Origin of the sequence: Hydrogenophaga sp. SNF1 (genome assembly GCF_034421675.1) — a bacterium.
In the GTDB taxonomy this organism is placed as follows: domain Bacteria; phylum Pseudomonadota; class Gammaproteobacteria; order Burkholderiales; family Burkholderiaceae_C; genus Hydrogenophaga; species Hydrogenophaga borbori.
This window is the reverse complement of record NZ_CP139793.1, coordinates 3,674,511-3,731,058: the sequence shown is the minus strand read 5'-3', so window position 1 is coordinate 3,731,058 and position 56,548 is coordinate 3,674,511. Positions and strand designations below refer to the sequence as shown.

Sequence of the window (56,548 nt, the reverse complement as noted above, 5' to 3'; positions counted from 1 at the left end):
CGCGGCGACGTGGCGGCTGTCGCCGGTGACCATCTTCACGCGCACCTTGTGCGCGCGCAGCGCGCGCACAGCCTTCGCCGCGCCGGGCTTGGGCGGGTCGGTGAAGGCCAGGAAGCCTTCCAGGCACAGGCCGGCTTCGTCGGCCAGCCCCACCCGGTCGGCCCGCACCGCGCGGGTGGCCACCGCCAGCACGCGCAGCCCCTGGCCGCCGAGTTCGCGCATGTGGTCGTCGATGCGGGTGCGCCGGGCCGCGTCCAGCGGGGCCTCGCCGCCGGCCTGGCGCACGCGATCGCACACCGCCAGGGTCTGTGGCACCGCGCCCTTGGTCACCAGCAGGCGTTCGCCTTCGGCGCCGCGCTGCGCCACGATGGTGAGGCGCTTGCGCACGAAGTCGTAGGGAATTTCGTCCACCTTGCGCCAGCCCTCGAGCGTCAGGCCCGCGCGCTCGCCCGCGGCCACCAGGGCCTGGTCCAGGGGGTTCTCGATGCCGCTCTCGAAGGCCGCGTTCAGGTGCGCCCAGCGCAGCACGCCGGCGTCGGGTCGGCCGTCGGCGTCCACCGCGGCGTCCAGCGTCATCACGCCCTGCGTGAGGGTGCCGGTCTTGTCGGTGCACAGCACGTTCATGCCGCCCAGGTCTTCGATGGCCTCGAGCCGGCGCACCAGCACACCCTGGGCGGCCATGGCCCGCGTGGCGCGCGCCAGCATCACGCTGACGATGGCGGGCAGCAGCTCGGGCGACAGGCCCACCGCCAGCGCCACGGAGAACATCAGCGAATCGATCAGGGGGCGGCCCAGCCACTGGTTGACCACCAGCACCGCCAGCACCACCGCCAGCATCAGGCGCAGCAGCATGTCGCCGAAGCGGCGCACGCCCTGCGCGAAACGGGTTTGCGGCGGGCGTTGCTTCAGCTCGGCCGCGAGTTCGCCGAACACCGTGGCCGCGCCGGTGCGGGTGATCAGCACGGTGGCGGTGCCGCTGCGCACCGAGCTGCCCAGGAACACGCTGTTGCTGCGCTCGCGCAGCGGCGCGTCGGCCGCCACGGGGCCGGGGCGTTTTTCCACCGGGAAGGACTCGCCCGTCAGGCTGGCCTCGGTGACGAGGAAGTCGCGCGTCTGCAGCACCACGCCGTCGGCCGGCACCAGCTTGCCCGCGCTCAGCTCGATCAGGTCGCCCGGCACCAGTTCGCGCGCGGGCAGCGGGCGCCAGGCGCCATCGCGCCGCACGCGCGCGTTGAGCGCCAGCCGCTGGCGCAGGCGCGACACCGCGTCCGAGGCCCGCCACTCCTGCCACCAGCCGAGGCCCGCGCTGCACAGCACGATGGCGAGAATGGTGGTGGCTTCGGCCCAGCTCTTGAGCGCGGCTGACACCAGGGCGCCCGCGACGAGGATGAGCACCAGCGGGCTGGCGAACTGGCGCAGCACCAAGCGCCACGCCGTGGCGGCGGCCTGCTCGGCCACGGCGTTGGGGCCGTGCCGCTGCAGGCGGGCCAGGGCCTCGGCCTGGCCCAGGCCCTGGGGGCCGCTGGCGTGGCGGGCCAGCAGTTCGGCCTCGGGCAGGCTCCAGTCGGGGGCGCCGGCGTCCGGCGCGCGCGCGGGGGGGGCGGGGTGTCGGGGGGTGTCCATGCGGCGCGCGCGCCACGGCCAGGGTGGAGCGGGCCCAGCGATGGTGGCGTGGCCGGGCATTGGGCACCTTGCGCTGGCTCAAGCCGGGGCCGCGCGGCCCCGGCCAGACGGCCGATGGTGGAAACCAGGGTGAGCGATCCACCACTCATGGCCGTTCTCCGGTGCCCGCCAGGGCGCCCGCTGCCCCTGCCACCGCATGACCGCTTCAGCCGCCCGCCGCGTTGCTCCCGCCCCGTCCTCGACGACACGCTCCGTGCCGGCGCCGGCGCCGGCGCGCGCCGCCCGGCCTGTCCCGCCCGACGCCTCGACGAAGGAGGACAAGGCCTTGTTCATGAAGCCCGGCGTGAGCCGGCCGCCAAGCCAGGACGATGCCCAGGCCCGCCTGCGGATGGGCATCACCGATTTCTTCAGCCGCCTGCTGACGGCCCGTCTGGCCGAGGACCCCGATGCCCGCGTCGCGGCCGAGCTGCTGCGGCGCGGGGCGCGGTCGGCGCAGGCCGAGGCGCGGCGCCAGGCGCGCCAACAACGGACGCGGCGCCTCAGCCAGTACGGGCGCCAGCCCTGAGCGGGTAGCGCCTCACTCCGGCTTGAAGCCCGAGGCCTTGACCGGCGCTTCCCAGCGCTTGAGGTGCTCCACCACCATGGCGCCCGTCTCGGCCGGCCCGGCGTGGCTGGGCACCAGGCCGTAGCCGCGGATCTTCTCCTGGATGCCCGGGTCCGCCAGCGCCACCGCGACGGCCTTGCTGATGCGGTCCGCCGCCTGCGGGTTCATGCCGGCCGGGCCGAAGTAGGCGAAGAAGGCGTCCGCCGCCAGCGGGATGCCTTGCTCTTTCAGCGTGGGCACCTCGGGCAGCGCGGCCGAGCGCTGTTCGCCCGTCACGGCCAGGATGCGCAGGCGGCCCGCGCGGTGGTGTTCGATGGTCTCGGACGCCGTGTCCACCATCAGCGGAATCTGCCCGCCCAGCAGGTCCTGCGCGGCCGGCGCGCCGCCGCGGTAGGCCACGTGCGTCAGGGGAATGCCCGTGGCCTGGCCGATGAGCAGGCCCGCGAAGTGCGGCACCGTGCCGGCGCCGGAGGTGCCGTAGCTCGCCTTGGCGGGGTTGGCCTTCATCCAGTCGAGCACGTCTTTCAGCTTGCCCTGCGGCGCGCCCGGGCCGGCCGTCACGGCGAAGTCGAACACCGTGGCGCGCGCGATGGGGCTGAAGTCCTTGATGGGGTCGTAGCCCACGTTGGGGTACAGGTAGGGCGAGATCACCAGCGCCCCGCTGGGCGCCAGGATGATGGTGTTGCCGTCCGGCGCGATGCGCCGCAGCTCGCCCAGCGCCAGCCGCCCGCCCGCGCCGGGCTTGTTCTCCACGATCACGTTCTGGTTGAGCGTGCCCCGCATCTTCTCGGCCACGATGCGCGCCACCGTGTCCACCGATCCCCCGGGTGGAAAGCCCACCCACACGCGCAGCGTGCCGCTGTCTTGCGCCTGGGCCAGGCCCGGCAGGCCCAGTTGGGCGGCGGCCAGCAGGCCAGCGCCCGCCAGGGCATGGAAGTGTCGGCGTTGCATGCGTGTCTCCTCGTTGTATGGAGCACCGATTCTGGGAGGGCGCACCCGATGGACGCATGCGTGTTTTCCCGAAAAGGTATGCTTGCTAACGGTCCCGCGCGACGGCGTGGGCGCGCGACAAACAAGGACAACACCGGAGACATCACATGCCCGTCATCGACGTTCACACGCACATGTACACGCCTGCCTGGCTGGAGCTGCTCAAGGCCAAGGGCGGGGCCTACAACATCCAGCGCCGCCCCGACGGGCAGGACGAGATCTTCCGCGGCGACACGCCGGTGGCCATTCCGCAGCCCGGGCACTTCGACTACGCGCTGCGCATCCGGCAGATGGACGCGGCGGGCATCGACATCTCCATCGTCTCGCTGACCTGCCCCAACGTGTACTGGGGCGACGAGGCCACCAGCCGCCAGGCGGCGGTGGAGTCGAACGACGCCATGGCGCGCGCCCAGGCGCAGTACCCGGACCGCATCCGCTGGTTCACCTCGCTGCCCTGGGAATACCCCGAGCGCGCCGTGCAGGAGCTGGAGCGCTCCTGCGCCAACGGCGCGGTGGGCGTGATGGTGCTGGCCAACATCTCGGGCCGCAGCCTCACCGACCCATTCTTCGAGCCCGTGTGGGCCGCCATCGACCGGCGCGGCCTGCCGGTGCTGGTGCACCCCACCGACCCGCCGGGCGTGGACCTGATGGACATGACGAAGTACGACCTGAGCTGGTCCGTGGGCTTCATGTTCGACACCACGCTGGCCTTCACGCGCATGATCTTCGACGGCTTCTTCGACCGTTTCCCGAACATGAAGCTCATCGCCTCGCACGGCGGCGGCACGCTGCCCTACCTGGTGGGCCGCTTCGAGAAGGGCGACGAGGTGGAGATCCCCCAGCGCCGGCGCATGCAGCGCAAGCCGACCGACTACCTGCGCCACATTTACTACGACAGCATCACCTACGACCCGCGCTCGCTGCAGTACCTGGTGTCCATCGTGGGCGCCTCGCAGGTCATGCTGGGCACCGACTGGCCGCACCAGGTGCACGACGTGAAGGGCGCGCTGGGCAAGATCGACACCCTGGCGGCCGACCAGCGCGAGGCGGTGCGCGGGGGCAACGCGCTCAGGGTGTTCGGCCTCTGAGCGGCCGCACCCACCACCACGCCAGCCCCACCAAGGCCGCGAAGGCCGTGTAGGCGGCCACGAACACCCACCACGGCGCGTCCCAGTAGAGCAGCCGCGAGAGCCAGTACCCGATGAAGCTCTCGCGGTGACCGGTCTCGCCGGCCGATCGCCGCAGGTCCTGTTCCCAGACGGTGAGGGGGCACAGCCGGCCCAGCCAGGCCTGGGCCGCGATGAAGAGCATCAGCCCCAGGTGCGCCGCGCGCAGGCCGGCGTGGCGCACCCAGCGCCAGCCCAGGGCGCCGCCCAGCAGCACCAGGGGCAGCAGGCCCACCACGAACAGCACCACCCCCAGGTGCAGCGCGAGCAGGGCGTCGGCGAGCCGGAGGGCGGTGTCGGGGGACATGCCGGGCATTGTGCGATGCACCGGCGGCCGCTCGCGCCGCCCGTTCGGTGACAACCCGCTGGCGGATATGTATCCGTCTGTCACACTCGCGGCGTTGCGGTTTCGGAGCGAGCATGGGCTGGCTTTCACTCTTTGGCGACCTGCGGTTCATGACCGGGGCGATGGTCGCCTTGCTGGGTGTGATCTTCATCGCCTACGCCAACCGGGCCTCTTGGCCCTACGTGCGCTGGCTGGCGGGCTCGGCCGTGCTGTTCGGTCTCGCGCAGCTCGGCTTTCGGGTGGCCCAGCTGCATTTCGGCGTGCGGGCCGAGGGCATCGGCGGCCCGGCCGCCGCGGTGGTGGTGTTCGCGCTGACCGCCCTGCTGGTGGGGCTGCACACCTACCTCACGCCCGGCGCCCGCCACCAGGGGTGGCGTTTTGCCTGGCTGAGTGCGCTCGGCCTGGTCTGGGTGGTGGCGCTGGTGAGGGCGCTGGGCGACAACCCCTTCCGCGGTCCGCTGGCCTCGTCGGGGGTGCTCGTCGCGGCCTCGCTGTGGCTGCTGTGGCGCTGGTGGCACGACCGCTGGAGCGGGCAGTTCGCGCTGGCGGCGGCGCTGCTGGTGCAGCCGCTGCTGCTGTTGCTGGCCATCCGCGTGGGCCTGGACGTGCGCACGTTTCGGGAGATCACGCCGCTGCCCATCGTGCTGGTGTACTTCTTCGTGCTGACGCTGATCCTGCAACGCGACGCGCGCCGGCTGGCGAGCGAGCTGCGCCGCAGCGAACAGGCCGAGGCCGCGATGCAGCGCCTGGCCGACGGCCTGGACCGCACGGTGCACGAGCGCACGGCCCAGCTGGAGGCGATCAACCAGGGCCTGCGCGCCTTCTCGGGCATGGTCTCGCACGACCTTCGCGGCCCGCTGCGCAACATCCACGGCCTGAGCGAGATGGCGCGCGAGGCCATCGAAGAAGGCCAGCCGGCCCAGGCCCTGCCCCTGGTGCGCAAGCTGGGCCATGAGTCCCTGCGCGCCAGCCGCATGGTGAGCGACCTGCTGGACCTGGCGCGCGTGGAGCAGCAGGCGCTGCAGAAGGCGCAGGTGGACTTCGGCGAGCTGGTGCGCGAATGCGTGGAGCAGCTGGCCATGGAATACCCGAGCGCGCGCCACGCGGTGCGCGTGGGGCCGCTGCCCGTGGTGGTGGTGGACCGCGGGCTGATGGCGCATGTGGTGACCAACCTGGTGGGCAACGCGCTCAAGTACGGGCAGGGCCGGCCCGGGCTGGCGGTGGACGTGGGCGCGCAGCGCGAGGACCAGGCCTGGCGTTTCGCCGTCAGCGACAACGGCCCGGGGTTCGACGAGGCGCGCGCCAGCGAGCTGTTCAAGCCTTTCAGCCGCCTGGCCGGCGAGGCGGTGCCCGGCACCGGCCTGGGCCTGACGGTGGTGCGCCGCGTGGTGCAGCAGCACGGTGGCGAAGTGGGCGCCTGCGGCCGGGTGGGCGAGGGCGCGCGCTTCTGGTGGACGCTGCCCGCCGCCTGAGCGCAGCCCCGGCAAAAAAAAGCCACCGGGGCTTGCGACACCGGCGGCTGCCGCGCATGGCCCGTCGAGCGGGCGGCGCGAATGCTCAGGAAACCGTCAGGCGGACCTCACTTGCCGGTGGTGGTGTTGATGTACTCCGTGACCACCTTCCAGCGGTTGTTGTCCAGCATCGAGATGCGGGTGGCGTTGCTGCCCAGGCGCTTGGTGGGGCTGAAGGTCTGCTCGGCGCTGCCGAAGATGTCGGGCGGAATGGTCATGGTGTCCATGGCCTTGATGAAGCTGTCGGTGCTGAGGTTGGGGCCGGCCTTGGTGGCGGCGCGGATGAAGGCGTCGATGGCCAGGTACCCGTAGACGGAGAACACCGTGGGCTCCTCATTGAACTTGGTCTGGTACTTGTTGGCCCAGAAGCGGATGGGCTGCGAGGCGGCATCCAGATAGGGGTGCTGCACCGTCATGGTGGCGTACAGGCCGTTCATGGCCGGGCCGCCGAGCTTGTGGATGAGGTCGGTGTAGGCCGCGCTGGAGCCGATGAAGGTGGGGTTGAAGCCCAGGCGCTTGGCGGTGGCGATGGCGCCGATGGTCTCGCGGATGATGGTGCCCAGCACCACCATGTCGCACTGCTCCGAGGCCAGCTTCTGCATCTGCGAGGCGAAGTCGGTGGCGCCGCGCTTGTAGGTGGTTTCCGCCGCGAGCGACATGCCGTTGGCCTTGAGGCCGTCTTCCGCGCCGCGCTTGACCTCCAGGCCGAACTCGTCGTCCTGGTACATGGTGCAGACCTTCTTGGCGTTCTTCTCCTTGGCCAGCTTGGGCACCGCGACGCGCATCTGGTCGTAGTAGGTGGCGGCAAAGCTGTACTTGAGCTTGTGGAAGGGCTCGTACATCTCGCGCGCGGCCGTCACGGGGAAGAAGTTGATGACGTTCTTCTGGAACTGCACCGGCATGGCGGCCATGTTCTGCGCCGTGCCGATGTGGCCCACCATGGCGAAGATCTTGTCCTGGTTGACCAGCTTCTGCGCCGCGAGCACGGCGTTGCGCGGGTCGTACTTGGAGTCCTCGACGATGAGCTTGATCTTGCGGCCGTTGACGCCGCCCTGCTCGTTGGCCTCGTCCACCCGCAGCATCATGCCCAGGCGCACCTGCTTGCCGAAGCCGGCGATGGGACCGGAGAGGTCCTGGATGGAGCCGAGAACGATCTCGTTCTTGCTCACGCCCTGTGATTGCGCCATGGCGGCGCCGGTGCTCAGCGCGATGGCCGCGCCGATCAGACTCAGTGTCGTTTTCATCGCTGTCGTCTCCGGTGGGTTGTCGTTTCTGCGGGGATGATGGGGTCTTTGACCGGGGCGGTGATGCGGAAAAACCCTTCCCGCCGCACCGGCCCGAGGCGAGCGCACTCAGTTGTTCACATAGTCCGAGACCACCTTCCAGCGGCCGTCCTGGATCTGCGACAGGCGCATCGCCATGCTGCCGTAGCGCCGCTGCGGGCTGAAGCTGAGCGGCGGCGAGCCGAAGATGTCGGTCGGCACGCTCAGGCTGTCCATGGTCTTGACGAAGCTGTCGGTGTTGAGGTTGGCGCCGGCCTTGCCCGCGGCGCGGGCGAAGATATCGATGGCGTTGTAGCCATAGACCGAGAAGACGTTGGGGTCCTCGTTGAACTTGGTCTTGTACTTGTTGGCCCAGAAGCGGATGGGCTGGGAGGCCTCGTCCAGGTAGGGGTGCTGGGTCGTCATGGTGGCGTACAGGCCGTTCATGGCCGGGCCGCCGAGCTTGTGGATGAGGTCGGTGTAGGCCGCCTGCGAGCCGAAGAAGGTGGGGTTGTAGTCCAGCTTGCGCGCCGTGGCGATGGTGCCGATGGTCTCGCGGATGATGGTGCCGAGCACGATGAAGTCGCAATTGGCGGACTTCATCTTCGCCACCTGCGAGGAAAAGTCGGTGGCACCGCGCTTGAACGAGGTCTTCTCGACCATCTGCAGATTGACCGCCTTGAGACCTTCTTCCGCGCCGCGCAGCACCTCCAGGCCGAACTCGTCGTCCTGGTAGATGGCGCAGACCGCCTTGGGCTTCTTCTCCTGCACCATGCGGGGCAGGAAGGTGCGCATCTGCTCGTAGTACGGGCCGATGTTGGCGAACTTAAGCCGGTGGAAGGGCTCATACATCTCGCGCGCGGCCGTCACGGGCAGGAAGTTGATGACGTTCTTCTGGAACTGCACCGGCATGGCGGCCATGTTCTGCGCCGTGCCGATGTGGGCCACCATGGCGAAGATCTTGTCCTGGTTGACCAGCTTCTGCGCCGCGAGCACGGCGTTGCGCGGGTCGTACTTGGAGTCCTCGACGAGCAGCCGGATCTTGCGGCCGTTGATGCCGCCCTGCTCGTTGATCTCGTCCACCCGCAGCACCATGCCCAGCCGCACGGACTTGCCGAAGCCGGCCAGCGGGCCGGAGAGGTCCTGGATGGAGCCGAGGACGATCTCGTCCTTGCTCACGCCCTGCGACTGGGCCAGGGCGGCGCTGGCCGACAGCGCCAGCGCGAAAGCGGTCAGGGTGTAGCGGGTCTTCACGGCGCGGGTCTCCTCGGGTGGTGCCGCGCGGGGCGGCGTCAGTGGTACATGGCCTCGATCTGCTCGGCGTACTTCTTCTGCACGAGCTTGCGTTTGAGCTTCATGGTCGGCGTGAGCTCTTCGTCCTCGGCGGTGAGCTGGGTGTCGAGCAGCCAGAACTTCTTGATCTGCTCGACGCGCGCGAACTTGCGGTTGGTGGCGTCGATGAGACCCTGGATGAGCTGCTGCACCTCGGCCGTGCGCGTGAGGCTGGCGTAGTTGGAGAAGGGCACGTCGTTGTCCTGCGCGAACTTCTCGACGTTCTCCTGGTCGATCATGATGATCACCGTGAGGTAGGGGCGCTGGTCGCCGATGACGACCGCGTCGGTGACGTAGGGCGAGAACTTCAGTTCGTTCTCGATCTCGCTGGGCGTGATGTTCTTGCCGCCGGCCGTGATGATGATGTCCTTCATGCGGTCGGTGATGCGGAAGAAGCCTTCCTCGTCCACCACGCCCACGTCGCCGGTGTGCAGCCAGCCCTCGGCGTCGATGGCCTCGGCGGTTTTCTCGGGCAGGTTGAGGTAGCCCATGAAGACGTTGGGCCCGCGCACCAGGATCTCGCCGGTGGTGGCGTCGAGCCGGACCTCGTTGTACTGCGCCGCCGGGCCGATGCTGCCGGGCTTGATGCGTTGCGCCGGCACGCCGGTGGAGGCGCCGCAGGTCTCCGTCATGCCCCAGACCTCGAGCATGGGCACGCCCAGCGCGAGGTACCAGCGCACCAGGTCGGGCGAGATGGGCGCCGCGCCCGTGACGAGGAAGCGCGAGCGGTGGATGCCGATGAGCTTGCGCACGTTGTCGAGCACCAGCAGGCGCGCGAGCCGGAAGCGCAGCTTGAGGCCGCCTGGCACGGCCTCGCCCTTGAGCACGTGATCGGCCACGCGCTGGCCGACGCCGATGGCCCAGGCGTAGGCGGCCTGCTGCAGTCGGCTCGCTTCCTTCAGGGCGATCATCACGCCGGAGTAGAACTTCTCCCACACGCGCGGCACCGCGGTGAAGACCGTGGGCGCGATCTCGCGCACGTTCTCGGGCACGGTCTCGGGGTTCTCGACGAAGTTCAGACGCGCGCCCGTGTAGAGCGAGAAGTACTCGCCGCCCATGCGCTCGGCGATGTGGCACAGCGGCAGGAAGCACATGCACTCGTCGCTGTCGTAGCGCGGCAGGATGGCGTTGTAGCCGCGCACGGTGTAGACGAGGCCCTTGTGCGAGTGCATGGCGCCCTTGGGCTTGCCCGTGGTGCCCGAGGTGTAGACCAGGATGGCGAGGTCGTCCGGACCCACGCTGGCCACGCGCTGTTCCAGCATCTGCGGGTGCTGCGCCAGGTCTTCGCGGCCCAGGGCGCGCAGGGCGTCCAGGCTGATCACCTGCTCGTCGTGGAAGTCGCGCAGGCCTTCCATGTCGACCACCACGATCTTGCGCAGCAGCGGCAGCTGGGCGCGCACGGCCAGGGCCTTGTCGAGCTGCTCCTCGTCCTCCACGAACAGCACGGTGGTGCGCGAGTCCTCGCACAGGTAGTGCACCTGCTCGGGCGCGTCCGTGGGGTAGATGCCGTTGGCCACGCCGCCCGCGCTCAGCACGGCCAGGTCGGCCAGCACCCACTCGATGGTGGTGTTGGACAGGATGGACGCGGTTTCCCTGGGCGCGAAGCCCAGGGCCATGAGGCCGTGGGCGATCTCGCGCACGGCCTGGCCGGTCTGCGTCCAGGTCCAGCTGCGCCACAGGCCCAGGTCCTTCTGGCGCATCCACACGTTCGGGCCGCGCGCGCGCACGGCGTTCCAGAACATGGCGGGAATGGTGTCGCCGTCCAGCACGCTTGCCGTCTGGGGCTGGATGTGGGAGAGGTCCCAGAGGTAGCTCATGTCGTGTCCCCTTCGTCGCCGCTCAGCGCCAGTTCTTCTTCTTCTTCCAGCGGCGGTCGGCGCGCACGCCGGCTTCTTTCATGCCGAGGTAGAACTCCTTGATGTCGTCCTTCTCGCGCAGATGGGCGCAGGTGTCTTCCATCACGATGCGCCCGTTCTCCAGCACGTAGCCGTAGTCGGAGGCGTTGAGCGCCATGTTGGCGTTCTGCTCCACCAGCAGGATGGTGGTGCCGCGCTCGCGGTTGATGCGCACCACGATCTCGAAGATCTCCTTGGTGAGCTTGGGCGACAGGCCCAGGCTGGGCTCGTCGAGCAGCACCAGGTCGGGGTTGGCCATCAGCGCGCGGCTGATGGCCAACATCTGCTGCTGGCCGCCCGAGAGCAGGCCGGCGTCCTGCGTGGCGCGCTCCTTCAGGATGGGGAAGTAGCCGAAGACCATTTCCATGTCGCGCGCCACGCCGTCGCGGTCCTTGCGGGTGTAGGCGCCCATCAGCAGGTTGTCGCGCACGCTCAGCAGCGGGAAGACCTCGCGCCCCTCCGGCACGTGCAGCAGGCCCTGCTGCACGATCAGCGCCGGGTCTCGCGCGGTGATGTCCTGGCCCTTGAACTCCACCGTGCCCTTGCGCGGGTCGATGATGCCGCTGATGGTCTTGAGGATGGTGGTCTTGCCCGCGCCGTTGCTGCCCAGCACGGTGGCGATCTCGCCGCGGCGCACCTGCAGGCTCACACCGCGGATGGCCTTGATGGGCCCGTAGGCGCTCTCCACGTTGGACAGTTTGAGGACCGGCGCGTCGCTGGTGGGCACGCTCATGGCATCACCTTGTGGTTCTCGCGGCGCAGGCTGGACACGTCGTCCACGCTGCCCAGGTAGGCCTCGATCACGCCCGGGTGGCTCTGCACCTCGGCCGGCGTGCCGGTGGTGAGTTCCGTGCCCATGCTCATGGCCAGCACGCGGTCGGACACCTTGGACACCAGGCTCATGTCGTGCTCGACCATCAGCACCGTGATGCCGAGCTCGTTCTTGATGTCGGTGATCCAGAAGGCCATGTCCTCGGTCTCTTCCACGTTCAGGCCGGAGGAGGGCTCGTCCAGCAGCAGCAGACGCGGCTCGGTGCACAGGGCGCGCGCCAGCTCCACCACCTTGCGCACGCCGTAGGGCAGGCCGGCCACCAGGCTCTCGCGGTGGTGCTGCAGGTCCAGCAGGTCGATCACCTGTTCGGCTTTCTCGCGCGCCTCGACCTCGGCCGCGCGGGTCTTGCCGGTGAAGAAGATCTCGCTCCACAGGCCGGTGCGGCGGTGCGTGTGGCGCCCGATCAGCAGGTTCTGCAGCACGGTGGCGTGCTCGAACAGCTCGATGTTCTGGAAGGTGCGCGCGATGCCCAGGCGGGCGATGCTGTGCGGCGCCTGGTCCGTCAGGCGCACCGGGCCGGCGGGGCCGGCGTAGTCGATGCTGCCGGTGGTGGGCGTGTAGATGCGGCTGATGAGGTTGAACACCGTGGTCTTGCCCGCGCCGTTGGGGCCGATCAGGGTGAAGACCTCGCCCTTCTTCACGTCGAAGCTGACGTTGTTGACCGCCAGCACGCCGCCGAAGCGCACGCTGAGGTTCTTCGCGGACAGCAGGGTGTCGGTGTCGTTCATACGCTGGCCATTCCGGCTCGAAGGGAACCCTGTCCAGACATGCCGCGGAACGGGCTTTGCCAGGCCGCAGGCATGGCCCCCCTTGGGGGGTGGCGCGAAGCGACGCGGGGGGTCATCTCAATCTCTCCGATTTCTGGAACGACTTCTGCCGCTTGAACATGCCCTGGCGGTAGAACGGGAAGAGCTGGAAGTAGGCGCGCACCTTGAGCCAGCGCCCGTACAGTCCCATCGGCTCGAACAACACGAAGGCGATCAGCACCGCGCCGTACACCGCGCCCTGCAGGCCCGCGGACTGGCCGATGGCCTCGGGCAGGATGTCCTTGCCCAGAGCGATGAGCTGCGGCATGACGATGAGGAAGATGGCGCCGAGAAAGGCGCCGTGGATGGAGCCCAGCCCGCCGATCACCACCATGAGCAGCAGGTCGATCGACTGGATGATGGAGAACTGCTCGGGCGACAGGAACTGGATCTTGTGCGCATAGAGCGCGCCGCCCAGGCCCGCCAGCGCGGCCGACAGCGCGAAGGACAGGGTCTTGTAGCGCGCCAGGTGGATGCCCATGCTCTGGGCCGAGATTTCCGAGTCGCGGATCGCGACGAAGGCGCGGCCGGTGGACGAGCGCATCAGGTTCACGATGGCCAGGGTGCTGAGCACGCACACCACCAGACAGAGGAAGTAGAACTCGTTGGTGGAGTCGAGCGCCCAGTCGAAGAGCTGGGGCGGGTTGACCATGAGGCCCTTGTTGCCGCCGGTGACCGACTCCCAGCGCGCGATGCCTTCTTCCACGATGAAGCCGAAGGCCAGCGTGGCCATGCCCAGGTAGATGCCCTTGACGCGCAGCGCCGGCAGGCCCACCACCACGCCCACCGCCGCCGCCAGCAGGCCGGCGCAGGCCAGGGCGATGGGGAAGGGCACGCCCGCGTTGACCAGTGCGGCCTGCGTGTACGCGCCCACGCCCAGGAAGGCCGCGTGACCGAGCGAGAACAGACCGGTGAAGCCGGCCAGCAGCATCAGCCCCAGGCCCACGATGCCGTAGATCAGCACGAAGGTGAGCTGCGCCAGCCAGTACTCGTCGATCACCCAGGGCGCGGCCAGCAGGAACAGGCACAGCAGGCCGTACCAGAACACGTGGCCGCCGTGCTTGGCGAGCCGGATGTCCTGGTCGTAGTTCGTCTTGAAGAGGAATCGCATCGTTCGGCCTCAGACTTTCTTGCGCAGCTTCTCGCCGAACAGCCCGTTGGGCTTGAGCACCAGCATGATCAGCACCACGATGTAAGGCGCGATGTCCTTGAAACCCTCGGGCAGGTAGAAGCCCGCGATGGCCTCGACGATGCCGATGATGAGCCCGCCCACGATGGCGCCGGGCAGGCTGCCGAAGCCGCCCACCACCGCCGCCGGGAAGGCCTTGAGGCCGATGAAGCCCATGTTGGCGTGCACGAAGGTGATGGGCGCCAGCAGCAGGCCCGCGATGGCCGCCACGCCCGCCGCCAGGCCCCACACCAGGCCATTGAGGCGCTTGACCGGAATGCCCATGTAGTAGGCCGCCAGCTGGTTCTGCGACGAGGCCTGCATGGCGACCCCCAGCTTGCTGTAGCGGAACATGGCGAACAGCAGCGCGCACAGCAGGGCGGTGGCGCCGATCACCACGATCTGCTCGGCCGAGATGACCAGCGCTCCCAGCTTGAGCACCTGGCCCGCGTAGGGCACCGGCAGGGTGTGTGTCTCGGTGCCGATGTTCGGGATCATGGTGATGAGCCCGCGCAGCAGGTAGCCCACGCCGATGGTGAGCATGACGATGGAGAAGGCGGGCTGTCCCAGGATGGGGCGGATGACCAGGCGCTCGAGCACGATGCCGAACAGGCCCATGCCCACGACGGCGGCGACGACGGACAGCCAGAACGGGAAACCCAGCAGCGTCATGGTGAGCAGGCCGCCGAAGGCGCCCACCATCATGAGGTCGCCCTGCGCGAAGCTCACGGTCTCGGTCGCCTTGTAGATGAGCACGAAGCCCAGCGCGATGAGGCCGTAGATGCATCCCTGGGCCGCCCCGCTGATCAGCAGTTGCAGCAGTTGCACGGAACCGTCTCCTGTCTTGTATTGCCCCGGGGCTGGTGCGCAGCTTGCTGCAAGCTTGGGAGCGGGCCGCACCGCAGGGGTCGAAGATTTATAGCTGTCCTCCCCGGGACTGCCGCTAGGGGTTCTCCCCCATCGGCAGTCGCGCAGGCGCCAGCACCATCGGTGCCCATGAATTCCATCCGCATCGGCGCCGGCCTGGGCTTCTACGGCGACGCCTGGGAGCCCATTGCCGCGAGCATCGAACGCGGCGGCGTGCAGTTCATCGCCAGCGACCACCTGGCCGAACTCACGCTCGCCATCCTGCAGAAGGACCGCCAGCGCGACCCCGGACTGGGCTACGCGCGAGACGTGGTGCCGCTGCTGCTGCGCCTGTGGCCGCTGATGCAGCGCCAGGGCGTGCGCTTCGTCTGCAACGCCGGCGGCCTGAACCCGCGGGGCGCGGCGCAGGCGGTGCTGGCCGCCTTCGCCGCCAAGGGCCTGAAGGCGCGCGTGGCGGTGGTCAGTGGCGACGACGTGCTGCCTCGCCTGGCCGACCCGGCCGGCGGCGCCTTCGAGCACCTGTTCACCGGCGCGCCGGTGGCGGCGGTGCGCGAGCGGCTGGTGTTCGCCAACGCCTACCTGGGCGCCGCGCCCATCGTGCGCGCGCTGGACGGGGGCGCGCAGATCGTCATCACCGGCCGGGTGGCGGACGCGGCGCTGTTCCTGGGCCCGATCGCGCACGCGCACGGCTGGCGCCTGGACGGCGCGCGCGAGGGCGAAGCGCTCGACCGCCTGGCGCAAGGTCTCACCGTGGGCCACCTGCTGGAGTGCTCGGGGCAGGGCAGCGGCGGCAACTTCGGCGCGCAGGGGCATTGGCAGTCCATCCCCGATCTGGCGCACATCGGCTACCCCATCGCCGAGGTCTGGGCCGATGGCAGCGCGCTCATCACCAAGGCGCCGGGCACCGGCGGGCGGGTGAATTTCGACACCGTGCGCCAGCAGCTGCTGTACGAGGTGCACGACCCGCACGCTTACCACAGCCCCGACGTGGTGCTGGACATGGGCGGCATCCACCTGGAAGACCTCGGGCAGGACCGCGTGCGGCTGACCGGCGCGCGCGGCCGCGCGTCCAGCGAGCGGCTGAAGGTGGTGGCGGGTTTCCGCGACGGCTACAAGGCCGAGGTGACCTGGGGCTTTTCCTGGCCCGATGCCTGGGACAAGTCGCAGCAGGCGCAGGCGACCATCCGCGCCCAGCTGAAGGAGCGGCGCGTGCCGCACGACGAGCTGTACGTGGAGTACCCCGGCCTGAACTCCGCCCATGGGCCGCTGGCGCCGCTGCCGGCGGTGGACGCGCTCAACCAGCTCAACGAAATCTGGACGCGGCTGGTGCTGCGCACGCCCGAGAAGGCCGCGGCCGAGGGCTTCGGGCGCCTGTTCCCGTGGATGGGCCTCAGCGGCCCCGCCTACACCTGCGGCTTCACGGGACTGCACAACGTGAGCGAGCTGCTGGGCATCTGGCCCACGCTGGTGGACCGGGGCGAGGTGGAGGCGGGTGTGCAGGTGGAGTTCATGGGAGAGGCCGCATGAACCGGGTCCGCATTCCGCTCGCGCGCATCGCCCACGCGCGCAGCGGCGACAAGGCCGATTGGGTGGACTTTGGGCTGTTCGCCTGGAACCCGGCGGGCTACGCCCTGCTGGCGCGGGAGGTCACCGCCGAGCGCGTGCGCGTGCACTTCGCGCCTTGGCTGCCGGGCGAGGTGGACGCCTGGGCGCTGCCCAATATCCTGGCGCTCAAGTTCGTGCTGAAGGGGGCGCTGCAGGGCGGCGGCGCCCGCAACCTGCGCCTGGACAACCTGGGCAAGGCCATGGCGGCGGCGCTGCTGCGGCTGGAGATCGAGGTGGGGGCGGCCGAACTGGAGGCCGCCCTGCAGCAGCCGCGCGTGGGCTGGTGGGAGGCCTCATGACGGTGCGCATCGAAACCCTCGACGGCATCCGCGTCGTCACCCTGGACCGCCCCGAGGTGCGCAACGCGGTGGACAGCGCCACCGCGCGCGAACTGCACGCGGCCTTCCTGGCCTTCGAGGACGATGCCGCGGCACGGGTCGCGGTCTTTCACGGCGCGCACGGCCACTTCTGCGCCGGCTGGGACCTGCAGTTCGGCGCCCGCGCCGCGCAGGCCGGCGGAGGCGGGGCGCTGGCCGATCTGGACTTCGACAGCGCCGATGCGCGCGCCCTCGGCCCCATGGGGCCTTCGCGCCTGCGCCTGTCCAAGCCCGTGATCGCCGCCGTGGCCGGCGCGGCCGTGGCCGGTGGCCTGGAGCTGGCGCTGTGGTGCGACCTGCGCGTGATGGAGGCCGACGCCTACTTCGGCGTCTACTGCCGCCGCTTTGGCGTGCCGCTCATCGATGGCGGCACCGTGCGCCTGCCGCGCCTGATCGGCATGGGCCACGCCATGGACCTGATCCTGACCGGCCGCAAGGTCGAGGCCGACGAGGCCTTGCGCATCGGCCTGGCCAACCGGGTGGTGCCGAGCGGGCAGGCGCGCGAGGCGGCCATCGCGCTGGCGCGCCAGCTCGCGGGCTTCCCACAGGCCACGATGCTCGCGGACCGCGAGAGCGCCTACGCGCAGTGGGACCTGTCCCTGGGCGAGGCCCTGCAGCAGGAATGGCGGCGCGGCCAGGCGCGCATCCCCGACGCGCTGGAAGGCGCGCAGCGCTTCGCGGCGGGCGAGGGGCGCCACGGCCGGTTCTGACCCGTGGCCCGGGGGCGGCCGCCCGGTCGGGGACAATGCCGCCATGCACCTGGCTCCGTTTTCCTGGCGCCGCCGCCACTGGCTGCTCGCCCTGGGCGCCTTGCCCTGGTGGCCGGGCCCCGCCGCGGCCGCCACCTGGGTCGAGGCCGGCAGCGGCCAGGCCTGGAACGAGCCGCTGGCCCGCCAGGCGCTGACCCTGTTGGCCGGCGCAGGGGCGAACGGCCTCGATCCGGGCGATTACCAGGTCCAGGCGCTCCAGCGGCAGCTGGGCGAGGCGCTGGCCCGCCCGGACGGGGCGGCCGGCGCCCGCTTCGCCACCGAGCTGGGCGCCGCCATGCGACGCTTCCTGCACGACCTGGCCTTTGGCCGCGTCGATCCCCACGCCGTGCACCAGCGCTTCAGCGTGGCGCCGAGGGCCTTCGACCCGGCGAAGGCGCTGGCCGACGCCCTGGCCCAGGGACGGCTCGACGCGGCGGTGCGGGCGGCGGTTCCCCCGCTGCCGATCTATGGCCAGCTGCAGAAGGTCCTGCGCGACATGGACGCGCTGGCCGGCCACTCCGCCTGGTCGCGGCGCCTGCCGCCCTTGCCGCGGCCGGCGGGCGCGCGCTCGCCGAAGCTCGAACCGGGCGGCCACTGGGCGGGTTTGCCCGCGATGGCCGAGCGCCTGGCGCTGCTGGGTGACCTGGCCGGCGGCGCGCCGCCCCCCGACCGCCTCGATGGCGCCGCGCTCGAGGCCCTGCGGGCCTTCCAGCGGCGCCACGGCCTGACGGACGATGGCGTGGTCGGCGCCGCCACGCTGGCGGCGCTGGAGGTGCCGCCAGCGGCGCGCGCGCGCCAGACGGCGCTGACCCTGGAGCGCCTGCGCTGGACGCCCCTGCTGCAGGGGCCGCGCATGATCGTGGTCAACATCCCCGAGTACATGCTGCGCGCCTACGAAGTGGTGGACGGCCGCATCGAGGTGCGCCTGAGCATGCGCGTGATCGTGGGCAAGGCCGTGGGCCATGAAACCCCGCTGTTCGACGAACGCCTGCGCAGCATCGAGTTCAGCCCCTACTGGAACGTGCCGCCATCGATTGCGCGCCAGGAGACGGTGCCGCGCCTGCGCCGCGACCCGGGCCATTGGGCGAGCCAGGGCTTTGAGTTCGTCGGCGGCGACGGCGCGGTGGACACGGTGCTGAGCCCGGCCAAGCTCGACGCCGTGCTGGCCGGCCGGCTGCGCATCCGCCAGCGCCCCGGACCGGCCAATGCGCTGGGCGACATCAAGTTCGTCTTCCCCAACCGCGACAACATCTACCTTCACCACACGCCCTCGGTCGGCCTGTTCGCGCGCGAACGGCGCGATTTCAGCCATGGCTGCATCCGCGTGGAGGACCCGGTGGCGCTGGCGCGCTTCGTGATGGCGGGCATGCCCGGCTGGGACGAAGCGCGCATCCGCGAGCAGATGGCCGCCGGCACGTCCACCCACGTCGCCCTGCGCGACCCGCTGCCGGTGCTCATCGCCTACGGCACGGTGCTCGTCAAGCAGGGCCGTCCCCACTTCTTCGCCGACGTGTATGGTCACGACGCGCGGCTGCAGGCCGCCCTCGACGCCCGGCCCCGGCCCCAACCGCAACCCTCCCGATGAACGACCGTCCTTTGTTCCCCGCCTCTCGCCGCCGTTTCCTGCGCCAGGGCCTGGGCGCCGCGGTGGCCGCACCGCTGCTCGCCTTGCCCCGGCACGTGTGGGCCGCGCCCCAGCGCGCGCTGGCCTTCGACCACCTGCACACGCACGAGCGGATCGACCTGGTCTACGCCAGCGGCGACGGCTACCTCCCCGAGGCCCTGGGCCGACTCGACCATTTCCTGCGCGACCACTACTCGGGCGACGTCGGCCACATCGACCCTGGCCTGCACGACGTGCTGCACGCCCTGCGCCGGGTGCTGGGCACCGAGCGGCCGTACCAGGTGGTATCGGGCTACCGCTCGCCGCTCACCAACGCACACCTCAAGGCCACGCGGGGCGGCGGTGTGGCCACCCGCAGCCTGCACATGGACGGGCGCGCCATCGACGTGCGTCTGCCCGGCGTGCCGCTGGCCGACCTGCGCGATGCCGCGCTGTCGCTGCAGGCCGGCGGCGTGGGTTTTTACCCGCGCGAACAGTTCGTGCACATCGACACCGGGCGCGTGCGCCGCTGGGGCGGCTGAGCGCCCCCGCCCGCGCTCAGGCCGGCGCCGTCCAGGCCGACTTGGCGTCGGCGGGAATCGGCCGGGGCCGGCCCTCCAGGTCGATGGCGACGTAGGTCAGGCTGGCCTCGGTCACCTTCAGGTACTGGCCCTGCGAGGAAATGCGCTCGGCGAACACCTCCACCATCACGGTGATGGACGTGCGCCCGATACGCGTGACCTGCGAGTAGAAGCTGAGGATGTCGCCCACGCGCACCGGCTGCTTGAAGATGAACTGGTTCACCGCCACCGTGGCCATGCGCCCGCGCACGAAGCGCGCCGGCAGCACGGCGCCGGCCAGGTCGACCTGGGCCATGACCCAGCCGCCGAAGATGTCGCCGTTGGCGTTGCAGTCCGCCGGCATGGGGATCACCTTGAGCACCAGTTCGCGGTGGTCCGAGGGCAAAGAGGGCAAAGGCGCGTGGGCGGGGCTTGAATCGGTGGGCATGGGCACAATCTCCGGCTGACTCCCACGATTGTCTTGCATGCGTCCCGATACCCCCACCCGAGGCCGTGTGGCCTTGCCGTCCGCGCCCGGCGAGTCCGCCGCGGCGCCCGCCCGCCGCTCCGACTGGGCCACCCTGCGGCGCCTGCTGCCCTACCTGTGGCAATACAAATGGCGCGTGATCGCCGCGCTGGCCTTCATGGTGGCGGCCAAGCTCGCCAACGTGGGCGTGCCGGTGCTGCTCAAGCAGCTGGTGGACGCCATGAACATCCCGCCGGGCAGCGCCCAGGCGCTGCTGGTGGTGCCGCTCGGCCTGCTGCTGGCCTACGGCGGCCTGCGCCTGTGCACCAGCCTGTTCACCGAGTTGCGCGAACTCGTCTTCGCCAAGGCCACCGAGGGCGCCACGCGCCACATCGCGCTGCAGGTGTTCGGCCACCTGCACAGCCTGAGCCTGCGCTTCCACCTGGAGCGCCAGACCGGCGGCATGACGCGCGACATCGAGCGCGGCACGCGCGGCGTGCAATCGCTGATCTCGTACTCGCTCTACAGCATCGTGCCCACGCTGATCGAGGTGACGCTGGTGCTCACGCTGCTGGGTACGCAGTTCGACATGGGCTACGTGTGGATCACGCTGGCGGCCCTGGTGCTGTACGTCGGCTTCACCGTGGTGGTGACCGAGTGGCGCACCCAGTTCCGCCGCCGCATGAACGAACTGGAATCGGCCGGCCAGACGCGCGCCATCGATTCGCTGCTGAACTACGAAACGGTCAAGTACTTCAACAACGAACATTACGAGGCCACGCGCTACGACGAGGCCCTGCAGAAGCTGCGCCGCGCGCGCCTGGTGAGCCAGCGCACGCTGTCGCTGCTGAACGCGGGACAGCAGCTGGTCATTGCGGTGGCGCTGGTGTTCATGCTGTGGCGCGCCACGAACGGCGTGGTGGCCGGCAAGCTCACGCTGGGCGACCTCGTCATGATCAACGCCTTCATGATCCAGCTCTACATCCCGCTGGGTTTCCTGGGTGTGCTCTACCGCGAGATCAAGCAGAGCCTGACCGACCTGGAAAAGATGTTCTCGCTGCTCGAGAAGGAGCGCGAGGTGGCGGACGCGCCCGGCGCGAAGCCGCTCGTGCTCGACGGGCCGCCCACCGTGCGTTTCGAGAACGTGCATTTCTCCTACGAGCCCGCGCGCGAGATCCTGCACGGCCTGAGCTTCGACATCCCGGCCGGCAAGACAGTGGCGGTGGTGGGGCCCTCGGGTTCGGGCAAGAGCACGCTGGCGCGCCTGCTCTACCGCTTCTACGACACCAGCAACCGGGCCAATGGGGAAGGTCGCATCACGATCAACGGCCAGGACATCGCCGAGGTCACGCAGTCCAGCGTGCGCGAGGCCATCGGCATCGTCCCGCAGGACACGGTGCTCTTCAACGACACCATCGAATACAACATCCTCTACGGCCGGCCCGAGGCGGGGCACGAGGCGGCGGTGGCGGCGGCCGAGGCGGCGCACATCCGCGGCTTCATCGAGCGCTTGCCCCAGGGCTGGCGCACCATGGTGGGTGAGCGCGGGCTCAAGCTGTCGGGCGGCGAGAAGCAGCGCGTGGCGATCGCCCGCACCCTGCTGAAGAACCCGCCGATCATGATCTTCGACGAGGCGACCAGCGCGCTGGACTCGGCCAACGAGCGGGCGATCCAGGCGGAACTGCGCCAGGCCGCGCGCCACAAAACCGCGCTCGTCATCGCGCACCGGCTGTCCACGGTGGTCGACGCCCACGAAATCCTGGTGCTGGAGAACGGCCGGATCGTCGAACGCGGGCGCCACGCCGACCTGGTGGCGCGGGGCGGCGCCTACGCCCGCATGTGGGCGCTGCAGCAAGCCGGCAACGACTGAGCCCCGGATCGAGAAAACCCCAGCGGGTGTCGGCCCGCCACACGACCATAATCGCGCGCCATGGAAACCAAGTGGCTGGAAGACTTCGTCAGTCTTGCCGAGACCCGCAGCTTCAGCCGTTCGGCCCAGCTGCGGCACGTCACCCAGCCGGCGTTTTCCCGCCGCATCCAGTCGCTGGAGGCCTGGGCCGGCACCGACCTCGTCGATCGCTCCTCCTACCCCACGCGGCTCACGCCAGCCGGGCAGACCCTGTACGAGCAGGCGCTGGACCTGCTGCAGACGCTCAACACCACCCGCGCCATGCTGCGTGCGCACACGGCGGCGGCGCAGGACGTCATCGAGTTCGCCGTGCCGCACACCCTGGCCTTCACGTTCTTCCCGCAATGGCTGTCCGGCCTGCGCGAGACGGTCGGCCCGGTCAAAAGCCGGCTGATCGCGCTCAATGTGCACGACGCCGTCATGCGCCTGGTGGAGGGCAGCTGCGACCTGTTGATCGCGTACCACCACGCGGCGCACCCCATCCAGCTGGACACCTCGCGCTACGAGATGCTGCCCCTGGGCACCGAGGTGCTGGCGCCCTACAGCCGGCCCAACGCCCAGGGGGGGCCGCTGTACGCGCTGCCCTCGCCCGGCGGCCAGGCCCAGCCCTTCCTGGGCTATGCGCCCGGGGCGTACCTGGGCCGCGCGGTCGAGCACCTGCTCAAGGACACCTCGCTGGCCAGCCAGCTCGAGCGCGTCTACGAAACCGACATGGCCGAGGGCCTGAAGGCCATGGCCGTCGAAGGGCATGGCATCGCCTTCCTGCCCGCCAGCGCGGTGCGCAACGAGGTGGCGGGCCGGCGCCTGGTGCCGGCGGCCGACGGCCTCACGCTGACGCTGGACATCCGCCTGTACCGCACGCGCCCCATGGACACCAGCAAGGGCAAGCGGGCCGCCATCGGTTTCTGGAACCGGCTGAGCGACCTGCTCGGCTGAGGCCTTCGACGGGCGCCGCCGATCGGGGCGGCGCTTCCGTTGGCGCGTTCCTTTGAAGAAATACCGCATTTGCGGTAGCGGTCGGCCCGCCAGCGCGACGTATCGTCCCGCCCTTCGTGGACGCAGGACACACCGTGAGGACGCCCGCCATGCCCCAGTTCCCCCTGTTGTTTGCCCGGCGCGCGGCGCTGGCCGCGCTGGTCTTCCTGGTGTGGGCCGGGCCCGCGTCGGCCAGCGATTCGGGCCCCGTGATCGAGCAGATCCGCGCGCAGGGGCACATCGTGATCGGCCACCGCGAGTCCTCGGTGCCGTTCTCGTACCTGGGGCCAGACAAGCGGCCCATTGGCTACGCGGTGGACGTCTGCCGCCGCCTGGCCGCCGCGGTGCAGGCCCGGCTGGCGCTGCCGGCCTTGCCGATCGAGTACCTGCAGCTCACCCCGGCCAACCGCATCGAGATGATCGAGACCGGCAGGGCCCAGCTGGAATGCGGTTCCACCACCAACAACGCCGAACGGCGCGAGAAGGTGGCCTTCACCATTCCCCACTTCATCACCGGCGCGCGCATGCTGGTCAAAGCGAACAGCGGCATCGACCGCATCGACCAGCCCGAGGTCAAGCGCGTGGCCGTCACCCGCAACACCACGCCGCTGGCCGCGGTGCGGCGCATCCAGGCCGAACGGGGCCTGCGCTTCGAGATCGTCGAGACCGAGGACCACGAGAAAGCCGTGCAGATGGTGGAGCGCGGCGAGGCGCAGGCCTTCGTGATGGACGACGTGCTGCTCTATGGACTGGCGTCCACCCGGTCCGACCCGAAGGCGCTCAAGGTGGTGGGCCGCTTCATCACCACCGAGCCGCTGGCCATCATGCTGCCCAAGGGCGATCCGGCGTTCAAGAAAATCATCGACGACGAAATGCGCCGCCTGATCTTCAGCCGCGAGATCCACGCCATCTACCAGCGGTGGTTCGAGCAGCCGATCCCGCCGAACGGCCAGCCGTTGAACCTGCCCATCAGCTACCTGCTGCGCGACTTCTGGAAGTACCCCACCGACCAGGTGCCCTGAGGCCGGCCGAAACCATCCCGTGGTGGCTGCGACAATCGCGGGACCATGAGCGCCGCCACCCCCGACTCCCTGACCCTCACCCGCCCCGACGACTGGCACCTGCACGTGCGCGATGGCGCCGCCCTGCAGGCCGTGGTGCCCCACACCGCCGCCCAGTTCGGCCGCGCGATCATCATGCCCAACCTCAAGCCGCCGGTGACCACGGCGGCGCAGGCGCAGGCCTACCGCGAGCGCATCCTGGCGGCCGTGCCCGCCGGCGTGGCCTTCGAGCCGCTGATGACGCTCTACCTCACCGACAACCTGCCGCCCGAGGAAATCGCGCGCGCCCGGGCGGCCGGCGTCGTGGCGCTCAAGCTGTACCCGGCCGGCGCCACCACCAACAGCGACGCGGGCGTGACCGACATCCGCAAGACCCACAAGACCCTGGAGGCCATGCAGCGCGAAGGCCTCAAGCTGCTGGTGCATGGCGAGGTCACGTCCGCCGACATCGACCTGTTCGACCGCGAGGCGGTGTTCATCGACCAGGTGCTGATTCCCCTGCGCCGCGACTTCCCCGAGCTGAAGATCGTGATGGAGCACATCACCACCAAGGAAGCCGCGCAGTACGTGGCGGGTGCGGGCCCGCACACGGCGGCCACCATCACCGCGCACCACCTGCTCTACAACCGCAACGCCATCTTCCTGGGCGGTATCCGCCCGCACTACTACTGCCTGCCCGTGCTCAAGCGCGAGACGCACCGCGTGACCCTGGTGCAGGCCGCCACCAGCGGCAGCGACCGCTTCTTCCTGGGCACCGACAGCGCGCCGCACCCCGCGCACCTGAAGGAGCACGCGGTGGGCTGCGCGGGCTGCTACACGGCGCACGCGGCCATGGAGCTGTACGCCGAAGCCTTCGAAGCCGCGGGCGCCCTGGACAAGCTCGAGGGCTTCGCCAGCTTCCACGGTCCCGATTTCTATGGCCTGCCGCGCAACACCGGCACGGTCACGCTGCGGCGCGAGACCTGGACGCCGCCCGAGTCCTATGCCTTCGGCGAGGCCGAACTCAAGCCCCTGCGTGCGGGCGAGGCGCTGCGCTGGCGGCTGCTGGCCTGAGCGCTGGCGACGGCATGGCCATTCACTGGTCGGCCCCGTGGTTCGCCGGCGTGGCCGAGGCGGGGCGCGCGGTGCAGGCCGCACAGGCGCAGGGCCTGCCCTTGCCCGAGGCCCTGAACCGGCACGCGCCGGGGCCGCTGCGCGCCGTGGCCCAATCGGCCTTGCCCGACGGCCAGGCCTACGAGGCCTTCATCGCCGCCACGGCCAGCGTGCCCACGCGCGAGAACCTTCACGACCTGTTCAATGGGCTGATCTGGCACCGCTTCCCCGCCAGCAAGCGCCAGCTCAACCGCCTGCAGGCGCAGGCCATCGCGGCCGACGGCGTGGGCGCGGTGCGCGGGCCGCTGCGCGACGCCATCACCTTGTTTGACGAGAACGCGGCCCTGCTGCGGGCCCCCGAGCCGCTGTGGCGGGCGCTGCGGGCGCGCGACTGGGCCGGGCTGTTCGTCGCGCAGCGGGGGGCTTGGGCGTGCGCGCGGCTGCTGCCCTTCGGCCACGCGCTGCTGGAAAAATTGGCCCAACCCTACAAATCCATCACCGCGCACGTGTTCGCGCTGCCCGTGCCCGAGTCGCTGGGCGATGACCTGGCGGCCTGGGACGCCTGGCTGGCCACGCAACTGGATGCCGCGCGGCTGCGCGCCAAACCCTTCACGCCGCTGCCCGTGCTGGGCGTGCCGGGCTGGTGGGACGGCAACGCCGACCCCGCGTTCTACGCCGATGCGGCGGTGTTCCGGCCGCCGCGCGCGGCTTGAAACCGGCGCCATCAACCCCACTTGCTGGGCCGGTATCATCCGCTGCCCTTGACCCGGCACCGGGAACCTGAAGGCCCGAAACCGGGTCAGTGGCGCAGCCGGCCCCCACGCGCCGGCGCCTAACGGAGCACACATGAAACGCATCCTGCTGTTCGTCCTGACCAACGTCGCCGTGATGGCGGTGTTGCTCATCACCACGCGCATCCTCGGCGTGGACCGTTTTCTCACCGCCAACGGCCTGAACATGACGGCGCTGGCCGGCTTCTCCCTCGTCATCGGCTTCGGCGGCGCGATCATCTCGCTGCTCATCAGCAAGCCCATGGCCAAGTTCAGCACCGGCGCGCGCGTGATCAATCAGCCGCAGACGGCCGACGAGGCCTGGATCGTGCAGACGGTGCAGAAATTCGCCGACAAGGCCGGCATCGGCATGCCGGAGGTCGCCATCTTCGAAGGCGCGCCCAACGCCTTCGCCACCGGCGCCTTCAAGAACAGCGCGCTGGTCGCCGTGTCCACCGGCCTGCTGCAGAACATGACGCGCGAAGAGGTGGAGGCCGTGATCGGCCACGAGGTCGCGCACGTGGCCAACGGCGATATGGTCACCATGACGCTCATCCAGGGCGTGATGAACACCTTCGTGGTGTTCCTGTCGCGTGTCATCGGCTACGCGGTGGACAGCTTCCTGCGCCGTGGCAGCGACAGCAACTCGGGCCCTGGCATCGGCTACATGGTCACCACCATCGTGATGGACATCGTGCTGGGCTTCCTGGCCGCCATCATCGTGGCGTGGTTCAGCCGCCAGCGCGAGTTCCGGGCCGACGCTGGCGCCGCGCAGCTGATGGGCCGCAAGCAGCCCATGATCAACGCCCTGGCCCGCCTGGGTGGCCTCACGCCCGGCGAACTGCCCAAGACCATGCAGGCCCTGGGCATCACCGGTGGTCTGGGCAAGCTGTTCAGCACCCACCCGCCGATCGAAGAGCGCATCGCCGCCCTGCAGCAAGGCTGATCGCGCTGCGGGCAGCCGGCAAAAGGCCACCCTGGGGTGGCCTTTTGTTTGAGCCGCCGGGTGGCGGAAGCACTCAGCGGTTGCGCTCGAAGCGGGGGTAACCGTGGTCGTGGTAGCCCGGGCCGGGGTGGCCGCGCCAGCCCGGGGGCCGGAAGTAGCGCTGACCGCCAATGATCACGACCTCGGTGGAGATGTTGGAGTAGCCCGGTGCGTAGCCGTCGCTGTACACCACGGGCGGCTCCGGCGTTTCATAACGCACCTGCGGGCGCGAAGGGTAGGCGGGCGGCGGCGGGGGCATGGCGTCCACCGGCGTGACGTTCAGGCGCACGTAGCGGCCCGGGTCTTGCGCCATCTGAGTGCGGTATTGCTGGCCGGCGTACTCGTAGACCACGTCGTAGGCCACGGTGCGGGGTTCGTAGAAGGTCTGCGTGCCGCAGTTGCGCACGATCTCGGTCTGCGGCGGGCTGGAGCCTTCGATGCGGTTGCCCAGCATGGCGCCGCCGATGAGGCCGATGACGGTGGCCGCTGCGCGACCGCTGCCATCACCGATGGCGTTGCCCGCCGCGCCGCCTGCGATGGCGCCCAGCACCGCGCCGGCGCCCGACTTGCGGCCCGGGTAGGTCACCTGCTGATCGGAGCAGACATCGCGCGGTACGGCCACCTGCTGGATGATGGGCGTGCTGCTGATGACGCGGCCTTGCGCTTCCTGGGCGTGGGCCGCGCCGGTGGCGGCGGCCAGCGCGGCCGCCAGGGGAAGCCAGACGAGCGATCGGGGGGTGTTCACGGAAGGCTCCTGAAAGAGGAATGGGGAAGCTGCATGCTGCGCCCGGGACGTCAAGCCGGCGCGCCAAGCTTGTCATTTTTTGTAAAGCCCCCGACGGGCGGCAGGCCGAGCAGGTCCCGGGCCAGGGCTTCGGCCACTTTCAGGCCGTCCACGCCGGCCGACAGGATGCCGCCGGCGTAGCCCGCGCCCTCGCCCGCCGGGTACAGGCCGCGCGTATTCGGGCTTTGCAGGCCTTCGTCGCGGTGAAGGCGCAGCGGCGCAGAAGTGCGTGTTTCCACGCCGGTGAGCAGGGCGTCGGGCAGGTCGTAGCCGCGGATCTGGCGGCCGAAGGCGGGCAGGGCTTCGCGGATGGCCTCGATGGCGTAGGCTGGCAGCGAGGGCGCGAGATCGGTGAGGTGCAGGCCGGGCTTGTAGGAGGGTTCGACCTCGCCCAGCGCGGTGCTGGGTCGTGCGGCGAGGAAGTCGCCCACGCGCTGGCCGGGCGCGCTGTAGTCGCCGCCGCCGAGTTCGTAGGCGCGGCTCTCCAGCTGGCGCTGCAGCACCACGCCGGCCAGTGGGTGGTGCCGGCCCTGGGCGTGCAGGGCCTCGGCCTGGGCGGCGTAGCGCGCGCCGTCGGTCTCGCCGAAGGCGGCGGTCCACAGCGGCGTGTCCTGCGGAAAGTGCTGCGGGTAGTCGCTGGGTTCGATGCCAACCACCAGGCCCGAATTGGCGTTGCGCTCGGCGCGCGAGTATTGGCTCATGCCGTTGGTGACCACGCGCCCGGGCTCGGACGTGGCCGCCACCACCGTGCCGCCCGGGCACATGCAGAAGCTGTAGACCGTGCGGCCGTTTTTCGCGTGGTGCACGAGCTTGTAGTCGGCCGCGCCAAGCAGCGGGTGGCCGGCGTGGCGGCCCCAGCGGGCGCGGTCGATCAGGCTTTGGGGGTGTTCGATGCGGAAACCCACCGAGAAAGGCTTGGCTTCCATGGCCACGCCCAGGTCCCAGAGCCAGGCGAAGGTGTCGCGCGAGCTGTGGCCCAGCGCCAGCACCAGGCGCCGCGCGGGCAGCTCCAGGTGTTCGTCCGTGTCGAGCCGGTGCACGCGCAGGGCGCGCACGCGCCGCGCGGCGCCGTCGCCCTCGGTGATCAGTCCCGTCAGCTGGTGCTGGAAACGGATCTCGCCGCCCAGGGCGATGATTTTTTCGCGCATGGCCTCCACCACCTTCACGAGCTTGAAGGTGCCGATGTGGGGGTGCGCGGTGTAGAGGATTTCGCCCGGCGCGCCCGCGTCGACGAACTCGTTCATCACCTTGCGGCCGAGGAAACGCGGGTCCTTGATCTGGCTGTAGAGCTTGCCGTCGGAGAACAGGCCCGCGCCGCCTTCGCCGAACTGCACGTTGCTCTGCGGGTTCAGCGCGCGGCGGCGCCACAGGCCCCAGGTGTCCCGGGTGCGCTCGCGCACGGGCTTGCCGCGCTCCAGCACGATGGGCCGAAAGCCCATCTGCGCCAGGGCGAGCGCCGCGAACAGGCCGCAGGGGCCGAGGCCCACCACCACGGGGCGTTCGTCCGCGGTGCGCGGAAAGCCCCCGGGCGCGTGGCCGGGCGCGGTCCACGACATGTCGGGCGTGGGACGCACATGCGGGTTCTGGGTGTGGCGCGACAGCAAACCGGGTTCGGCCGAAGCATCGGCGAGCGCCACATCGACGATGTAGACCGCCAGCAGCTCGGCCTTGCGGGCGTCGAAGCTGCGTTTGAAGACCGTCAGCGTGGCGATGTCGGCGGGTTCGATGCCCAGGGCCTGCGCGGCCAGGCGGGTGAGGGCCGGCACCGGGTGCGGCGGCGGCGCGCGGTCGGCCTCGGTTTCGCTGGGCGCGTCGGCGGCGCGGCGCGCTTCGGCCGGCACCTCGGCCAGGGGGAGTTTGAGTTCGGCGATGCGGATCATGGGTCGTGGGGCTTGTGGCGATCAAGCAGACGAAGCCGCGCATTGTCCCCAATCCCGCGCAGACCCGGTTTTAAATTGATCCGGGCAAAATAAAAACACCCGGGTATAATCTCCACATGTCTGCCCCATCTCCTTCCCGATGCACCGCCTTCCTGGGCGCGCGGCGCGTGGCTTTCGGCGCTTGCGACGAGGTCGCCCGCGCCTTGGGCGCGCTGGACCTGTCGGCCGGCGGCCTGCTGGTGTTCGACGACGCCAGCGGTGCGCTCGTCGACTACCCTTTCCCGGCCCCAGCGCCCGATGCCCGGGCCGCCGCCGCGCCGCAGGTGGGCCGCCCGCGCCTGGGCGTGGTGGCGCGCGAGGTGACGCTGCTGCCCCGCCACTGGGACTGGCTGGCCCGCCAGCCCGGTGGCGCCTCCGCTGCGCTGCGCCGGCTGGTCGATGAAGCGCGCCGCGTGCACGCCGGCCGCGACGCGCGGCGCGAGGCCACCGAACGCGCCTACCGCTTCATGAGCGCCATCGCGGGCGGCTTTCCCGGCTTCGAGGAGGCCGCGCGAGCGCTGTTCGCGCACGACGCCGAGGCCTTCGCCCGCCAGATGGCGCCCTGGCCGCCGGACGTGCAGGCGCACGCCAGCTGGCTGGCGCGCGAGGCCTTCATGGCCACCGGCCCCGCCGATCCCGACGCCGACCCCAACGACTGACCCACCCTTTCCGGACCCTTCCCATGCCCCCCTCCACACAAGGCCCGCTCTGGCGGGTCTATCTCGTGTTCCTCGTGCCCATGGTGCTGTCCAACATCCTGCAAGGGCTGTCGGGCACGCTCAACGGCATCTTCATCGGGCAGATGCTCGGCACGCACGCGCTGGCGGCCGTCTCGGGCATGTTCCCCATCGTGTTCTTCTTCATCTCGCTGGTGATCGGCCTGGGCGCGGGCGCCTCGGTGCTGATCGGCCAGGCCTGGGGCGCGCGCGAGCCGCACAAGGTGAAGGCCATTGCGGGCACGGCGCTGATGCTGGGGGCGCTGATCGGCCTGGTGGCCGCCGCGCTGGGCGTGGTGTTCGCGCGGCCCGCCATGCTGGCCCTGGGCACGCCGCTGGACGTGCTGGACGATGCGGTGGCCTACGCGCGCGTGATGCTGCTCATCATGCCGCTGCTGCTGGTGTTCATCCTGTTCACGCAGCTGCTGCGCGGCATCAGCGACACGGTCTCGCCGCTGCTGGCGCTGCTGATGTCCACGGTGCTGGGGCTGTTGCTCACGCCGGCGCTCATCAAGGGCTGGCTGGGCCTGCCGCCGCAGGGCATTCAAAGCGCGGCCTACGCGGGCCTGGTGTCCTATGCGCTGGCGCTGCTGTTCCTGGGCTGGCGCCTGGCGCGCCAGGGCAGCGTGATGGCCTTCGACGCCGAAATGCGGGCCGCGCTGCGACTGGACCGCGCCATCCTCGGCAAGGTGATGCGCATCGGCCTGCCCACGGGCGTGCAGATGGTGGTGATCTCGGCCTCGGAGCTGGTCATCCTGGCGCTGGTCAACGGCCACGGCTCGCAGGCCACGGCGGCCTACGGCGCGGTCACGCAGGTGGTGAACTACGTGCAGTTCCCGGCGCTGTCCATCGCCATCACCACCTCCATCCTGGCGGCGCAGTCCATCGGTGCGGGGCGGGTCGACCGGCTCGGCGCCATCCTGCGCACCGGCCTGTGGCTCAACCTGGTGCTCACCGGCGCCTTGGTGCTGCTCGGCTATGGACTGTCGCACCACCTGCTGGGCCTGTTTCTCACGCAGGCCGAGGTGCGGCTGCAGGCCGAGCACCTGTTGCACATCATGCTGTGGAGCATCCTGGTCTTTGGCTTTCAGGCCATCGTCGGCGGGCTGATGCGCGCCAGTGGCGTGGTGCTGGTGCCCATGGCGATCTCCATCTTCTGCATCCTGGGGGTGCAGCTGCCCGCCGCCTGGCTGCTGGACGCGCGGCTCGGCTTGCCGGGCATCTGGCTCGCCTTCCCCGTGGCCTACGTGACGATGCTGCTGCTGCAGACGGCGTTCTACCGCTTTGTCTGGCGGCACCGCCGCATCGAGCGACTGATCTGAGGACGCGGGATAATCGCGTCCGTGAAGCGCGCCAGACCGCCGCTGGCACAAGACCCGAAAGGGTGTGCTGGAGGAACGTCCGGACTGCGCAGGGCAGCGTAGGAGGTAACACCTCTCCACCGACAAGCCCCGAGGGTTCGCCCGCGGGGCCCTAAGGTGAGGATCAGAGCAACAGAGACGAGTCGGTCCGGGGCAACCCGGACCGGGTGAAACGGGCAATCTCTACGCGCAGCAACACCAAATAGGCCAGCGTTGATGTGGCTCCGCGGAGCTGGCGGGTAGGTGGCATCGAGCCGTTCGGGTGACCGGCGGCCCAGAGGAATGGCGGTCACGTCCCGGGCAACCGGGACGCACAGAATCCGGCGTACCGGCGCGCTTCACACTTTTCCGGTTGTCATGTGCGAGTTCCGCAACGGGACGGGAACGGTATTTGCCGAGGGTGTTCCCCGGAGAGTTTCTTCCCAATGAAAGGACCGCACACATGACGACACTCAGCACATCCATGCTGGCCTCCCTGCTCGCCCTGGGGTTGGTCAGCGCCGCCACGGCGCAACAGCGGGTTCAGTCCAGCACCGACCCAAAGCTCTACGGCGAAATTGGCCTGTCCCAGTTGAAGATCGAGGCCGAGGACGGGCCCTTGAGCGCCGAGGCCAAGCCCGGCCTGCTGACCGGCACGCTGGGCTACCAGTTGTGGCCGTTCCTGGCCATCGAAGGGCAGGTGGCTGGCAACGTGATGAAGGACGAGATCAAGCTCAATGGCGTGAACACCGGCGTCGACGCCAAGATCCCGCACATGTATGGGCTCTTCCTGAAGCCGACCTTGCCGCTGGGCGATCGAGTGGAGGTGTTCGCGCGCGCGGGCGTGGTGCGCACCAAGCTGGAGTTGTCCGCAGGCGGCCTGGACGTGGACGACACGGGAACCAGCGGCGCCTATGGACTGGGTATCAACGTCAACCTGAGCCGGATGTCGTACCTGCAGGCCAACTGGATGAACTACTACGACAAGGACGACATCAAGGTCCAGGGTGTGGGCCTGATGTACGGGCGGCGCTTCTGAGCGAGCCGCTTTTCGCCTGAAGGCGGGGCCCTTCGCGCGGCCCGCCTTTATGCGTTGAAGCCGCCGAGCGCGCGGATGCGGTCCACGTGGGCGAGCAGCGAGCGCCGCGCCACCGGCCACAGGCGCTCGGGCACGTCGTCGTAGGCCAGCGGCACCCAGTCGTCCAGGCCGCCATCGGGGCGGGCCTGCATGGCGCGCGCGATCTTGGCCTCGCGCGCCAGCCGGTGCGCCTTGAGCTGGTCGATGGCGCGCCGCGCGCCGCCTTCCACCGGCGCCGAGGGGTTGTCGGCGCTGCGCCGCAGGTCGCCCAGCACGTGGCCGTGCGCGGGCAGGATGAATTCGATGCCCTGTTCGTCGCACAGCGCGGCCAGGCGGTCCAGCGAAGCCAGGTAGGCGCTCATGTCGCCGTCGGGCGGGTCGATCACCGTGGTGCTGCCGTTGAGGATGTGGTCGCCCGAGAACAGCAGGCCGTCTTCCAGCAGCACCAGGCACAGGTGGTTGGCCGCGTGGCCGGGCGTGTGCACGGCCATCAGCGTGTGCGTGGTGCCGTCGGGCGCCTGCAGCGCCAGGCGCTCGCCGTCGGCCAGCGCGCGGTCGGGCGTGAAGCGGCTGTTCTCGCGCGCGGTGGCCGCGCTGGCCAGGCCCAGGATGGGCGGGCGCGTGGCGCCGGCCTGCACGCACAGGGTTTGCAGGCGGGCGGCACCGGGCGAGTGGTCGGGGTGCGAGTGCGTGCAGACGATGGCGCGCAGGTCGGCGCCGCAGGCGCGCCACAGGCGCTCGATGTGCGCGCCGTCGTCCGGGCCCGGATCGATGGCGATGTAGCCGCTGGCCGGGTCGCCCACGATGTAGCTGTTGGTGCCGGGGCCGGTCATGACGCCGCTGTTGGGCGCGGTCAGGCGCATCACCTGCTTGAGCAGCGGCACCGGCTGTTCGTGCTGCCAGTCCAGCGGGTGCACGATCTGACCGTCGGGACAGACCAGGGCCAGCTCGCCGAAGGGCGGCTCGTGTTCCATGTGGCGCGACTCGCGGCCGCGGACCAGGCCGGCGCGCGGGCAACTGGTCCACAGCGGTTCGTCGTGCGCGGCGCAGGCGTCCAGCACCGCTTGCACCGTGGCGTGGGCCTGCAGGCGCTCCAGCGTGCGGATGGTGGGGAAGATGATGAAGAACTGGCCGGCGGCGTGGCGCGCCAGCGCGTCGGCCGGGCGCACCCACAGGGGCTCGAACTGCTCGCTCTCGTCGGCCACGGGCTCCTGGCCCTCGGGCATGCGCGCGATGAGGAACGGCACGTCGAAGCGGCGCGAGAGGTCGCGGTCGGTGATCCAGTGGGCGAGCACGAAGACCTCGTCGGCCGCCAGCTTGAGCCCGCGCGCGGTGCATTGCGGCGCGAACGGGGCCTTTCGGTCGAGCGCGGCGATGTCCTCGGCCGTGGCCCAGCCGCCGTCGGCGCGGCGCGCGAGCAGCACGCCCAGCTCTTCGAAGCTCTCGCGGATGGCGGCGATGGCCTGGGTCAGGCGCAGGTCGGTCTGCGTGGGACGGCGCGCGGCGGCGCCGAAGGCCTGGGCGTCGGCGTCGTCGATGCCACCGCCCGGGAATACGTAGGCGCCGGGCGCGAAGCTGGCCGTCATGGAGCGGCGGGTCATCAGAACCTCGACGCCATCGGGCCCGTCGCGCAGCAGCAGCACGGTGGCGGCGGGGCGCAGCGGCGCGGCAGGGCGGGGCGGGTGCAGGAGTTGGGTGGGGCGGACCATGGCGGGATTGTGGGGGAGGGCGGCACGGTCTTGCGTCGTGCGCGCGTCAGGGGCCGCGGGCAGCGCGGATAATCCGCCTCCATGCGGATCCGCTTCACCAAGATGCAAGGCGCGGGCAACGACTTCGTCGTGCTCGACGAGACGCGCGGACGGCTCGGGCTCAGCACGGCGCAGTACCGCTTTCTCGCCGACCGCCATTTCGGCGTCGGCGCCGACCAGATCCTCTCCGTGCGCGAAGCCCCCGAGCCGGGTCTGGACTTCGAATACGTCATCCACAACGCCGACGGCGGCGAGGTGGAGCACTGTGGCAACGGCGCGCGCTGCTTCGTGCGCTACGTGCACGACAAGGGCCTGAGCGAGCGCAACCCGCTGCGCGTGAAGGTGAAGAACGGCGTGCTGGAGCTCAAGCGTCTGCCGGACGGCCGCGTCACCGTGGACATGGGCCCGCCGGTCTTCGCGCTGCCCCAGGTGCCTTTCGAGGCCAAGGGCCTGAAGGCAGAGAAGCTCGGCAACTTCGAACGCTGGCCGCTGGCCGTGCCCTACGCGGGCGACCAGTACGTGGCCGTGCTGTCCATGGGCAACCCGCACGCGGTGCTGCTGGTCGACGACGTCGACACCGCGCCGGTGGCGGCCTGGGGCCCGCTGATCGAGAACCACGAGCGCTTTCCCCGGCGCGTCAACGCCGGCTTCCTTCAGGTGATCGACACCCGCACCGTGAAGCTGCGCGTGTACGAGCGCGGTGCGGGCGAAACCCTGGCCTGCGGCACCGGCGCTTGCGCTGCCGTGGTGGCGGGCATCCGCCTGGGCTGGCTGGGCTCGCGCGTGGACGTGCACACCCGCGGCGGCGTGCTCACCATCGAATGGGTCGACACGCCCGAACACGACGCCCCCGTGTTCATGACCGGCCCTGCCACCCCCGTGTTCGAGGGCGAGATCACCGTGCCCGACGAGCTGAACCAACCGTAATCCTTTGCGCCCATCACCATGACCCAGCCGATCCCGCCCATCACCGAGGACGACATCGCCCAGTACCTGGCCAACAGCCCCGACTTCTTCGAGCGCCACGCCAGCCTGCTGGCGGCGGTGCAGCTCACCAGCCCGCACGGCGGGCGCGCCGTGAGCCTGCAGGAGCGCCAGGCCGAGATGCTGCGCGAGAAGATCCGCGGCCTGGAGCTCAAGGCCGCCGAGATGATGCGCCACGGCAAGGAGAACACCGCCATCGCCGACAAGCTGCAGCGCTGGATGCGCGAGCTGCTGCTGGTGCGCGAGGCGCGCGACCTGCCGCGCGTGGCCGCGACCGAGCTGTCGGCGCAGTTCCTGGTGCCCCAGGTGGGCATCAAGGTCTGGGGCGTGTCGACCGAGTTTGCCGACGAGGACTACGCCCAGGGCGCGAGCCAGGACGCTCAGGCCTTTGCGGGCTCGCTGGCGGTGCCGTACTGCGGCCACAACCCGGGGCTGGAGGCCGCGCAGTGGTTGGTCGATCCCTCGTCGGCCCAGTCGCTGGCGCTGATCCCGCTGCGCGCGGGCGCCGCGCCCGAGGCCTTCGGCCTGCTGGTGCTGGCCTCGCCGGACCCGCAGCGCTTCGCCTCCGACATGGGCACCGACTTTCTCGAACGCATCGGCGAACTCACCAGCGCCGCGCTCTCGCGCTTGCGCCCGGTGGTGGCAGCGGCCACGGAATGAGCCACGCCGGGCCGGCCCGCAGCGACGACGCCGGCCTGGTGCGGGCCTACCTGGACCACGTGCGCGTGGACAAGCGCCTGGCCGATCGCACGCTCGCGCTCTACGCGGCCGACCTCGACAAGCTGCAGGCGTACGCGCGCGAGGCGGGCGTGGCCCTGGCAGACGTGATGCCCGCGCACGTGCGGCGCTGGGTGGCGCAGATGCACTCGGGTGGGCGCAGCGCGCGCGGCATCGCGCTCATCCTCTCGGGCTGGCGTGGCTTCTACGGCTGGCTGGGCCGCCAGGGCCTGATCCAGCAGCACCCGGTGAACGACGTGCGCGCCCCCAAGGCCGGCAAGCCCCTGCCCAAGGCCCTGCCGGTGGACGAGGCCGTGCGCCTGATGGGCCACGAAGACGCCGAGGACGACCCGGCGCTGGAGGCGCGCGACGCCTGCATCGCCGAATTGCTGTACGGCTGCGGCCTGCGCATCGGCGAACTGGTGGGGTTGGACGCGGCGGCCAGCGCCACGGCGCGCGGCTGGATCGACCTGGGCGGCGCCGAGGCCCACGTGCTGGGCAAAGGCAGCAAGCGGCGCAGCGTGCCGGTGGGCCGCGCGGCGCTTGACGCGCTGCGGCGCTGGCTGGACCTGCGCCCCACCTTTGCGCGGGACGACGCGGCGCTGTTCATCGGCCAACGCGGCGGGCGGCTCACGCCGCAGTACATCCGCGTGCGGCTCAAGCGCCGTTCCCTCCAGGCCGGCCTGGCCACGCCGGTGCACCCGCACATGCTGCGCCATTCCTACGCCAGCCACGTGCTGCAGTCCAGCGGCGACCTGCGGGCCGTGCAGGAGCTGCTGGGCCACGCCAGCATCGGCACCACGCAGGTGTACACCCGGCTGGATTTTCAGCACCTGGCGCGCGTCTACGACGCCGCGCACCCGCGCGCCCAGGCCCGCAAGCCACGCGCCAAGTAAGGCCACCCCACCCCACGGACACGACCGGGCATGAAATCCATCCGACTCAGGCCCGGCAAGGAACGCTCCCTGCAGCGCCACCACCCCTGGGTGTTCGACGGCGCCATCGCCAAGGGCGGCGGCGACCCCGGCGAGACGGTGCGCGTGGAGGGCGCTGACGGCCAGTTCCTCGCCTGGGGCGCCGTCTCACCTGCCTCGAAGATCCGCGTGCGCGCCTGGAGCTTCGATCAAGGGCAGCGCATCGACGCCGCCTTCTTCAAAGAGCGGCTGCGCGCCGCCCTGGCCCTGCGTGAGCGGCTGGCGATCGACAGCGATGGCGTGCGCCTGGTGCACGCCGAATCCGACGGCCTGCCCGGCCTGGTGGTGGACCGCTACGGCGACACCCTGGTTGCCCAGTTCGGTGCCGCCGGCGTCGAACGCTGGAAGGAGGTGATCGCGGACGCCCTGCTCGAGCTCAGCGGATGCGAGCGCCTGTACGAGCGCAGCGACACCAGCAGCCGGCGCCTGGAAGGCCTGGCCGACGCCACCGGCTGGTTGCGCGGGCAGGGCGATACCGCGCTGGTGCTGCAGGAACATGGCTGGCGTCTGGGCCTGGACATCGCCAGCGGCCACAAGACCGGCTACTACCTCGACCAGCGCGACAGCCGCGCCGCCTGCCGCGAACTGGTGGCGCGGCACCGCCTGGGCGAGGTCTTCAATGGCTTCTGCTACACCGGCGGTTTCACCGTGGCCGCGCTCGCGGGCGGTGCCGAGCGCGTGCTCTCCGTCGACTCTTCGGGGCCCGCGCTGGAGCAGGCCCGGGCCAATGTGGCCCTCAATGGCTTCGACGCCGGCCGCTGCGAGTGGCGCGACGCCGACGTCAACGCCACCCTGCGCCGCCTCATCGACGAGGGACGGCAATTCGACGGCATCGTGCTCGACCCGCCCAAGCTGGCCCCCACGGCGGCGCACGCCGAGCGCGCCGCGCGCGCCTACAAGGACCTTAACCGCCTGGGCTTCAAGCTGCTGCGCCCCGGCGGCGTGCTGTTCACCTTCTCCTGCTCCGGCGGGGTGGGGGTGGAGCTGTTTCACAAGATCGTGGCCTCGGCCGGCCTGGAAGCCGGCGTGGACGGCGTTTTCCTGCAGCGCCTGGGCGGTGCCCGCGACCACCCGATGACGGTGAGCTTCCCCGAAGGCGAATACCTCAAGGGCCTGGTGGTGATGCGCCGGCCCTGAACCCGGCCCGCGCCGGGCTGGCCTACACTCTTTCGCCTTCGTTTTCCCCCCACCCCTACGCACCATGGCCCTGATCCCCGCCACCATCCTCACCGGCTTCCTCGGCTCGGGCAAAACGACCCTGCTCAAGCGCGTGCTCACCGAGGCGCATGGCCAGAAGATCGCCGTCGTCGAAAACGAGTTCGGCGAAGAGAACATCGACAACGAAATCCTGGTGGCCGACACCACCGAGAACATCATCCAGATGAGCAATGGCTGCATCTGCTGCACCATCCGCGACGACCTGCGCGCCACGCTGGCCGACCTGGCGCAGAAAAAGCGCAAGGGCGAACTCGACTTCGAGCGCGTGGTGATCGAAACCACCGGCCTGGCCGACCCCGGCCCCGTGGCCCAGACCTTCTTCATGGACGACGAGGTGGCCGAGCAGTACCTGCTGGACGCCATCGTCACCCTGGTGGACGCCAAGCACGCCGCGCAGCAGCTCAACGACCGCCAGGAAGCCCGTCGCCAGGTCGGCTTCGCCGACCAGATCTTCATCAGCAAGGCCGACCTGGTCTCGGCGGACGAGGTCGATGCCCTGGTCCACCGCCTCAAGCACATGAACCCGCGCGCGGCCATGCGGCCCGCGCACTTCGGCGAAGTGGCCATCAGCGAGGTCTTCGACCTGCGCGGCTTCAACCTCAACGCCAAGCTCGAGATCGACCCGGACTTCCTCAAGGCCGACGACCACGACCATCACGATCACGATCACCATGGCCACGATCACGCCCATGGCGAGCACTGCGACCACCCCTCGCACCAGCACGGCCACGGCCACCACCACCATCACGACGACGACGTCAAGAGCTTCGTCTACCGCGCCGAGCGCCCCTTCAGCCCCGAAAAGCTGGAGGACTTCCTGGGCGCCATCGTGCAGGTCTACGGCCCGCGCATGCTGCGCTACAAGGGCGTGCTGCACATGCAGGGCACCGAGCGCAAGGTCATCTTCCAGGGGGTGCACCAGCTCATGGGCAGCGACCTGGGCCCCGAGTGGGGGCCGGACGAAAAGCGCGTGAGCAAGATGGTGTTCATCGGCATCGAACTGCCGCGCGACATCCTCGAGCAGGGGCTCGAGCAGAGCCTGGCCTGAACCGGGCGCGGGTCGGGCCGTTCAGCGCGGGGGAGCCGGGCCGTGTCGTTTGTCTCACCACGGCCGGCCCCGGTCTGCCAGCCGGCGCGGGCCGCGCTTCGCGCATGGCTACAATCGCGCCCCGAATCAACCGGGGCCTTTGTCACACGGCAAGGGGGTATAACAGCGCCTTTGCCGATGGCGGGCCCGGGTTGGAGCCCGTCGCCATCGGTCCACGAGCCGGGCGCGATCCCTGTGAAGGGGCGTGCCGGCCATCCCAAGGAGACCCGTTGTGAAAGCCCCGGCTTCCAAGGCAGCGAAAGCAGGCAAGTCCGTCGCCTCGGGCGCCACGGCGCGTGCCGGCAAGCCGGTGGCACACAAGAAGGCCTCCCCGGTCAAGGCCGTGGCCAAAGCCCCGGCGAAGGCGCCCGTGAAGGCGGTCAAGGCCGTGGCCAAGAAGGCGGCGCCGAAACCGCTGCCCAAGGCCGTGGCCAAGCCGCCGGTGAAAGCCGCCGCCAAGGCCGTGGCGAAGCCCGTGGCCAAAGCGCCGGCCGTCAAGAAGCCGGTGGTGAAAGCCGCCGCCAAGGCACCGGTCAAGGCCAAGGTCGCGGCATCGCCCGCCGCCAAGGCCGCGGCCGTGGCCAGCGACCTCATTTCCAAGGTGGCCAGCGCTGCGGCGCCCACCGCGACCGAATCCTCGCCGGCGCCCATGGGCAAACGCGAGGCGCGCAAGGCCATGCTGGCGCAGATGTCCCAGCCAGCCTCCGCGCCCAGCCATGCCCCAGACGCCCCCAAGGCGACTTTCTCTCCCGTGAATGAACGAACCGTCATGACGTCCCCCGCCCCCCCATCCCTGCAGAAGGACCCCAAGCGGGCCAACAACTGGAAGACCCTCAAGGTCGAACAGCTCACCGACGCGGACGTGCTGGCCATGCCCGACAGCGAGTACATGAACGACGTGCAACTGGCGTTCTTCAAGACCAAGCTCAAGGGCCTGAAGACCGACATGCTCAACAACGCGGGTGAAACCACCGAACACCTGCGCGAGGACACCGTCGTCGTGCCCGATCCGGCCGACCGCGCCACCATCGAAGAAGAGCACGCCCTGGAGCTGCGCACGCGCGACCGCGAGCGCAAGCTGCTCAAGAAGATCGAGCAGGCCATCGCGCGCATCGAGGCCGGCGACTATGGCTATTGCGAGGAAACCGGCGAGCCCATCGGCGTGGGCCGGCTCATCGCGCGGCCCACGGCCAGCCTCTCGCTCGAGGCGCAACAGCGCCGCGAGCTCAAGCAGAAGATGTTCGGCGACTGAGTTCGACCGGCACCGACCCGACCCACAGCCCGGTTCCAATGTCCAAGGACGAATCCAGCGGCGGCTTCCTCTCCAAGGTGGTGAAGTTCGTTCGCCACCCCACCACGAGCTGGGCCGACCTGGACACCCGTCAGTCGGACCGCGAGAGCGAGTACAGCAAGGCCGCGCTCAAGGAGATGATCGAGCGCAAGCGGCGCAACGACTTCGTGCGCAAGCGCGAGTTCGACATGCTGCGCAAGATCCGCTCGCGCGAGGGCTCGCCCGCCGAGGCCCAGGGCATGCGCCCGTCCTTCTTCCAGAGCAGCATCCCCTCCAAGCCCGATGACCGGGCGATGACGCTCAAGAAGATCGACGAGATCGAAGCGCAGATGTCCATGCAGTGGTGGAAAACCAAGGGCGCGGACTCGATCACCAGCACCGGTTCTCCGGGGCCCAACAGCGCGGCGCAGCCGCCCGGAACCTTGCCGCAGAAGGCCCGTGAGGCCTCGCCGATCCGGCCCCTGCCGCAGGTGGACCCGGCGCGCCTGCGCGCCCAGTACGACGTGACGGAGCCCGCGCCACTGCTGCATCCCTCGGCGCAGCGCGAGCACCAGGCCACCGAGCCGATGGCGCTGCGGCCGTCGCAGGCGACGGCGCCCGCGCCGATCAAGCCGTCCAGCAGTCCCCGCACGGGCCTGATGGCGCCGCGCGCGGGCACGCCCAGCAGCCAGCAGTTGGGCTCGGAGTTCTCGGCCTCGCATTTCTACGCGCTGGACGTTCAGGAGGTGGCCCAGGACCCCGAGGTGGAGGAGGCCGCCATCCGCTTCGCCAATGGCGACGACGCCGGCGCCGAACAGGGGCTGCTGGAGGCCGTCTCCGACGGCGGCGCCCGCGTCGACCAGGAGGCCGATTGGCTCGCCCTGTTCGATCTGTACCGCGCCACCGGCCAGCTCGCACCCTTCGAGAACCGGGCGGTGGAGTTCGTGAACCGGTTCGACCGCTCGGCCCCGCAGTGGTACGACATGCCGGCCGCGGTGCAGCGCATGGTGGTCGCGGCCGACGCGCCGATGGCCGCGGGGCACGCACGCGCCGTGTGGGCCTGTGAGGCCGAACTCGACGCGCACGCCGTGGGCTCGCTGCAGAACGTGCTGACGCGCGCGCGCCAGCCCTGGGTGATCGACTGGAGCCTGCTCAACAGCATGGACCCCAAGGCCGCGCGTGCGTTGTTGGGCCTGGTCACGCTCTGGACCGACCAGGACGTGGAGCTGCGCTTCGTGGGCGGCGCCAGGCTGCGCGACGTGCTCAAAAGCATGACCCATTCGGGCCGCCGCGACGTCGAGCAGCTGTGGTGGGAGCTGCGCATGGCCATGCTGCGGCTGATGAACCGGGCGGATGAGTTCGAGCTCACCGCGCTGGACTTCTGCGTCACCTACGAGCTGTCCCCGCCTGGCTGGGAGCGGCCCCGCTGCCGCTACCAGTCGATGCGCGGCGATGGCGACGAAGGCCATTCCGTGCTGGGCGAATCGGTGATCGAAACCCTATCGCCGCCGTCCACGCTCTCGGGTGAGTCGGTCATGGACTCGCAACCCGGGTCCATCAACCACCTTGGCCTGGTTGAGCTGTCGGGTGAAATCCGCGGCGACGCGCAGAGCACCATCGACATGCTGGAGCAGCGACTGGAAGGGGCCGACGTGCTGATCCTCTCCTGCCGCAACCTGATCCGCGTCGATTTTTCGGCCGCGGGCACGCTGCTCAACTGGGTGTCGAACCACCACGCGCAGAACCGGCTCGTGCAGTTCGTCGACGTGCACCGGCTGGTCTCGGCCTTCTTCCACGTCATCGGCATCACCGAGTACGCGAAGGTGGTCCTTCGCAACGATTGACCCGCCGGGCGGTCGGCCGCCCGGCCGGCGCTTGCATCCGGTTTCACCGCCCCCCCTTGCGGGGTGGCGCAACGCCCCCACTTCAGTTCCCATGGAATCTTTTCACGGTACCACCATCGTCTGCGTCCGCCGCGAAACGCCGCAGGGCGTGCAGGTCGCCATCGGTGGCGACGGCCAGGTCACCCTGGGCCACATCGTCATCAAGGGCACGGCGCGCAAGGTGCGCAAGCTCTACCACGACCGCGTGCTGGCGGGCTTCGCTGGCGCCACGGCCGACGCCTTCACCCTGTTCGAGCGTTTCGAGGCCAAGCTGGAGAAGCACCAGGGCCACCTGGCGCGCGCGGCCATCGAGCTCACGCGCGACTGGCGCACCGACCGCGTGCTGCGCCGCCTGGAGGCCATGCTCGCGGTGGCCGACCGCAGCGCCGCGCTGGTCATCACCGGCAATGGCGACGTGCTCGAGCCCGAGCACGGCATCGTTGCCATCGGCTCGGGCGGCGCTTACGCCCAGGCCGCGGCCAAGGCGCTCATCGACCACACCGCGCTCAGCGCCGAAGACGTGGTGCGCCAATCGCTCGCCATCGCGGGCGAGCTGTGCATCTACACCAACATGAACCACACCATTGAAACGCTCGACTGAGGTTGTTTGACATGTCTTCGATGACGCCCCAGGAGATCGTCTCCGAGCTCGACCGCTTCATCATCGGCCAGAAGGGCGCCAAGCGCGCCGTGGCCATCGCCTTGCGCAACCGCTGGCGGCGCCAACTGGTGGACGAAAAGCTGCGCCCGGAGATCACGCCCAAGAACATCCTCATGATCGGCCCGACCGGCGTGGGCAAGACCGAGATCGCGCGCCGCCTGGCCAAACTGGCCGACGCGCCCTTCATCAAGGTCGAGGCCACCAAGTTCACCGAGGTGGGCTACGTCGGCAAGGACGTTGACAGCATCGTGCGCGACCTGGCCGATATCGCCATCAAGCAGACGCGCGATGCGGCGATGCGCCAGCAGCGCGCGCGCGCCGAGGACGCGGCCGAGGAGCGCATCCTCGACGCGCTGATCCCCCCGCCGCGCGCCGTGGGTTTCGAGCCCCAGCCCACGCCCGACAGCGCCGCGCGCCAGGCCTTCCGCAAGAAGCTGCGCGAGGGCGAGCTCGACGACCGCGAGATCGAGATCGAGGTGGCCGAGCCGCGTCCCACGATGGAGATCATGGGGCCCGCCGGCATGGAGGAAATGGCCGAGCAGCTCAAGGGCCTGTTCGGCCAGTTCGGCGCCGGTCGCAAGCAGCAGCGCAGGCTGCGCATCGCCGAGGCACTGAAACTGCTGATCGACGAAGAGGCGGCCAAGCTCGTCAACGAAGACGAGATCAAGGCCCGCGCCTTGCACAACGCCGAGCAGAACGGCATCGTCTTCATCGACGAGATCGACAAGGTGACCTCGCGCAGCGAGAGTGGCGGCACGGCCGAGGTGTCGCGCCAGGGCGTGCAGCGCGACCTGCTGCCGTTGGTGGAGGGCACGACGGTGTCCACCAAGTACGGACCGATCAAGACCGACCACATCCTGTTCATCGCCAGCGGCGCCTTCCACCTGTCCAAGCCCAGCGACCTCATCCCCGAGCTGCAGGGGCGCTTTCCGATCCGCGTGGAGCTGCAGTCGCTGTCGGTGGACGATTTCGAAGCCATCCTCACTCAGACCCATGCGTCGCTGGTGCGGCAGTACCAGGCGCTGCTGGAGACGGAAGGCGTGACGCTGGTGTTCCAGCCCGACGGCATCCGCCAGCTGGCGCAGATCGCCTGCGAAGTGAACGAGCGCACCGAGAACATCGGGGCGCGGCGGCTTTCCACGGTGATGGAACACCTGCTCGACGAGGTGAGCTTCGACGCGGCCAAGCTGCAGGGCCAGACCGTGAACATCGACGCCGCCTTCGTGCAAGGGCGGCTGGGCGCGCTCAGCCAGGACGAGGACCTGTCGCGCTACATCCTCTGAGCGGCCTGGCCGGTCGGGGCTCCATTCCCGCCGCCGACCCACCCACACCGCCCGTCGCCTCGTGAAACGCCCGTGGAACCACCCCACGGGCGTTCCTGTTTTGAAGCTTCACTTGCACTGACCTTTGTAAGTGCTTGCTTTTTATGTGCTTTTTGGTCCTAGATTCTCCGCGAAATCACTTCTAAGTGGTTGATTTCATTGAAAAAAAGTGTGCATGACCCCTGGTGCGCGAGTGTTTTCCTGCTACAGTGGGAATAAGTGCAATTAAGTGGTGGTATGTCCCACCTAAAGGTCGAAAGCGGTGTTCCAGGGCGCGTCTTCGCTGAGTCTCGATGCCAAGGGGCGGCTGTCCGTGCCGACCCGGCACCGCGACGCCCTGGGCGGCTCGCTCACGATCACCAAACACCCCCACGGCTGCCTCATGGTCTTCCCGCGCGAGGCCTGGGAAGACTTCCGCGGCCGCATCGCCAACCTGCCCATGCAGGCCCAGTGGTGGAAACGCATCTTCCTCGGCAATGCCATGGACGTGGAGGTGGACGGCACCGGTCGCGTGCTGGTCTCGCCCGAATTGCGCGCCGCGGCCGGCATCAGCAAGGATGTCGTGCTGCTCGGCATGGGCGCCTACCTTGAACTGTGGGACGCCCAGGTGTATGCCGCACAGGAGGCTGAGGCCATGAAGGCCGAGATGCCCGATGTGTTCAAGGACTTTTCCTTCTAAGGGCGGTGGTGGAGACGACATGGACCCATCAGACCGTCCTGTTGAACGAGGCCGTGCAGGCGCTTTCGATCAACCCGGATGGCCACTACGTCGACGCCACCTTCGGCCGCGGCGGGCACAGCCGCGCCATCCTGCAAAGGCTGTCGCCCCAAGGGCGGCTGACCGTCTTCGACAAGGATCCCCAGGCCATCGAGGTGGCGCGCCAGCTGGCCGCGCAGGATGCGCGCGTCTCGGTGCGGCACAGCGGCTTTGCGGCCATGGCCGAACTGCCGCCGGCCTGTGCCGACGGCATCCTCATGGACCTTGGCGTGAGTTCGCCGCAGATCGACGACCCCGCGCGGGGTTTCTCGTTCCGCCACGACGGCCCGCTGGACATGCGCATGGACACCACGCGTGGCCAGAGCGTGGCCCAGTGGCTCGAGACGGTGCCCATTTCCACCCTGGCGGAGGTCATTCGTGACTATGGCGAAGAACGGTTTGCTGCACCGATTGCAAAGGCGATTGATCGTCGCCGACAGGAACGGGGCCCTGTTCGAACCACCGGCGAGCTGGCCGAAATCGTGGCTGGCGCGGTCAAAACCCGCGAGCCGGGCAAGGACCCTGCAACGCGCACATTTCAGGCTCTTCGGATTTTCATCAACGCCGAGCTTGAAGAGCTGCAACAGGCGCTAGAAGCCAGTCTGGCACTGCTCAAGCCCCAAGGTCGCCTCGTGGTCATCAGCTTCCACTCCCTGGAAGACCGCCCGGTCAAGCAGTTCATGGCGCGCCATTCGCGCGCCGTGGTGGACCGCCGCGCCCCCTTCGCCGAGCCCGCGCCCACGCGCCTGGCCGAGGTGCACCGCGTGATGCCGTCCGAAGCGGAGGTGCAGGGCAACCCGCGCGCGCGCAGCGCTGTCATGCGCGTGGCCACGCGAACGGGGGTGGCATGAGCGCCGCGGCGGACCGCCTCCAGCCGGCTCGCATCCCGTCGGCGGGCCGCGCAGCACACGCGGTGGCCTGCGTGAGGGCCTTGCCATGATCCGGCTCAACCTCGTGCTGTTGCTGGCCGTACTGGCCAGCGCCTTCTATCTGGTGCACACCCAGTACGAGTCGCGCCGCCTCTACTCGGCGCTGGACCGCGCGCAGACCCAGTCCAAGCGGCTCGACGCCGACCACGAGCAACTGGCCGTGCAGCGCCGCGCGCAGGCCGCGCCCGCGCGCGTGCAGCAACTCGCTCAGCGCCAGTTGCAGATGCGCCAGGTCACGCCGGGCATCACGCAGTACGTGAGCGAGCGCGCGGCCACGCCGGCCCCGGCCCCCGCAGCCGAAGGCGGGGAGGGCGCGCGATGAGCCGCAGCATCAACTACGCCTCCAGCCCCCTGCTGGCGAGCAAGACGCCCGTGTGGCGCAGCAAGTTCATCGTCTTCGGCCTGGCGCTGGCCTTCGCTGGCCTGGCCGGGCGCGCCGCCTACGTCCAGGTCATCGGCAACGACTTCTTCCAGCGCCAGGGCGAGGTGCGCTTCGCGCGCACGCTGGAGCTGCCGGCCAACCGCGGCCGCGTGCTCGACCGCAATGGCCTGATCCTGGCCTCCAGCGTGGTGGCGCAGAGCATCTGGGCCATTCCCGAAGACGTGGACAAGAACCACCCCAAGCTGCGCGAGCTCGCCCGCCTGCTCGACATGCCGCTCGCCGAGCTGCGCAAGCGCCTGGCCGACAACGACAAGACCTTCGTCTGGGTCAAGCGCCAGGTGGACGAGCCCGTGGCGCAGAAGATCGCCGCGCTGGGCATCAAGGGCATCTACCAGCGCCGCGAGTACAAGCGCCAGTATCCCGAGGGCGAGGCCACGGCCCACGTGGTGGGGTTCACCAACGTGGAAGACCGCGGCCAGGAGGGCGTGGAGCTGGCGTTCCAGTCGCAGCTCGCGGGCAAGGCCGGTTCGCGCCGCGTCATCAAGGACCGCCTGGGCCGCGTGGTCGAGGACGTGCAGGACGTCGTGCCGCCCGTGGACGGCCCCGACCTCAGTCTGTCCATTGACAGCAAGGTGCAGTACTTCGCCTGGCAGAAGCTGCGCCAGGCCGTGCTGCAGCACAAGGCCAAGGCCGGCAGCGTCATCGTGCTCGATACCCGCACGGGCGAGGTGCTGGCCCTGGCCAATTACCCCAGCTACGACCCGAACCAGCGGCGCAACCTCAGCGGCGAGCAGCTGCGCAACCGCGTGCTCACCGACACCTTCGAGCCCGGCTCGACGATGAAGCCCTTCATCGCCGCGCTCGCGCTCGACAAGGGCCTGGTGCGGCCCAACACGCCCATCCAGACGGCGCCTGGCCGCATCGTCATCGGCGGCTCCACCATCCGGGACACCCACCCCAAGGACGTGCTGACGGTGTCGGAGGTGATCCAGAAGTCGAGCAACGTGGGCACGGTCAAGATGGCCATGCAGATGAGCCCGCGCGAGATGTGGGAGATGTACGCCCAGGTGGGCTTCGGCCAGAAGCCGCAGGTGCCGTTCCCGGGCGCGGTGGCCGGCCGGCTGCGTCCCTACAAGAGCTGGCGCCCGATCGAGCAGGCCACCATGAGCTACGGCTATGGCCTGTCCGTCTCGCTCTACCAGCTCGCGCAGGCCTACACCATCTTCGCGCGCGAAGGTGAGCTCATCCCCCTGACCCTGCTCAAGAGCGACACGCCCGCGCAGGGCGTGCGCGTCTTCAGCGCCCAGAACGCGCGCGCCGTGCGCGACATGCTGGGCCTGGTGACCAAGCCCGGCGGCAGCGCCACGCGCGCTCAGACCATGGGCTACTCCGTGGGCGGAAAAACCGGTACCGCGCGCAAGCAGGAAGGCAACGGTTACGCCGAGGGTAAGTACCGCGGCTTCTTCGTGGGCATGGCGCCCATCGAGCAGCCGCGCATCATCGTCGCGGTGTCGATCGACGAGCCGAGCGAGGGTGGGTTCTACGGCGGCCTGGTGGCCGCGCCCGTGTTCAGCGAGACGGTTCAGGAAACCTTGCGCATCCTCGGCGTGCAGCCCGACATGAACGTCAAGCCGCAGATCTTCGGCGAGCCGGTGGAGGAGACGTTCTGATGGTGCAGACGCTCGTCCATCCCGAGGCCGTGGCCCAGTGGCTGCGCGCCAGCGTCACCGGCGGGCTGGTGTGTGACAGCCGCCGCGTGCGCGTGGGCGACGGCTTCGTGGCATGGCCTGGTGCGGCCACCGACGGCCGCCGCTTCGTGGCCGACGCGCTGCGCGGCGGCGCCAGCGCAGCCGTGGTCGAGCGCGAAGGCCTGGACGCCTTCGATTGCCGCAACGATCCACGCGTGTTGGCCGTGCCCGGCCTCAAGGCCCAGGCCGGCCCCATCGCCAGCGCCTGGTGCCACGAGCCCAGCGGCGCGCTCGACGTGATCGCCATCACCGGCACCAACGGCAAGACCTCCAGCGCCTGGTGGGCGGCGCAGCTGCTGTCGGCCTGCAACCGGCCGGCGGCGGTGGTGGGTACGCTGGGCATCGGCCGCCCCGGCGCGGCCTTGCTGGCCACCGGCCTGACCACGCCCGACCCGGTGATGCTGCAGCAGGAGCTGCGCGGCTTCGTCGACCAGGGCCTGCGCGCCTGCGCCATCGAGGCTTCGTCGATCGGACTGGAGGAGGGGCGCCTGAACGGCACGCGCGTGGCGGTGGCCGTGTTCACCAACTTCACCCAAGACCACCTCGACTACCACGGCAGCATGGACGCCTACTGGGCCGCCAAGCAGCGCCTGTTCGACTGGCCCAGCCTCAAGGCCGCGGTGGTCAACGTCGACGACCCGCACGGCGCCGGCCTGCTGGCGCGCCTGCAGGGGCGGGGGCTGGACCTCTGGCCCGTGGCCATCGACAGCGAGGCGAGACTCGAGGCGCGCGGCGTCGTCACCACGTCCGCCGGCCTGGCGTTCGAACTGATCGAGCGCGACCCGCGCGGCCAGGAGCGGCAACGCCAGGCCTTGAGCCTGCCGCTGGTGGGCCGATACAACGTGCACAACCTGCTGGGCGTGCTGGCCACGGCGCGCGCGCTGGGCGTGCCCTTCGCCGCCGCCGTGCAGGCCTGCGCCGCGCTCACGCCGGTGCCCGGCCGCATGCAGCAGGCCCAGGCCGACGCACCCGGCGCGCCGCTGGTGCTGGTGGACTACGCGCACACGCCCGACGCGCTGGAGAAGGCCCTTCAAGCGCTGCAACCGCTGGCCGCGCGGCGCGGCGGTGCGCTGTGGGTGCTGGTTGGCTGCGGTGGTGACCGTGACCCGGGCAAGCGCCCGCTGATGGGCGCCGTGGCCGAGCGCGAGGCGCGCCACGCCGTGCTGACCAGTGACAACCCGCGCGGTGAAGACCCGGCCGCCATCCTGGCGCAGATGGCGCGCGGCCTGAGCGACCCGGCCGCCGCGCGCACCGTGGTCGACCGCGCCGAGGCCATCGCGCTGGCGGTGCGCGAGGCCGCGCCCGCCGACGTGGTGCTCATCGCCGGCAAGGGCCACGAGGACTACCAGGAGGTGCGGGGCGTGAAGTCGCCGTTCTCCGACATCGAACACGCGCGCCGCGCGCTTGCGCTGCGCCGGGAGGCCGCATGAAAACCCTGGCCGAACTGCTCACCACGCTGCCCGGCGCGCGCGCCGTCGGCCGCATCGCCGCGCCCATTCAGCGCGTGCATTCCGACACCCGCAGCCTGCGCGCCGGCGACCTGTTCGTGGCGCTGCAGGGCGAGCGCTTCGACGCCCATCACTTCCTGCCGCAGGCGGCGGCCGCCGGCGCGGTGGCCGCGCTCGCGCAGCGCGGCCTGGCCGAGGCTGGCCTGCCCGGTGTTGAGGTGCCCGACTCGCGTGCCGCCCTGCTGCAGCTGGCGCAGGCCTGGCGCGCCCAGTTCACGCTGCCGCTGATCGCCGTGACCGGCAGCAATGGCAAGACCACGGTCACGCAGATGGTCGCCAGCATTCTGCGCGCCCACGCTGGCGAAGCCGCGCACGCCACACAGGGCAATTTCAACAACGACATCGGCGTGCCGCTCACGCTGCTGCGCCTGAACGCGCGGCACCGCTGCTCCGTGATCGAGCTTGGCATGAACCACCCGGGCGAGATCGCCCAGCTCGCCGCCGTGGCGGCGCCGACGGTGGCCCTGGTGAACAACGCGCAGCGCGAGCACCTGGAGTTCATGAGCTCGGTGGAGGCCGTGGCGCGCGAGAACGGCACCGCCATCGCGGCGCTCGGCGCCGATGGCGTGGCCGTGTTTCCCAGCGACGACGTGCACACCCGCGTCTGGCAGGCGCTGGCCGGCGCGCGGCGCAGCCTCACGTTCAGCGACACCGACCCCGAGGCCACCGTGCGCGCGCACAGCGCGGAGTGGCGCGACGGTGCCTGGGCGTTGCACATCGCCTCGCCGCTGGGCGATGCCGAGGTGGGGCTTCGCATCGCGGGCCGGCACAACGTGCGCAACGCGCTCGCGGCCGCGGCCTGCGCGGTGGCCGCCGGTGTGCCGCTGGACGCCATCGTGCGCGGGCTGGAGGCGTTCGAGCCGGTGGGCGGCCGCTCGCGCGCCATCACCGTCACCGTTGGTGGCCGCGTGCTCACGCTGATCGACGACAGCTACAACGCCAACCCCGATTCCGTGCGCGCCGCGATCGATGTGCTGGCCTCGTTGCCCGCGCCGCACCTGCTGGTGCTGGGCGACATGGGCGAGGTCGGTGACCAGGGCCAGGCCTTCCACCTGGAGGTGCTGCGCCACGCCTTCGCGCGCGGCATCGACGAGGTGCGCGTGAGCGGCACGGCCATGTGCGAGGCCGCCGAGGCCCTGCGCGCGGCCGGTGAACCCGCGCCGCGCTGCGTCGCCGAGGTGGACGCGCTCGCCACCGACGTGGCCGCCGAGGTGGCCACCGGGGTGGTGGCCAGCGTGCTCGTCAAGGGCTCGCGCTTCATGCGCATGGAGCGCGTGGTGCGGGCCGTGCGCGCGCTCGACCCGACGCAGGCCGACAACCACAAGGATTCCTCCCATGCTGCCTAGCATTGCCCTCTGGCTGCAAGGCCTGTCCCCCGAGCTGGGCTTCCTGCGGGTGTTCCAGTACCTCACCTTCCGCGCCGTCATGGCCGCCATGACGGCCTTGGTGGTCGGCCTGGTGGCCGGCCCCTGGTTCATCCGCCGCCTCGCCGCGCTCAAGATCGGCCAGCCGATCCGCGAGTACGCGATGCAGACCCACCTGAGCAAGGGCGGCACGCCCACCATGGGCGGCGTGCTGATCCTGTTCGCCATCGCGGCGTCCACGCTGCTGTGGTTCAACTGGAGCAACCGCTTCGTCTGGATCGTGCTCATCGTGACCCTGGGCTTCGGCGCCATCGGCTGGGCCGACGACTGGCGCAAGGTGGTGCACAAGAACCCCGAGGGCATGCGCTCGCGCGAGAAGTACTTCTGGCAGTCGCTGATCGGCCTGGTGGCGGCCTTCTACCTCGTGTTCGCGGTGTCCGAGACCAGCAACGCGCGCGTGCTGGAACTCTTCATCGACTGGGTGGGTTCGGGCTTCACGCTGGACCTGCCGCCGCAGTCGGGCTTCATCGTGCCGTTCTTCAAGGAAGTGAGCTACCCGCTGGGCGTGGCCGGTTTCGTCATCCTCACCTATCTGGTCATCGTGGGCGCGAGCAACGCGGTCAACCTCACCGACGGCCTGGACGGTCTGGCCATCATGCCGGTGGTGATGGTGGGCTCGGCCCTGGGCATCTTCGCCTACGTCACCGGCAACGCGGTGTTCGCGCGCTACCTGCTGCTGCCACACATCCCGGGCTCGGGCGAGCTGCTCATCTTCTGCGCCGCCATGGCCGGCGCCGGCCTGGCCTTCCTCTGGTTCAACACCCACCCGGCGCAGGTCTTCATGGGCGACGTCGGCGCGCTGGCGCTCGGCGGCGCGCTGGGCACCATCGCGGTCATCGTGCGCCAGGAGATCCTGCTTGCCATCATGGGCGGCATCTTCGTGGTCGAGGCGCTGTCGGTGATGCTGCAGGTCACGTACTTCAAGTACACCAAGAAGCGCTACGGCGAAGGCCGGCGCCTGTTCCAGATGGCGCCGCTGCACCACCACTTCGAGAAGAAGGGGTGGAAGGAAACCCAGGTGGTGGTGCGCTTCTGGATCATCACGATGCTGCTGTGCCTGATCGGCCTGTCCACGCTCAAGCTGCGATGAAAGACCAGCACGTCCTCATCCTCGGTCTGGGCACCTCAGGGCTGTCCATGGCCTGCTGGTGCGCGCGCGAAGGCGCTCGCGTGACCGTGGCCGACACGCGGGCCGCGCCGCCGCAGCTCATGGCGCTGCAGGGCGCCTGCCCCGAGGCGCGCTTCGTGAGTGGCGCCTTCGACGAGGCCCTGCTGGCCCGCGAGCCCTGGGCCTTCATCGCGCGCAGCCCCGGCCTGATGCCGGCCGAGCTGCAGGACGTGTTCGCTGTCGCCCGCGAGCGCGGCGTGCCGGTGCTCACCGAACTGGATCTGTTCGCCCAGGCCCTGAGGGACCTGTCGCGGCGCGAGCGCTTCCCCTACCGCCCGCAGGTGCTGGGCATCACGGGCACCAACGGCAAGACCACGGTCACCTCGCTCGCCGGGCAGTTGCTGGACCGCGCGGGCTGGTCCGTGGCGGTGGCGGGCAACATCGGCCCGGCCCTGCTGGACGTGCTGGCCGCCGCGCTGCGCGCGGAGGCCGTGGCTCAGGCGGCTGACGATCAGCGCGAAGCGGCGCAAGCCGCCGAGGCCCTGGCCGAACAGGCGGAGGCCGTGGCAGCGGCGTCGCCCGCCGAGCCCGAACCCGAGGACACGCCGCCGGGCGAAGCGCCGGTGCCCGCCGTTGGCGAGGCGCCAGCCGAGCCCGGGGCCAGCGATGGCCCCGTCGCCGCCGAGACCTCGCCCGCCGACGAAGCCGCGCCCGCCGCACCGGACGATGAGGGCCCCGCGCTCATCGCGCCGCCGCCGCCCGAGCCGCCCCAACCCCCGCACCTGCCGCGCGTGTGGGTGCTCGAGCTGTCCAGCTTCCAGCTCGACGGCACCGCCTCGGGCGCCTGGGCCTCGGTGCCCACGGCGGCCACACTGCTCAACCTCACCGAGGACCACCTCGACTGGCACGGCGGCATGGACGCCTATGCCCAGGCCAAGGCCGCCGTGTTCGGCGAGCGGGCGCTCATGGTGCTCAACCGCGACGATGAGCGCGTGATGGCCCTCAAGCCCGGGCTGGTGACGGTCAAGGTCGGCAACCGCAACCGCCAGGTGCCGGCGCGCCAATGGTGCAGCTTCGGCCTGGACGCGCCCAACCGCGCGGGCGACTGGGGCCTGGAAACCGTCAATGGCATGACCTGGCTGGTGCGCGCGCTGGCGCTCGACGAAACCCGCGCCAAGGGCCGTGCGCAGGAGGACGAAGAGATCTATTTCCAGCGCCTCATGCCCGCCGAGGCCCTGCGCATCCGCGGTCGCCACAACGCGGCCAACGCGCTGGCCGCGCTGGCGCTGGCCACCTCCACCGGCGCGCCGCTGGCGCCCATGTTGCATGGACTGCGCGAGTACCGCGGCGAGCCGCACCGCATGGAGCCCGTGGCCATCGTGGACGAGGTCGAATACTTCGACGACAGCAAGGGCACCAACGTGGGCGCCACGCTGGCGGCCGTCAATGGCCTGGGCGCCGAGCGCCGGCTGGTGGTGATCCTGGGTGGCGACGGCAAGGGGCAGGATTTCCGCCCGCTGGCCGCGCCACTGGCGCGCCATGCGCGCGCCGTGGTCTTGATCGGCCGCGACGCGCCGCGCGTGCGCGCCGCCGTGGAAGAGGCGCTGCGCGGTGCCGACGTGCCCCTGCACGACGCGGGTGAACTCGTGGCCGCCGTGCCCCTGGCCGCCGAGCTCGCGCGCCCGGGCGACGCCGTGTTGATGTCGCCGGCCTGCGCCAGCCTGGACCAGTTCCGCAACTACGTGCACCGCGGCGAGGTGTTCGTCGCCGCCGTGCGCGAGCTCGCCGAGTCGCGCGGTATGAGCCTGGAGGGCGGCCTGTGAGCCGGCGCAAGACCGCCGCCGCCCAGGGGCCCGGCCTGATGGCCCGCCTCGGGGCCGGCCTGCGCGAGCGCCTGCGCGGCTGGCTGCCGTCCTGGGCCGCTGGCGCGCTGGTGGGGGCGGGCGGCGACGGTATCCCGGTGCGCCTGTCCAGCCGCAGCTACGGCCGCCAGCGCGGCGCGCCCGTGGGGGTCACCGGTTTCGACCAGCCCCTGCTGTGGGTGGTGTTCTCGCTGATGGCCTGGGGGCTGGTGATGGTCTATTCGGCCTCCATCGCGCTGCCCGACAACCCGCGCTTCGAGAACTACGCGCACACGCACTTCGTGCTGCGCCACGGCCTGTCGATGGCGATCGCCTTCGTCGCCGCGCTGCTGGCCTTCCAGGTCCCCATGCAGCGCTGGGAGCAGCTCGCGCCCTGGCTGTTCGGCCTCGCGCTGCTGCTCATGGTGGTGGTGCTGGTGGTGGGCAAGGGCGTCAACGGCGCGCACCGCTGGATCTCGCTGGGCGTGATGAACTTCCAGCCCTCGGAGCTGGGCAAGCTCGCGGTGCTGCTCTACGCCGCCAGCTACATGGTCCGCAAGATGGAGATCAAGCAGAACTTCTGGCAGGCCGTGCTGCCCATGGCCGTGGCCCTGGGTGTGGTGGGCGTGCTGCTGCTGGCCCAGCCCGACATGGGCGCCTTCATGGTGATCGTGGTCATCGCCATGGGCATCCTGTTCCTGGGCGGCGTCAATGCGCGCATGTTCTTTCTCATCGCCCTGGTGGTGGTGGCCGCCTTCGCGCTGATGATCATGGCCAGCGAGTGGCGCCGCGAGCGCATCTTTGCCTACCTCGATCCCTGGAGCGCCGAACACGCCCTGGGCAAGGGTTACCAGCTCTCGCACGCGCTGATCGCCTTCGGTCGCGGCCAGATCTTCGGCGTGGGCCTGGGCGGCAGCGTGGAGAAGCTCAACTGGCTGCCCGAGGCGCACACCGACTTCCTGCTCGCCGTCATCGGCGAGGAATTCGGCCTGCTGGGCGTGCTCACGCTGATCGCCCTGTTCCTGTGGCTCACGCGGCGCATCATGCACATCGGCCGCCAGGCCATCGCGCTCGACCAGGTCTTCTCCGGCCTGGTGGCGCAGGGCGTGGGCCTGTGGTTCGGCTTCCAGGCCTTCATCAACATCGGCGTGAACCTGGGCGCCCTGCCCACCAAGGGCCTGACGCTGCCCTTCATGAGCTACGGCGGCTCGGCCATCCTGCTCAACCTGGTCGCGCTGGCGGTCGTGCTGCGGGTCGACTTCGAGAACCGCCAGATGATGAAGGGGGGCCGCACGTGAGCACACGCCAGCCCTGCGCCCTGATCATGGCCGGTGGCACCGGCGGCCACATCTTTCCCGGGCTCGCGGTGGCCGAGGCGCTGCGCGCGCGCGGCTGGCGCGTGCACTGGCTGGGCGCGCCCGGCAGCATGGAAAGCCGGCTGGTGCCGCCGCGCGGCTTCGCGCTGGACACCATCGATTTCGGCGGCCTGCGTGGCAAGGGCCTGCTCACCAAGCTGCTGCTGCCGCTGAACCTGTTGCGCGCCTTCTGGCAAAGCGTGCAGGTGGTGCAACGCGTGAAGCCCGACGTGCTGGTGGGCCTGGGCGGCTACATCACCTTCCCGGGCGGGATGATGGGCGTGCTGCTGGGCAAGCCCCTGGTGCTGCACGAACAGAACTCCATCGCAGGCCTGGCGAACAAGGTGCTGGCCGAGGTGGCCGACCGCCGCTTCTGCGCCTTCCCGAACGCGCTGTCCAAGGCCCAGTGGGTGGGCAACCCGATGCGCGCGGCCTTCCTGAACCAGCCCGCGCCGGCCGAGCGCTTCGCGGGTCGCACGGGCCCGCTGCGCCTGCTGGTGGTGGGCGGCAGCCTGGGCGCGCAGGCGCTCAACCGTGTCGTGCCGCAGGCGCTGGCCCTGATCCCCGAAGCCCAGCGCCCGGTGGTGCTGCACCAGAGCGGCGAGAAGCAGATCGACGAGCTGCGCGCCAACTACACCAGCGCCGGTGTGGCGGCCGAGCTCACCCCCTTCATCGAGGACACCGCCAGCGCCTACGCCGAGGCCGATCTGGTCATCGGCCGCGCCGGCGCGAGCACGGTGACCGAGCTGGCCGCCGTGGGCGCGGCCTCGCTGCTGGTGCCGTTTCCGGCCGCGGTGGACGACCACCAGACGCACAACGCGCGCTTCCTGGTCGACGCCGGCGCGGCCTGGCTGGAGGCGCAGGCCGGCCTCACGCCCGACAAGCTCGCCTTGCTGTTGCAGGGCCTGGACCGCGCCCAGCTGCAGGCCATGGCCGAAAAGGCGCGCGCCGTGGCCAAGACCGGCGCCACCGAGGCCGTGGTCGGCGCCTGCCTCGAACTCGCGAAAGTCAGGACCGAATGAAGCACGCCATCCGTCACATCCACTTCGTCGGCATCGGCGGCGCGGGCATGAGCGGCATCGCCGAGGTGCTGCTCAACCAGGGCTACACCATCTCCGGCAGCGACCTGGGCGAGAGCGCGACGACGCGCCGCCTCGAGTCCCTGGGCGCGAAGGTGTGCATCGGCCACGAGGCCAGGCATATCGAGGGCGCCGACGCCATCGTCACCTCCACCGCCGTGA

At 70.4% G+C, this 56,548-nt stretch carries 51 protein-coding genes and 1 other RNA gene (2 of these 52 only partly in view); 38 read left to right on the top strand and 14 right to left on the bottom strand.

Going from position 1 to position 56,548, the window contains the following annotated elements:
* On the bottom strand, window positions 1–1,623 hold the 5' portion of the coding sequence (gene mgtA, locus SOM08_RS17895; RefSeq protein ID WP_322469422.1) for a magnesium-translocating P-type ATPase. 936 nt of this gene lie to the left of the window's left edge; the window shows 1,623 of its 2,559 coding nt (coding positions 1–1,623); its start codon is at window positions 1,621–1,623; its stop codon lies off the left edge, out of view.
* A gap of 325 nt (window positions 1,624–1,948) precedes the next feature.
* Between mgtA and SOM08_RS17890 the strand changes: the two genes are divergently transcribed.
* Window positions 1,949–2,188: a hypothetical protein gene (locus SOM08_RS17890; protein ID WP_116960726.1), complete on the top strand. Its 240-nt coding sequence runs from the start codon at window positions 1,949–1,951 to the stop codon at window positions 2,186–2,188.
* A 12-nt stretch (window positions 2,189–2,200) separates the two neighbouring features.
* Here SOM08_RS17890 and SOM08_RS17885 read toward each other — a convergent pair whose 3' ends face one another.
* Window positions 2,201–3,178, bottom strand: a complete 978-nt coding sequence (locus SOM08_RS17885) for a Bug family tripartite tricarboxylate transporter substrate binding protein (protein WP_116960725.1) — start codon at window positions 3,176–3,178, stop codon at window positions 2,201–2,203.
* A gap of 146 nt (window positions 3,179–3,324) precedes the next feature.
* Here SOM08_RS17885 and SOM08_RS17880 point away from each other — a divergent pair, with 146 nt between their 5' ends.
* Window positions 3,325–4,305, top strand: coding sequence for an amidohydrolase family protein (locus tag SOM08_RS17880; protein ID WP_070397199.1), 981 nt, complete (start codon window positions 3,325–3,327; stop codon window positions 4,303–4,305).
* Here SOM08_RS17880 and SOM08_RS17875 read toward each other — a convergent pair.
* A complete protein-coding gene (locus SOM08_RS17875; RefSeq protein ID WP_116960815.1) occupies window positions 4,286–4,690 on the bottom strand; it encodes a DUF2784 domain-containing protein in 405 nt (134 codons plus the stop codon). The genes SOM08_RS17880 and SOM08_RS17875 overlap by 20 nt on opposite strands.
* Window positions 4,691–4,803: 113 nt before the next feature.
* On the opposite strand from SOM08_RS17875, the gene SOM08_RS17870 reads away from it, so the two are divergent.
* Window positions 4,804–6,201, top strand: coding sequence for a HAMP domain-containing sensor histidine kinase (locus SOM08_RS17870; protein WP_322469421.1), 1,398 nt, complete (start codon window positions 4,804–4,806; stop codon window positions 6,199–6,201).
* A gap of 107 nt (window positions 6,202–6,308) precedes the next feature.
* On the opposite strand, the gene SOM08_RS17865 is transcribed toward SOM08_RS17870, so the two are convergent.
* From SOM08_RS17865 to SOM08_RS17835, 7 genes are all read right to left on the bottom strand, one after another.
* A complete protein-coding gene (locus tag SOM08_RS17865) occupies window positions 6,309–7,484 on the bottom strand; it encodes an ABC transporter substrate-binding protein (RefSeq protein WP_116960723.1) in 1,176 nt (391 codons plus the stop codon).
* 108 nt (window positions 7,485–7,592) lie between these two features.
* Entirely contained in the window at window positions 7,593–8,756 is a 1,164-nt protein-coding gene (locus SOM08_RS17860; RefSeq protein ID WP_116960722.1) for an ABC transporter substrate-binding protein, read from the bottom strand.
* A gap of 38 nt (window positions 8,757–8,794) precedes the next feature.
* On the bottom strand, window positions 8,795–10,651 hold the full coding sequence (locus tag SOM08_RS17855) for an AMP-dependent synthetase/ligase (RefSeq protein WP_116960721.1): 1,857 nt from the start codon (window positions 10,649–10,651) through the stop codon (window positions 8,795–8,797).
* A gap of 22 nt (window positions 10,652–10,673) precedes the next feature.
* Complete coding sequence (locus SOM08_RS17850) at window positions 10,674–11,462, bottom strand: ABC transporter ATP-binding protein (protein ID WP_322469420.1); 789 nt, start codon at window positions 11,460–11,462, stop codon at window positions 10,674–10,676.
* Window positions 11,459–12,289, bottom strand: a complete 831-nt coding sequence (locus SOM08_RS17845) for an ABC transporter ATP-binding protein (protein ID WP_116960719.1) — start codon at window positions 12,287–12,289, stop codon at window positions 11,459–11,461. Before SOM08_RS17845 ends, SOM08_RS17850 begins: the two co-directional genes overlap by 4 nt.
* A gap of 112 nt (window positions 12,290–12,401) precedes the next feature.
* Window positions 12,402–13,478 carry a branched-chain amino acid ABC transporter permease gene (locus tag SOM08_RS17840; protein ID WP_116960718.1) on the bottom strand — a complete coding sequence of 359 codons (1,077 nt, stop codon included), beginning with the start codon at window positions 13,476–13,478 and terminating at the stop codon, window positions 12,402–12,404.
* Between the two features lie 9 nt (window positions 13,479–13,487).
* Entirely contained in the window at window positions 13,488–14,363 is an 876-nt protein-coding gene (locus tag SOM08_RS17835) for a branched-chain amino acid ABC transporter permease (RefSeq protein ID WP_116960717.1), read from the bottom strand.
* 168 nt (window positions 14,364–14,531) lie between these two features.
* Between SOM08_RS17835 and SOM08_RS17830 the strand changes: the two genes are divergently transcribed.
* The 5 genes from SOM08_RS17830 to SOM08_RS17810 are packed head-to-tail and all read left to right on the top strand — an operon-like array spanning window position 14,532 to window position 19,278.
* Window positions 14,532–15,929 carry an acyclic terpene utilization AtuA family protein gene (locus SOM08_RS17830; protein ID WP_116960716.1) on the top strand — a complete coding sequence of 466 codons (1,398 nt, stop codon included), beginning with the start codon at window positions 14,532–14,534 and terminating at the stop codon, window positions 15,927–15,929.
* Window positions 15,926–16,306, top strand: coding sequence for a hypothetical protein (locus tag SOM08_RS17825; RefSeq protein ID WP_116960715.1), 381 nt, complete (start codon window positions 15,926–15,928; stop codon window positions 16,304–16,306). Before SOM08_RS17830 ends, SOM08_RS17825 begins: the two co-directional genes overlap by 4 nt.
* Window positions 16,303–17,094, top strand: a complete 792-nt coding sequence (locus SOM08_RS17820; RefSeq protein ID WP_116960714.1) for a crotonase/enoyl-CoA hydratase family protein — start codon at window positions 16,303–16,305, stop codon at window positions 17,092–17,094. The genes SOM08_RS17825 and SOM08_RS17820 overlap by 4 nt, the downstream gene beginning before the upstream one ends.
* Before the next feature lie 43 nt (window positions 17,095–17,137).
* Entirely contained in the window at window positions 17,138–18,718 is a 1,581-nt protein-coding gene (locus SOM08_RS17815) for a L,D-transpeptidase family protein (RefSeq protein WP_322469419.1), read from the top strand.
* Window positions 18,715–19,278 carry a YcbK family protein gene (locus tag SOM08_RS17810; protein ID WP_116960712.1) on the top strand — a complete coding sequence of 188 codons (564 nt, stop codon included), beginning with the start codon at window positions 18,715–18,717 and terminating at the stop codon, window positions 19,276–19,278. Before SOM08_RS17815 ends, SOM08_RS17810 begins: the two co-directional genes overlap by 4 nt.
* A 16-nt stretch (window positions 19,279–19,294) precedes the next feature.
* On the opposite strand, the gene SOM08_RS17805 is transcribed toward SOM08_RS17810, so the two are convergent.
* Window positions 19,295–19,744, bottom strand: a complete 450-nt coding sequence (locus SOM08_RS17805) for an acyl-CoA thioesterase (RefSeq protein ID WP_116960711.1) — start codon at window positions 19,742–19,744, stop codon at window positions 19,295–19,297.
* Window positions 19,745–19,781: 37 nt separating this feature from the next.
* On the opposite strand from SOM08_RS17805, the gene SOM08_RS17800 reads away from it, so the two are divergent.
* The 6 genes from SOM08_RS17800 to htpX all read left to right on the top strand — a co-directional run bounded on the left by SOM08_RS17800 (window position 19,782) and on the right by htpX (window position 26,515).
* On the top strand, window positions 19,782–21,632 hold the full coding sequence (locus tag SOM08_RS17800) for an ABC transporter ATP-binding protein/permease (protein WP_322469418.1): 1,851 nt from the start codon (window positions 19,782–19,784) through the stop codon (window positions 21,630–21,632).
* Between the two features lie 60 nt (window positions 21,633–21,692).
* The gene (locus tag SOM08_RS17795) at window positions 21,693–22,607 is read left to right on the top strand and encodes a LysR substrate-binding domain-containing protein (protein ID WP_070397216.1); all 915 of its coding nucleotides are present in this window, start codon (window positions 21,693–21,695) and stop codon (window positions 22,605–22,607) included.
* A gap of 149 nt (window positions 22,608–22,756) precedes the next feature.
* A complete protein-coding gene (locus SOM08_RS17790; RefSeq protein ID WP_322469417.1) occupies window positions 22,757–23,668 on the top strand; it encodes an amino acid ABC transporter substrate-binding protein in 912 nt (303 codons plus the stop codon).
* A gap of 45 nt (window positions 23,669–23,713) precedes the next feature.
* On the top strand, window positions 23,714–24,760 hold the full coding sequence (gene pyrC, locus SOM08_RS17785) for a dihydroorotase (RefSeq protein WP_322469416.1): 1,047 nt from the start codon (window positions 23,714–23,716) through the stop codon (window positions 24,758–24,760).
* A gap of 14 nt (window positions 24,761–24,774) precedes the next feature.
* Complete coding sequence (locus SOM08_RS17780; RefSeq protein WP_322469415.1) at window positions 24,775–25,512, top strand: DUF3025 domain-containing protein; 738 nt, start codon at window positions 24,775–24,777, stop codon at window positions 25,510–25,512.
* A gap of 133 nt (window positions 25,513–25,645) precedes the next feature.
* A complete protein-coding gene (gene htpX / locus SOM08_RS17775; protein ID WP_070397220.1) occupies window positions 25,646–26,515 on the top strand; it encodes a protease HtpX in 870 nt (289 codons plus the stop codon).
* A gap of 73 nt (window positions 26,516–26,588) precedes the next feature.
* Here htpX and SOM08_RS17770 read toward each other — a convergent pair whose 3' ends face one another.
* Window positions 26,589–27,299: a glycine zipper 2TM domain-containing protein gene (locus tag SOM08_RS17770; RefSeq protein WP_070397221.1), complete on the bottom strand. Its 711-nt coding sequence runs from the start codon at window positions 27,297–27,299 to the stop codon at window positions 26,589–26,591.
* 50 nt (window positions 27,300–27,349) lie between these two features.
* Window positions 27,350–29,218 carry an NAD(P)/FAD-dependent oxidoreductase gene (locus SOM08_RS17765; RefSeq protein WP_322469414.1) on the bottom strand — a complete coding sequence of 623 codons (1,869 nt, stop codon included), beginning with the start codon at window positions 29,216–29,218 and terminating at the stop codon, window positions 27,350–27,352.
* Between the two features lie 116 nt (window positions 29,219–29,334).
* On the opposite strand from SOM08_RS17765, the gene SOM08_RS17760 reads away from it, so the two are divergent.
* From SOM08_RS17760 to SOM08_RS17745, 4 genes are all read left to right on the top strand, one after another.
* On the top strand, window positions 29,335–29,916 hold the full coding sequence (locus SOM08_RS17760; RefSeq protein WP_116960704.1) for a DUF2239 family protein: 582 nt from the start codon (window positions 29,335–29,337) through the stop codon (window positions 29,914–29,916).
* A 23-nt stretch (window positions 29,917–29,939) separates the two neighbouring features.
* On the top strand, window positions 29,940–31,295 hold the full coding sequence (locus SOM08_RS17755; RefSeq protein ID WP_322469413.1) for an MATE family efflux transporter: 1,356 nt from the start codon (window positions 29,940–29,942) through the stop codon (window positions 31,293–31,295).
* Window positions 31,296–31,318: 23 nt separating this feature from the next.
* Window positions 31,319–31,678: RNase P RNA component class A (gene rnpB / locus SOM08_RS17750), an RNA gene on the top strand.
* A gap of 98 nt (window positions 31,679–31,776) precedes the next feature.
* Window positions 31,777–32,352 (top strand): porin family protein, encoded by a 576-nt coding sequence (locus SOM08_RS17745; RefSeq protein ID WP_322469412.1) that lies wholly within the window; start codon window positions 31,777–31,779, stop codon window positions 32,350–32,352.
* A gap of 47 nt (window positions 32,353–32,399) precedes the next feature.
* Here the strand turns inward: SOM08_RS17745 and SOM08_RS17740 are convergent, their stop codons facing one another.
* Window positions 32,400–34,100: an MBL fold metallo-hydrolase gene (locus tag SOM08_RS17740; RefSeq protein WP_116960701.1), complete on the bottom strand. Its 1,701-nt coding sequence runs from the start codon at window positions 34,098–34,100 to the stop codon at window positions 32,400–32,402.
* An 81-nt stretch (window positions 34,101–34,181) separates the two neighbouring features.
* Here SOM08_RS17740 and dapF point away from each other — a divergent pair, with 81 nt between their 5' ends.
* The 20 genes from dapF to murC all read left to right on the top strand — a co-directional run.
* A complete protein-coding gene (gene dapF / locus SOM08_RS17735; RefSeq protein ID WP_116960700.1) occupies window positions 34,182–35,066 on the top strand; it encodes a diaminopimelate epimerase in 885 nt (294 codons plus the stop codon).
* 18 nt (window positions 35,067–35,084) lie between these two features.
* A complete protein-coding gene (locus SOM08_RS17730; protein ID WP_116960699.1) occupies window positions 35,085–35,783 on the top strand; it encodes a DUF484 family protein in 699 nt (232 codons plus the stop codon).
* A complete protein-coding gene (locus SOM08_RS17725) occupies window positions 35,780–36,736 on the top strand; it encodes a tyrosine recombinase XerC (RefSeq protein WP_116960698.1) in 957 nt (318 codons plus the stop codon). Before SOM08_RS17730 ends, SOM08_RS17725 begins: the two co-directional genes overlap by 4 nt.
* A gap of 30 nt (window positions 36,737–36,766) precedes the next feature.
* A complete protein-coding gene (locus SOM08_RS17720; RefSeq protein WP_322469411.1) occupies window positions 36,767–37,951 on the top strand; it encodes a class I SAM-dependent rRNA methyltransferase in 1,185 nt (394 codons plus the stop codon).
* A gap of 64 nt (window positions 37,952–38,015) precedes the next feature.
* Window positions 38,016–39,080 carry a GTP-binding protein gene (locus tag SOM08_RS17715; protein ID WP_322469410.1) on the top strand — a complete coding sequence of 355 codons (1,065 nt, stop codon included), beginning with the start codon at window positions 38,016–38,018 and terminating at the stop codon, window positions 39,078–39,080.
* Window positions 39,081–39,351: 271 nt separating this feature from the next.
* Entirely contained in the window at window positions 39,352–40,371 is a 1,020-nt protein-coding gene (dksA, locus tag SOM08_RS17710) for an RNA polymerase-binding protein DksA (protein ID WP_322469409.1), read from the top strand.
* 38 nt (window positions 40,372–40,409) lie between these two features.
* Window positions 40,410–42,233 (top strand): STAS domain-containing protein, encoded by a 1,824-nt coding sequence (locus SOM08_RS17705; RefSeq protein ID WP_116960694.1) that lies wholly within the window; start codon window positions 40,410–40,412, stop codon window positions 42,231–42,233.
* A 91-nt stretch (window positions 42,234–42,324) separates the two neighbouring features.
* Entirely contained in the window at window positions 42,325–42,873 is a 549-nt protein-coding gene (gene hslV, locus SOM08_RS17700) for an ATP-dependent protease subunit HslV (RefSeq protein ID WP_070397233.1), read from the top strand.
* A gap of 11 nt (window positions 42,874–42,884) precedes the next feature.
* Window positions 42,885–44,216 (top strand): ATP-dependent protease ATPase subunit HslU, encoded by a 1,332-nt coding sequence (gene hslU, locus SOM08_RS17695; RefSeq protein ID WP_322469408.1) that lies wholly within the window; start codon window positions 42,885–42,887, stop codon window positions 44,214–44,216.
* Window positions 44,217–44,517: 301 nt separating this feature from the next.
* Window positions 44,518–44,934: a division/cell wall cluster transcriptional repressor MraZ gene (gene mraZ / locus SOM08_RS17690; protein ID WP_070397235.1), complete on the top strand. Its 417-nt coding sequence runs from the start codon at window positions 44,518–44,520 to the stop codon at window positions 44,932–44,934.
* A gap of 8 nt (window positions 44,935–44,942) precedes the next feature.
* The gene (rsmH, locus tag SOM08_RS17685; RefSeq protein WP_116960813.1) at window positions 44,943–45,863 is read left to right on the top strand and encodes a 16S rRNA (cytosine(1402)-N(4))-methyltransferase RsmH; all 921 of its coding nucleotides are present in this window, start codon (window positions 44,943–44,945) and stop codon (window positions 45,861–45,863) included.
* An 85-nt stretch (window positions 45,864–45,948) separates the two neighbouring features.
* Window positions 45,949–46,263 (top strand): cell division protein FtsL, encoded by a 315-nt coding sequence (gene ftsL, locus SOM08_RS17680; RefSeq protein ID WP_070397236.1) that lies wholly within the window; start codon window positions 45,949–45,951, stop codon window positions 46,261–46,263.
* Window positions 46,260–47,993 (top strand): peptidoglycan D,D-transpeptidase FtsI family protein, encoded by a 1,734-nt coding sequence (locus tag SOM08_RS17675; protein WP_116960693.1) that lies wholly within the window; start codon window positions 46,260–46,262, stop codon window positions 47,991–47,993. Before ftsL ends, SOM08_RS17675 begins: the two co-directional genes overlap by 4 nt.
* Window positions 47,993–49,501: a UDP-N-acetylmuramoyl-L-alanyl-D-glutamate--2,6-diaminopimelate ligase gene (locus SOM08_RS17670; protein WP_116960692.1), complete on the top strand. Its 1,509-nt coding sequence runs from the start codon at window positions 47,993–47,995 to the stop codon at window positions 49,499–49,501. Before SOM08_RS17675 ends, SOM08_RS17670 begins: the two co-directional genes overlap by 1 nt.
* Window positions 49,498–50,925: a UDP-N-acetylmuramoyl-tripeptide--D-alanyl-D-alanine ligase gene (locus SOM08_RS17665; RefSeq protein WP_116960691.1), complete on the top strand. Its 1,428-nt coding sequence runs from the start codon at window positions 49,498–49,500 to the stop codon at window positions 50,923–50,925. Before SOM08_RS17670 ends, SOM08_RS17665 begins: the two co-directional genes overlap by 4 nt.
* Complete coding sequence (gene mraY, locus SOM08_RS17660; RefSeq protein ID WP_070397240.1) at window positions 50,915–52,093, top strand: phospho-N-acetylmuramoyl-pentapeptide-transferase; 1,179 nt, start codon at window positions 50,915–50,917, stop codon at window positions 52,091–52,093. The genes SOM08_RS17665 and mraY overlap by 11 nt, the downstream gene beginning before the upstream one ends.
* Entirely contained in the window at window positions 52,090–53,934 is a 1,845-nt protein-coding gene (gene murD, locus SOM08_RS17655; protein ID WP_322469407.1) for a UDP-N-acetylmuramoyl-L-alanine--D-glutamate ligase, read from the top strand. Before mraY ends, murD begins: the two co-directional genes overlap by 4 nt.
* A gap of 38 nt (window positions 53,935–53,972) precedes the next feature.
* Entirely contained in the window at window positions 53,973–55,250 is a 1,278-nt protein-coding gene (gene ftsW / locus SOM08_RS17650) for a putative lipid II flippase FtsW (RefSeq protein WP_116960811.1), read from the top strand.
* Between the two features lie 26 nt (window positions 55,251–55,276).
* Window positions 55,277–56,329: an undecaprenyldiphospho-muramoylpentapeptide beta-N-acetylglucosaminyltransferase gene (murG, locus tag SOM08_RS17645; protein WP_322470715.1), complete on the top strand. Its 1,053-nt coding sequence runs from the start codon at window positions 55,277–55,279 to the stop codon at window positions 56,327–56,329.
* Window positions 56,326–56,548, top strand: partial view of a UDP-N-acetylmuramate--L-alanine ligase gene (murC, locus tag SOM08_RS17640; protein ID WP_322469406.1) — the beginning only. The gene runs 1,175 nt beyond the window's last position; 223 of the gene's 1,398 nt are visible here — the first part of the coding sequence; it begins with the start codon at window positions 56,326–56,328; its stop codon lies off the right edge, out of view. Before murG ends, murC begins: the two co-directional genes overlap by 4 nt.

Coding starts and splice junctions, on each gene's coding strand:
- SOM08_RS17885 (WP_116960725.1), bottom strand. CDS start 3,178: ATGCAACGCCGACACTTCCATGCCCTGGCGGGCGCTGGCCTGCTGGCC.
- SOM08_RS17880 (WP_070397199.1), top strand. CDS start 3,325: ATGCCCGTCATCGACGTTCACACGCACATGTACACGCCTGCCTGGCTG.
- SOM08_RS17875 (WP_116960815.1), bottom strand. CDS start 4,690: ATGTCCCCCGACACCGCCCTCCGGCTCGCCGACGCCCTGCTCGCGCTG.
- SOM08_RS17870 (WP_322469421.1), top strand. CDS start 4,804: ATGGGCTGGCTTTCACTCTTTGGCGACCTGCGGTTCATGACCGGGGCG.
- SOM08_RS17865 (WP_116960723.1), bottom strand. CDS start 7,484: ATGAAAACGACACTGAGTCTGATCGGCGCGGCCATCGCGCTGAGCACC.
- SOM08_RS17855 (WP_116960721.1), bottom strand. CDS start 10,651: ATGAGCTACCTCTGGGACCTCTCCCACATCCAGCCCCAGACGGCAAGC.
- SOM08_RS17850 (WP_322469420.1), bottom strand. CDS start 11,462: ATGAGCGTGCCCACCAGCGACGCGCCGGTCCTCAAACTGTCCAACGTG.
- SOM08_RS17845 (WP_116960719.1), bottom strand. CDS start 12,289: ATGAACGACACCGACACCCTGCTGTCCGCGAAGAACCTCAGCGTGCGC.
- SOM08_RS17840 (WP_116960718.1), bottom strand. CDS start 13,478: ATGCGATTCCTCTTCAAGACGAACTACGACCAGGACATCCGGCTCGCC.
- SOM08_RS17830 (WP_116960716.1), top strand. CDS start 14,532: ATGAATTCCATCCGCATCGGCGCCGGCCTGGGCTTCTACGGCGACGCC.
- SOM08_RS17825 (WP_116960715.1), top strand. CDS start 15,926: ATGAACCGGGTCCGCATTCCGCTCGCGCGCATCGCCCACGCGCGCAGC.
- SOM08_RS17820 (WP_116960714.1), top strand. CDS start 16,303: ATGACGGTGCGCATCGAAACCCTCGACGGCATCCGCGTCGTCACCCTG.
- SOM08_RS17815 (WP_322469419.1), top strand. CDS start 17,138: ATGCACCTGGCTCCGTTTTCCTGGCGCCGCCGCCACTGGCTGCTCGCC.
- SOM08_RS17810 (WP_116960712.1), top strand. CDS start 18,715: ATGAACGACCGTCCTTTGTTCCCCGCCTCTCGCCGCCGTTTCCTGCGC.
- SOM08_RS17805 (WP_116960711.1), bottom strand. CDS start 19,744: ATGCCCACCGATTCAAGCCCCGCCCACGCGCCTTTGCCCTCTTTGCCC.
- SOM08_RS17800 (WP_322469418.1), top strand. CDS start 19,782: ATGCGTCCCGATACCCCCACCCGAGGCCGTGTGGCCTTGCCGTCCGCG.
- SOM08_RS17795 (WP_070397216.1), top strand. CDS start 21,693: ATGGAAACCAAGTGGCTGGAAGACTTCGTCAGTCTTGCCGAGACCCGC.
- SOM08_RS17790 (WP_322469417.1), top strand. CDS start 22,757: ATGCCCCAGTTCCCCCTGTTGTTTGCCCGGCGCGCGGCGCTGGCCGCG.
- pyrC (WP_322469416.1), top strand. CDS start 23,714: ATGAGCGCCGCCACCCCCGACTCCCTGACCCTCACCCGCCCCGACGAC.
- SOM08_RS17780 (WP_322469415.1), top strand. CDS start 24,775: ATGGCCATTCACTGGTCGGCCCCGTGGTTCGCCGGCGTGGCCGAGGCG.
- htpX (WP_070397220.1), top strand. CDS start 25,646: ATGAAACGCATCCTGCTGTTCGTCCTGACCAACGTCGCCGTGATGGCG.
- SOM08_RS17765 (WP_322469414.1), bottom strand. CDS start 29,218: ATGATCCGCATCGCCGAACTCAAACTCCCCCTGGCCGAGGTGCCGGCC.
- SOM08_RS17760 (WP_116960704.1), top strand. CDS start 29,335: ATGTCTGCCCCATCTCCTTCCCGATGCACCGCCTTCCTGGGCGCGCGG.
- SOM08_RS17755 (WP_322469413.1), top strand. CDS start 29,940: ATGCCCCCCTCCACACAAGGCCCGCTCTGGCGGGTCTATCTCGTGTTC.
- SOM08_RS17745 (WP_322469412.1), top strand. CDS start 31,777: ATGACGACACTCAGCACATCCATGCTGGCCTCCCTGCTCGCCCTGGGG.
- SOM08_RS17740 (WP_116960701.1), bottom strand. CDS start 34,100: ATGGTCCGCCCCACCCAACTCCTGCACCCGCCCCGCCCTGCCGCGCCG.
- dapF (WP_116960700.1), top strand. CDS start 34,182: ATGCGGATCCGCTTCACCAAGATGCAAGGCGCGGGCAACGACTTCGTC.
- SOM08_RS17730 (WP_116960699.1), top strand. CDS start 35,085: ATGACCCAGCCGATCCCGCCCATCACCGAGGACGACATCGCCCAGTAC.
- SOM08_RS17725 (WP_116960698.1), top strand. CDS start 35,780: ATGAGCCACGCCGGGCCGGCCCGCAGCGACGACGCCGGCCTGGTGCGG.
- SOM08_RS17720 (WP_322469411.1), top strand. CDS start 36,767: ATGAAATCCATCCGACTCAGGCCCGGCAAGGAACGCTCCCTGCAGCGC.
- SOM08_RS17715 (WP_322469410.1), top strand. CDS start 38,016: ATGGCCCTGATCCCCGCCACCATCCTCACCGGCTTCCTCGGCTCGGGC.
- SOM08_RS17705 (WP_116960694.1), top strand. CDS start 40,410: ATGTCCAAGGACGAATCCAGCGGCGGCTTCCTCTCCAAGGTGGTGAAG.
- hslV (WP_070397233.1), top strand. CDS start 42,325: ATGGAATCTTTTCACGGTACCACCATCGTCTGCGTCCGCCGCGAAACG.
- hslU (WP_322469408.1), top strand. CDS start 42,885: ATGTCTTCGATGACGCCCCAGGAGATCGTCTCCGAGCTCGACCGCTTC.
- ftsL (WP_070397236.1), top strand. CDS start 45,949: ATGATCCGGCTCAACCTCGTGCTGTTGCTGGCCGTACTGGCCAGCGCC.
- SOM08_RS17675 (WP_116960693.1), top strand. CDS start 46,260: ATGAGCCGCAGCATCAACTACGCCTCCAGCCCCCTGCTGGCGAGCAAG.
- SOM08_RS17670 (WP_116960692.1), top strand. CDS start 47,993: ATGGTGCAGACGCTCGTCCATCCCGAGGCCGTGGCCCAGTGGCTGCGC.
- SOM08_RS17665 (WP_116960691.1), top strand. CDS start 49,498: ATGAAAACCCTGGCCGAACTGCTCACCACGCTGCCCGGCGCGCGCGCC.
- mraY (WP_070397240.1), top strand. CDS start 50,915: ATGCTGCCTAGCATTGCCCTCTGGCTGCAAGGCCTGTCCCCCGAGCTG.
- murD (WP_322469407.1), top strand. CDS start 52,090: ATGAAAGACCAGCACGTCCTCATCCTCGGTCTGGGCACCTCAGGGCTG.
- ftsW (WP_116960811.1), top strand. CDS start 53,973: ATGGCCCGCCTCGGGGCCGGCCTGCGCGAGCGCCTGCGCGGCTGGCTG.
- murG (WP_322470715.1), top strand. CDS start 55,277: ATGGCCGGTGGCACCGGCGGCCACATCTTTCCCGGGCTCGCGGTGGCC.